Here is a 49,629-nt window from a genome sequence, read left to right as displayed (position 1 = left end):
GTAGTTGCTAAGCGCTCCGCTAGTTGTTGTTTCGCTTTCTCTAAATCGGCTTGTAAGGCTGCTTTTTTATCCGCATCGGTCACTTGGTTGATGAGGTTTTGTGCATGTGTAACGTCTTCTTGTGTGATACTAGATAGAATATTCCCTTTAGGGTCTTTGTTTTCAAACAAGTTGTTGATGGCTTCACGGGCTTTGTCTTGGGCTTCTTTCTCAGCTTGTGCTTGCGCTTCTTTCTCGGCTAATTGTGTTTTGACTTTCTCTAAATCGGCTTGTAGTGCTGCTTTTTTATCCGTATCAGTCACTTGGTTGATGAGGTTTTGCGCATTCGTGATGTCTTCTTGTGTGATGCCAGTTGTGATATTGCCGCTTGGGTCTTTATTTTCAAACAAGTTGTTGATGGCTTCACGGGCTTTATCCTGGGCTTCTTTTTCTGCTTGTGCTTGTGCTTCTTTGTCCGCTAATTGTGTTTTGACTTTCTCTAAATCCGTTTGTAGTGCTGCTTTTTTATCCGTATCAGTCACTTGGTTGATGAGGTTTTGCGCATTCGTGATGTCTTCTTGCGTTAGTCTAGCTGTGATGTTGCCATTTGGATCTTTGTTTTCAAACAAGTTGTTGACTGCTTCACGGGCTTTATCTTGGGCTTCTTTCTCTGCTTGTGCTTGCGCTTCTTTGTCCGCTAATTGTGTTTTTGCTTTCTCTAAATCCGCTTGTAGTGCTGCTTTTTTATCCGCATCGGTCACTTGGTTGATGAGGTTTTGCGCATTCGTGATGTCTTCTTGCGTTAGTCCAACTGTGATGTTGCCATTTGGATCTTTGTTTTCAAACAAGTTGTTGACTGCTTCACGGGCTTTATCTTGCGCTTCTTTTTCTGCTTGTGCTTGTGCTTCTTTGTCCGCTAATTGTGTTTTTGCTTTCTCTAAATCCGCTTGTAGTGCTGCTTTTTTATCCGCATCGGTCACTTGATTGATGAGGTTTTGCGCATTCGTGATGTCTGCTTGCGTGATGCCTGTTGTGATAGTGCCATTTGGCTCTTTGTTTTCAAACAAGTTGTTGACGGCTTCACGGGCTTTATCTTGCGCTTCTTTTTCTGCCTGTGCCTTCGCGACTTTATCTGCTAGTTGTGCTTTGGCTTTGTCTAAATCGGCTTGTAGCTCTGCCTTTTTCGTTACATCTACTACTTGATCCACTAGATTTTGGGCATTCGCAATGCTGTCTTCTGTCACAGTCGCTGTAATATTGCCTTGTGGGTTTTTGTTTTCAAATAAATTATTGACAGCTTCACGCGCTTCATTTTGTACTGCGACATTATCTAACAGCAATTGTTTTGCAGACTTATCTGCCTGAATATTAGAATACGTAGTCGTATTCAAACCAGAACTTGACGGGGAATATGATAGGAATTTGACCTGTGACTGTGTCGTTGTTGCCGTAAATGTGACCGTACGTGTACCTGTTTTCGCTATATTACTGGCGCTTACCCCTAACGATTTACTATTCGTTGCATCAACTACAGAGATATACGCGCTATACGTCGCTTCGTAATCAACAGAAATGGTGTATTCCTTCCCTATCTCTGTATCAATAATAGCTGAAGGTCCCCAATGACCCGCATTAGATGCGCTGTGTACGCGAGCAGTTGTAAAACTTTGTCCGTCATTAAAAGATATCCAATCATTGGTTCTAGACGTCCCACTGTACCAATAGTATCTATTCGTGCTCTCTACATAAGAAGTGCTAGTGAGCCCATAAGGTAAGTTTTTAAAACGATCTGATGTCAATTGTATCAACTTGTTGGTGGTAGAAACATTATTTTGTTGTTCTGATGCTGCTGCTGGTGTTGCCAAGACATTAAATGGTGTGACCACACTTGTTCCGATAATTGATGTTAAAGCAACCACACTCATTAATTTTTTCATTTTCATTTTTCATTCCTTCTTTCTTTTATTATTTGTTGGCTTACGTTTAGTTTAGCAGGCTTTTGTGCTGTATCTGCGTATTTATAACAAATTCATTTTTCTTGTCAATTCATTAGAGAAAAACTAGACACACAGGTAAAGACTTCATATATATAGATAACCACTCCTCTTCGTTTTCTAGGTGCATCCTTGTTACAAGACTAATCTTATCAGGATTTAGTACGCCTGTTTTCCACATTTCCAGAGCTTGCTTCGCCCAATTGTTACTATTTATTGAACATCCAATTTTGCTTGTAATTTATAGGTATTGAAATAAATAGTCCGTTTCATCGAATAGATAATATCTTCTGCTTGCAGTTTTTGGAGGATGTTCGTGACCGTGTTGGGGTTAAGGTTGGTGTATTGCGCGAGCATGCCTTTACTGATTTGGGTGGGGAAACAGATGGTATCCGGGTCATCTTGCATCGATTGCCCAAATTTTTCTCCGAGTTTCCAAATAGCGCGACTGATGCGTTCTTCGGAGGGAAGTCGTAATAATGCTTCTTTTTCCATCATCCGTGCGACTTGGTTTTGCATGTGCACGTAATGGTAGAAGTAGCCCTCTTGCGTGTTAATGACGTTATCAATGATGTCTTCTTTCGCGTATTTCACCACGGTTAGTTCGTTCGAAATGACCTGGTAAGCGTATTCGGAACGGCTGCCTAACAAGAGGTGACTCAGTCCAATGACATCTTGATGTGCATAAAAATCAATGACGTTTTCGGTATTTTTCGTGGCAACTAAGTGACCAGATGCAATGAAAAAGATGTCGTCTACCTCATCGTCCTCTTCGATCAGTATGTCGCCTTTTCGGTACTTTTTTCGCGTGCCTTCGAGTGGAAAAATCGTATCCTTTTGTAAAAATGTTTGGAATTTTTCTTCGCTAAACTGTTTTTCGATATGGCGTTGGTCGTATAAAAGGGTCATCATCTCTACCTTCTGTCTCATGTTGTTTTGCCTCCTTCAAATTAGTTTGTGTGGTGTTCTCCTTTGCCTACTTACACTTTACCAGCTGACGATTGAATAAACGGATTTTTCTAAAAAAATGCAACTTTTTTTCATTTCCTTTGATAAAATCTTGCTGTTTCGATCAGAACAACACGAAACCGAGTAGCCATGTCTTCTTGTGGATCATGTATTGTTTTCATAATATATCCGCCAATTTTGACTTCAATTTGGATATATCTACATGTAGCGATTTTTGATTGGTTGTTAGTACTTTTTCTTGGTATAGATTTTGGAAAGCAACAGTAACCGTATTGGGATTTAGATTTGTATATCTCGCAAGCATGCCTTTGTTGATTGGCTTTGGGAACACAGTGATATCTGATTGTGGTATTGATTCTCCATATCTTTCGGACAGCCTAAATAGAGCTAAACTGACTCTATCCTCAGAAGGTAATCGCAATAACTCTTCTCGCCTCACCATCTGTGTCACGCGATCTTGCATATACACGTAATGATACAGATATCCTTCTTGCGTATTTAGTAGTTTCTCGATAATGTCTACTTTTTTGTATTTAATTACCTTGACCTTATCTGAAACGGCTTCAAAGGAACACGAAGATGGCTTCTCAAGCATGAGGTTTTCCAAGCCAATAATATCCTGACTTCCGTAGAAATAGGTAATTCTCGCTTGTCCTTCGCACGCTATAATATATCCTGACACAATGAAAAAAATCTCTTCTACGACTTCAGATTCCTTCATAATTTGTTCGTATTTTTCGTACTGTTTTATAGTCCCTTTAATTGGATAAACGTTATCCTCCCTTAAACTCTGTAGAAATCTTTCTTTGCTAAATTCCTTTTCGACAACACTCGAATTATATAAAAAATTCATTCCTACTGCTCGTTGATTCATCATTTTGTCTCTCTTTCTTTTGATTATAGTCTCTTTTAATAACTATAGTATCGATACTATCATGGATATATTAGTTCTATTTTCTAGATTAATGGATTTTTCCATACTAGAATGTAGCAAAGTTTTGAACTCCTAATTTTTCTATATATGTTAAGTATTTTATTATTTGCACTTTTTTTGTGATTATCTTATCATAAAAGTAAGAGATGGAGGTGTTTCAGGATGAAAAATATTATTACCGCATCTGGTTATCGGAAATTAAAATGGCTCAATATATTATTTTTTGCAGAAAAACCGTTGAGCAAAAAAGAATTAACAGTGGCTGTGGAGTGCTCATTGAATACATTAAACGCTGATATAAAGCTATTCAATTCTACCTGTCCAGTTGAATTGGCTCACATTTATGAGGAAGATAGGCGTCTATTTTTAACCGCCGCCCCCGATATTAATTTTGATTTTTTGCAAGCTTATATGATTACTAATAGTGATTTATTCGTACTCTCCGTGTCCATCTTCAATGACGATAAATTGACAATACCTGAATGGGCAGAAAAAAACTTTATTAGTCCTGCTTCATTTTATTTGAAGTTAAAAGAGATTGATACATTCTTAGCTCGGAGCAGACTTATATTAAATAATAAACCGCTGCAAATTGAAGGAAACGAGATTAATGTTCGGTTTTATTTTTCCCACCTATTTATTAAAAGCCACCCCTATTCCGGTTGGATTAGTGACGAAATTAGCTTTGAACAGATTAATCGATTTATTCAAAAATTTGAAGCTAAAATGGGGGTATATTTCTCTCTCAGTTCACGAATGGAGTATGCGATTGCAATCTGTGTTTGTTTAACTCGAATAAAACAAGGTTATTTAGCTGATTTAACCCCCGAAGAACAACGCACGATTGATGATATTTATATGTACTATGACTCTAAAACACTCGATTTCAGTGATTTAGATCAATTTTTGGGTGAACCTGTAAGCTTGATGGAACGCTATATTATTTTGAATATTAGTTTCTTGTGTTCCTTCACAGACATTAGCCTGGAACGAATAAAATTTCGAATTGACTATCATAAAAAATTCCGAAATCAACGCTTCATTTTAGCAGAGGATATTGTAACTTTACTGGATGGTAGGTTAAAAGAAACGGATACAATCAAACTAGCTATTTTAGATTATTTAACCCGCTTTACATTTGTGAAAAAGACAAACCTTATTTTAGATGTCGATCATTTTTCTAAAAAGTTTATTCCAGATATTATTACGATAGAGGCCATTCTAGAGAAACTTCAAAAATACGAACGCCATCCAGACTATACTTTTATTCGTGATAATAAGAAAGTTATTTCAGCACATTTGCATGATTTATTCAATGTTAGTTTAATGAATGAACTTTTTACACAACGCCTGCATGTGAAGGTTATTTCAAAAAGTGGTTTTTTGTGGGAAGAATATTTGAAGGGGCAGATTCGTCAGCATTACTCTGAAGAATATCTTATTTTTTGTGAAGAACTTGACCCTAAAGAGCATGCACCGCAATATGACTTGATTATTAGCGATGCACCCGTTGAATTATCTTCCCAAACAAAGGTCTTAGTCTGGCATGTACCGCCAACTAAGCGAGACTTTAATCAATTAGAACAAATCATCGGAGCCAGAAATGTATAGAAAATAAGCACGCGAGGAAATCAATATCGATTTTCTCGACGTGCCTATTTTTATTGAAAAATCAAAGCTGCTTTTTTTAGCAAGTTATCAGTACTATCCGTAATACCCTTGTATACTTCCTGATTTATCCTACTATATAATGCAACATTTGATTTATCGGGTTCAAATGTATTTCCTGTACGTATCATTTTTTTAGCTGCGGTTTCATAATCTGGATAAATATCCAAGGCAACGGCGACGCAAATTGCGGCACCTAAACTAGCCGAACCATTGACTTCATTTCGCGTTGTTGGAATGCCAAATACATCCGCAAAAATCTGCATTAGTAGCGCACTATTGGAGCCACCTCCTGATATAATAAGGTTTTCAAGCGTTATGCCAAGCTCTGTGCACATTTCGTCCACACGGTTTTTCATAGTCATTGCGATAGCTTCTAAAATGGAGCGGTAAATATGTGCACGCGTATGCCTGGCGTCAAAGCCAATCATCATGCCTTTTCGGTAAGGGGCCTCGGCAGGTGCTAGCCAATCAAGAACGGTCATCAAGCCCTCCGAACCAGCCGGAATATGCTGTGCCTCTCGATTCAAAAATTCTTCGACCGAATGCCCATCTTGATGCGCTTTTAGCATAATATCGTCGCCCAAAAGTTCCTTAAACCAGCTCACCGTCCACATCCCGCGTCGTATCCCATTACTTTCATAAAGATACTGCCGCGGTGTCGATGCAAAATTCGTCCAAAAAGCCGTCGTGCCCTTCGGATTATCATGTCCCGGAATCATCGCCGCGATATACGTCCCAAGCGAAATCAGCGCCGTATTCTCCGCTAAAAGTCCCGCTCCAAGTGCCTCCACCGCCTTATCATTCGCCGTTGCGACTACCGGAATACCCTCAGGAATACCAAGTTTAGCCGCAACATCTCCCGTCACCGCTCCTAAAATATCACCCGGCATCTTTAACTCAAATAGCATCTCGCGCGGAATCCCCAACTGCTCAATTACAGCATCGTCCTCACTCCAAGCCCACGTATCCGTATCAATCGGCCACTGCCCTTGATAATTCGCCGCCGTATCCACGAACTCCCCCGTCAAACGCTGCGTCATGTACCCCGAAGTCGTCGTCACATACGCCACATCCTCATTCTCATGCACATAAGGCTTCGAAACCCGCGCATCCATCCAACTCATCACCGGCGACGCCAAACTCCCATCCCGCTTCAACAACGCCCGGCAAAACCGAATAGTGCACAATCCCAGCCCGATAATATCCGCTTTATTTCCCGGGAAATAATCCATCGCAGCTCGGCTCGCCACAACAAGCGAATCCCATAAATCATCGTCCGGATGCTCCACCACACCGTTCTCCGCCAAGTGCATCGGCTGCAACTCACATTTCCCTTCCGAAACAATCGTGCCCTCTAAATCAAAAATAACAACCTTCGAGCTCTGCGAACCCCCATCAATCCCGATAATATATTTCTTCGTCATAAGTATCCAAACCTTCTTTTCCGTCAAATTTACCTTAGCGTACCAAATACCCACCATCCACAACCAGCAGATGTCCATTCACATAATCCGAAGCACGACTCGCAAGGAACACTGTTGTCCCCATCAAATCCTGCGTCTCGCCCCAACGGTTCGCCGGAATATGATCCAACACCCGCTGATTCGTTTCCGGATTGCTGCGCGTTGCCGTCGTAATTTCCGTCGCGTAATACCCTGGCGCAATCCCGTTCACCTGAATATTATACTGCGCCAACTCATCACAATACGCCTTCGTCAAGCCTGCAATCCCGTGTTTTGTCGCCGCATACGCCGGAGACCACTGCCCACCAAGAAACGAAAACAGCGAACAAATGTTAATAATTTTCCCGCTCCGTTGCGGAATCATTCGTTTTGAAGCCTCATAACTAAGCTCAAACGCCGCCGTCAAATTCAGCTGAATCATCGGGTCCCACTGCTCCCGACCAAAATCCTGAACCTCCGCAAGCTTACAAATCCCAGCCGAGTTCACTAAAATATCCACAGAACCAAGCTCCGCCACACATTCATCTATAATCCGCTTCGGCACGCCCTCCTTCGTAATATCCGCCTGCATAAACACCATTTTCCCGCCAGCCTCCGTAATCATGCGCTCCGTCGTCCCGTCATCCGCCACAATACTCGGAATAAATAAATTAGCACCCGCCTTCGCAAGCGCCAACGCAAAAGCCTGTCCAAGCCCTGAATTCCCACCAGTCACAATCGCATTTTTACCTTTTAACGAAAAGAAATCCATTTCAAAATCTTGTATATTCATCTTATTTTCCTCCCTCAAAGTGTCTCTAATGAAGCCATTATAGCTTGTTTTTTCTGTTTAATATCGCGCATTAATAACGTACAAAAAAGCAGTGCCATTCCCGTCGCCACAAGCCCGAGAATCCACATATTCCGATACGCCTGCGTCGCCACAAGCGTGTCCTGCCAATGCCCAATCAGCGGATAAATAAACACATCCGGCAAGAATCCAATCAACGACGCCACACCAATCGTTGTTCCCATCGTCGAACTCGGCGTCCCAGCCTCCCCAATCGTTGCAAAATACATGCCCCGCGACACATAATTGAAGAAAGCCAGCAGCAACACCAGTCCAATCATCACAAAAATAATACTCGCACTAGCCGGAATCACGATAATACAAATCAGCCCAATAAACGTCACGATACTACCAATAAAAATAATCTTCGTCGGCGATTTCAACCGCGTTTTAGCCGAAACTAGCGCACCCACAGGACCTGCGATTGTCCGGAAAACCTGATTCCGAATCATCCCAATAAACGTTGCCATCACAACCGGCATCGCAAAAATATCAATCAAATAACTCGTCGTATAACTCAGCACCGCAAAAATCGTATACACACCCATGATAATCAGGCTACAATACCACGTCGTCCGTTTTTTCAAGACAACCAGTATATCCTTCGCCGCTAACTTTTCCGATTTCGGTAATGCCGCACGCGCCGCTTTTGACTCCTCAGGCACCACAAACCAGCACAGAATCCCGAACACAATATAGAAAATCCCGTATGTCACCATCACCGCTTTCAAACTATTCGGGTTCGATTCAGCGCCAAACAATTGGAACATCCACAACGTCAAAAACGCCGTCACAAGCGCACCAAATCCGCGCATCCCTTCCGCAAAACCGAGCAAACTTCCCTGCTCCTCCGCCGTTCCCAAAATCGCAACCGCCTTCACCGTCGCCGACCACATAAACAAAACCGTCGTAATCGCCAGCAACACTTGAATCACGAGCAGCATCCAATACGGCGGATAAAGCGCCATCAAAAACGCCAAGCCCCCCGTGATCACCATTGAAAACGTAATCAATTTCTTATGCGAAAACTTATCCGCAACAACTCCACTCGGCGCATACAACACCATCGCCGCCGTCCCATAAACACTCATAATAAACCCGACTTGCGTAGCACTAAGCCCCATCAGTGACTCCATCGGAACCTGATAGTTATACTTCAAATACGGCAGCTCAAAACTCATGCCACCCGTCATGCCAATAATGGCGATAATAAACCAACGACTATATTTTGCCTTCTTCATAGTTTGCCCCCTCAAAAGCTAGAAACCGCTTACATTATTTGGTTAAAACGTTCTTTTTTATTCTGCGCTTTTTAAAAATCAAATATTATCCCACACATCTGGACTCGTTGACGAAATCGCCACAGCACCAGCTTGCAGCGCCATCAACACATCCTCCTTATCACAAACCAACCCACTCGCAATCACCGGCTGACTAATCGTATCCTGCACCCAACCGAGCACTTTTGGCATACATCCCGGCAAAATCTCCACACAATCCGTTTTTGACGCCGCCACCTGTTTCGGCAAGTTATGATACGACATCGAATCGATCAAGAAAAACCGATGAATCGTGTAAAAACCTTTCATTTTCGCCGCACGCACAATCGCTGGTTTGGAACTAATAATTCCGTCCGCCTCCGTATTTTTACGCATAAACTCGACAACAATTTCGCGATTCGACGTACCTTCCACCAAATCAATATCCACAAAAGCAACTTTACCAGCCGCCTTGACCTGTGCTACAATTTGACCGATATTACAAATATTCCCGTACAAAATAAATACAAGATGACAGTTTGACTGCACCACTTTTTCAAGTCCTGTTTCATCTTTAATCGCCGCAATAATCGGGTTATCTGCTAGCAAATCCAACATATTCTCTCTCATTTTAAAATCCCCCATCTTCAATAGTGTATTAGGCCTAATAAAGACCCAATACACTATCTTACACTGCTTTAATCTAAGAACTCAAGCGGGATTATATTTCCTGCATTCATCACATTATTCGGATCAAACGCTTGCTTCAACGTTTTCAGAATGTAGAATGATGAACCGTACTCATCTTTAATCCACGGAGCACGCGCCTTGCCGACACCATGATGATGCACCATTGTCCCGCCATGTTTCAGCGACTCCTCCACGATAATTTTGTTAATCGGGTTGTGGTATTTATGAATTTCCTCCGTAGGCTCACAGTTCAAATCATAGTAATACACAAAATAAAGATTCGTCCCGTTCATATAACTATGCGAAGAATGGCCGCCAACCCACGTCACATCAGGAACTTCCGCCTTCACACGCGCACAAGCCGACTCATAAATCGCGTTAATTTGACCCCAATTCGCAGCGATTTCCGTCGTGAATCCCATATTTTTCGTAGCAACAATCTCCTCGCGCTCCTCCGCCACTTGCTCGGGGAACCAATTCAAATTATCAAACCAATCCGAGATAAACTGGCTCTCCACCTGTTCACATTGCCCGTATTTCGCAACGATTTCCTCAATTCCAGCACCCGTTGCCGCCGTGATTCCCGCAGGCCCTTCCGCCATGAAAATCAACACACATTTATCCTTCTGAAAATGCGAGAAATGCCCCGCCGCGTCCGCCACATCGTACAACCTCGCAATCGAAGGCTTGTAACCCGCGACCATCACCTCACGCAAAATCTCAAATCCGACTTCCATATCATCCAACGTATAGCCATAAAAACGATGATTCTCCGGCTGATATTTAAAAATTTTCACGGTGACTTCCGTAATATAACAAAGCGCGCCTTCGTTCCCAACGACAACATGGCGAATATCAGGCCCCGCCGCACGTCTCGGCACATTTTTAATCCGCGTCACTTCCCCGTTCGGGAAAACCGCCTCCAAACCGACAATCATGTCCTCAATCCCACCATACAGCGTCGAGAACTGGCCCGTACTACGCGTCGCAACGAGTCCACCCATCTGCGCCAGCGGTTTTGATTGCGGCGAATGCCCCGTCGTCAACCCCTTCGCACGCAGCTGATTCTCAATATCCTCCAGCACCACACCAGCTTGGCACGTCACTTGCATATTATATTCATCAATTTCCACTACTTTATCAAGCCCCGAACCATCCAACACAATATGATTCGGCTTCACAGATTCGAGCATACTCTCAAGCGCCGAATTCCCAGTCCGCGGAATACAATTAACTCCATTCGCATTACAAAACTGCAACACATTCACGATATCATCCGTATTGCGCGCCTTCACAATCGCAGCCGGAATCGGTTGCGTAAAAATCCCCGAAATATCCTCATACTTCCGATAACGGTCAATACTCGCATGCTGCAACGCCTCTTCCTCCGTCACCAAATTCTCCGCCCCAACTAATTTCGCCATTGCTTTCCTAACTTCCTCACGTGATAAAACCATGCTTAAACTACCCCTTCCAATTCGCAATTTCACTAATAATGGTAAAATTTTCTGTATTTAGAGCACAAAAAAAGCGCACTCCTACAAATTAGGAGTCGCTTATCTCAATTCTCTAGCAACTAACTACAGTATATAGAACGCTTACATGGAAGTCAAGGAAGAAAAGCGGAAAAAGCCCGTTTAGCCTCGACAGAAATTGTTAGGGGGCGCAGATAAATCCCTCTTTTGGATTTTTCGGAGGCACCGAAATTTCCGAGAGGCTGGCTTTTGAAGCTAGATCTGAAAGCGATGATACGTAAAAAATCGGAGCGTTCCCGCGTACATGATTGCCCTACTTTGAACTACTACAAAACTAATATTAGTCTCTACCTCGCTCAGCTCCGAAAAAAACTGGAGCGGCCGCAGTAAAAAGCCTCTCTTGCTTTTTATGGAGGGCGTGAAGTTTTCGAGGCACTATTCTAAAGGAAGGCAGTCTCATTACATTCCACTGCATATTGAGGTTCTAAAAAAGCACACGACGCTTTCCAAGAACCACAACAAAGCTAGATATGAAGGCTATGATACCAAAAAAAATCGGCGCGTTCCCGCGTGCGTGATTGCCACATTATGAACTCCTCTTTTTTTTCACTCTTCTCCTAGCATATAATAACCATCCAGCGTTAAAAAATAACACCCCATAAAATCCCGATTTTACAAAATCACCATTTACTACATATTCTATCAAAATACCTATCACACTACCCACAACTGCTGCTATCAAGACACCCAAATAAGGATGCTCCTCATCAAAATCATTCAACTTCTTAAACAATGCCCTCATCGCTCCAACTTCCTCGCTGGCACCCCAACATACGTCATCCCGGCTTCCGTATCACCAACAACCACTGCGCCCGCTCCAATCACAGAATATGCGCCTAAATCCACCCCTGGATTCACAACCGCCGAAGCCCCAACATGAACACCCGTCCCAATTTTGACGCCTCCTGTTACCGTAGCCCTTGGTGAAACGTGCGCTGCCTCGGAAATAATCACGTCATGCTCCACAATCGCGCCTGTATTAATAATCGTATGTGCGCCAATAACGCTATCTGGCTGGACCACCGCTAACGGCATAATAACAGTGCCCGGTTCAATCGTCGCCGCCTTCGAAATAATCGCCGTCGGATGTATAATCGTTGCATACCGCACATCACCCAATTTAGCCGCAACTCCCGCACGCGCCTTATTATCACCAATAGCGATGAACCACAATGTCGTATCCTTTTTGTACTGCTCAAAATCGTCAAACGGAGCTCGAAATTGCGCCCCATTTTTTTCGTAACTCGTATATTTGTTGTCTAAAATTCCGATAATCGTGTCGACACCTTGCTGCTCCAAGCATTCCCGAACAACTTTGCTATGACCGCCATCTCCAACTATGATTACATCTGCCATCTCGTTTCTCCTTTAGCTCATACATTTTTATTCAGTATACCACGAGAATCCACTTTTGGAGAACCGCAAAAAACTACCGACCTACAACTTCAAAACGTTGCAGATCGATAGCTTTTTTTAATTTCGTATCATATAATCGAATGCGCCAAGTGCTGCGGTAGCGCCTGAACCCATTGAAATGATAATTTGTTTATAGGCACTGTCCGTGCAATCCCCAGCCGCGAATATGCCGGGAACGCTTGTCTCGCCGTGTTTATTCGTGATAATCTCGCCCATTTTATTGCGCTCGATATCGTCTCCCAGCCATTCCGTGTTCGGAGCTAGACCAATCAGGATGAAGATGCCTTCTACATCAACGTGAACTTCTTCGCCCGTTTCGCGGTTCACATACGTAACGCCGTTCACTTTGTCCTGCCCTGTAATTTCTTTCGTCTGTACATTTTTCAAAACAGTGACATTCTGTAAGGAATAAAGACGCTTCTGCAAAACATCATCGGCTTTTAGTTCCGGCATAAATTCAAGCACAGTCACATGTTTCACCGTACCAGCGAGGTCAATCGCCGCCTCAATACCAGAGTTTCCACCGCCAACGACAGCGACATTCTTCCCTTCAAAAAGCGGACCGTCACAGTGTGGACAATAGGCAACACCTTTATTTTTGAACTCCTGTTCACCAGGAACGCCGATATTACGCCATCTTGCACCCGTCGAGATAATCGCCGTTTTAGTCGTTAAAACAGCGCCATTTTCGAGTGTGACTTCCACGTTTTCGTTCTTCGTGATGCTTTTAGCGCGCACTTGTTTCATCACATCCACGCCGTATTCGTTCACGTGTTCTTCAATCTGCGCAATCAGTTTTGGACCTTCTGTATATTTCGTTCCAATCACATTCTCGATGCTTAGCGTTTCTAGTACCTGACCGCCAAACGTATCTGCTACAATTCCAGTGCGAATCCCTTTGCGCGCGGCATAAATCGCAGCACTAGCACCTGCTGGACCGCCACCGATTACGAGGACATCGAACGGATCTTTCGCTTCAAATTCGGAGGCATCTGCTTCACCAACGATTTTGATGATGATTTGCTCGATCGTCATGCGGCCACTTCCAAATAAAACGCCATTTTCAAAAATTGTCGGTACAGCCATGATGTTTTTCGCTTCCACTTCGTCTTTAAACATGCCGCCTTCGATCATCGTGTGCGAGATATTAGGATTCAGCACGCTCATGATATTAAGCGCCTGCACGATGTCTGGGCAGTTGTGACACGTCAAACTTACGTAAGACTCAAAATGATGCGGTTTGTTGATTCTTTTGATTTGGGCAGCGAGATTTTCACTGATTTTCGGCGGACGACCACTGACTTGTAGCAACGCCAAAATTAGTGAAGTGAATTCGTGACCTAACGGAATCCCCGCAAAAGCAATGCCGAAGTCTTCGTTTTCACGTTCGACGCTGAAGCTCGGTGTTCTGGATAGTGAACCATGTTCTAAGCGGATTTTTGGAGACATGTCCGCAATTTCCGTGACGAATTCCAGTAGTTTTTGCGAGTTTTCATCTGTTGCGACGCTTACTTTTAGAACAATGTTTTGTTCTAGTAAATCCAGATAGCCCGCTAGTTGCGCTTTAATTTCTTGATCTAATGCCATTTTTAGATTTTACCTACTAAGTCTAGGCTTGGTTTCAGCGTATCCGCGCCTTCTTTCCATTTTGCGGGACAAACTTCGCCTGGATTGTTTCGTACGTATTGTGCAGCACGGATTTTATCCACTAAAGTGCTGGCGTCGCGACCAATACCGTCTGCGTTAATTTCGATTGTTTGAACAACACCATCTGGATCGATGATAAATGTTCCACGATTCGCCAAACCTTCTTCTTCATCTAGCACGTCAAAAATACGTGAGATTTTATGTGTCGGGTCGCCAATCATGATATATTCGATTTTACCAATTGCGTCTGAAGAATCATGCCATGCTTTATGCGTGAAGTGTGTGTCTGTTGAAACGGAGTAAACTTCTACACCCAGCTCTTGCAACGTTTTATATTGATCTTGCAAATCTTCTAGTTCAGTTGGGCAAACAAAGGTGAAATCGGCCGGGTAAAAGCAGACCACGCCCCATTTTCCTTTGAAACTTTCCGATGAAACATCTATAAATTCACCTTGATGGAAGGCTTTAGCAGCAAATTCTTCTATTTCTTTACCTATTAATGACATTGTATTTCCTCCTTTAAATTTCCTATTATGTGAAACTACACACTTAAAATTATCACCTTGTTTCGTTAGAATGTCAATGGTTAATTATAATGTTTATTGTTTTGAAGTCAATGTAATTTTGACTTGACTTATTCCCAAAGCTGTAAATCATTCTATAGCAACGGATTTAATTATTGATAGCGGATTCTTTTTTTACATGGATTTTATTTTTATCAATTAAAATAGCATTTTCTCAATTATGTATCCTTAAACAGGAAAAAAATGCGTATCAAGAATCTAACATCAGATTTTCGATACGCATTTTCATTTTTTTATTATTGTGGTGTGTCAGAAAGTGTCCAAGTTAGTGTTGTTGCATAATCTGAATCGGCATATTTCGCTGATTTACCTGGTACTGTTAGTGTCACGGCGTCTGCTGCGGCTGTGTTATCTGCTCCGAATTTATCCACCCATTGACCCATACCTTGATTGGCTGTTGCGTTCATAACCATGGACGCTGTACCGTTTGGATTTAATTTGATCGATTGATTCACGGTTGGAGCGGTTACGCCTGTTCCCGTTTTCGTTACGGCAGTACCTTTTGTAATGGCGATTTCTGCACCTTCTAGATTACGGGCAGAACCGTCTTTTAATTGGCCATTTTGCGCGACTGTCAAATTCCAACCTGCGTTGTTACCACGGTTATCCGCTACTTGCACGTTATTTGGTACGTCAACGTATTCGCCGCCAACTTTGACTTTATCTAATTTTGCGTTGTATGTTTTCGTTTCACCAGAAATTTCTTGTGTACCGAAGTCGAATTCAGAGACGTAACCGATGCTTAACGGTCCGCCAGTTCCTGGTGTTACTTCCGCATCTGGATCAAGCGGTTGGTCAGGATCGATTGGGTTTACTGGAGGGATAATCGTATCTTCCGCTTGTTTTGTGAATTTTACTTTGCTATCTGTTGTTAATGAGCCAACTTCTGCTGCTGATGCTTGTGTACCCATACCGATTGTTGCTGCTACTGCTGAAATTGTTACTAAACCGATTACCGCGAATTTTTTGATTGTCATGTGAAAGTTCTCCTTCGAAGTGCCAGGATTTGATGAAGCTATCCCGAGATCACTTGGTCTTGCATCTGATGCTTATCCTACAATGTTAAGAAATATCCTGAGATTTTCCTCGCCATCACATCCTTTAAGGTTATTTTCAAAACTCATGGCGTATCGTTCAGTGTCCATGTAATGCTTGTTTGATATTCTGCGTCTGCTTTCACGCCTGTTGGGTTTATTTTCATACGAAAACCTTGATCTTTTGTGGATTCGATAGTTTTAATAGATGCTTCATTCGATTGACCTTCGTAAAATGCAAAAGCTTGATTGTCTAAAATTTGAGTTTCGGTGCTTCCCTTTGTATAAGTTAAAGCGTTATGAAGTTGTTTTGCGTCTGGGTCAGAGTTGTCTTTGAAGGGACCATTAACGGTCGCTGTGATAGACCAGTTGCTACCATTGTTGCGGGTATCTTTGACTTGGATGTTCCAGTTTGGATTCGTGCGATCTATCGTAACTTCGTCGCCTATCATCTCTGTTGACTCAAAATTGAGTGGGTCTGGCGTGGCGTTGAAGGCGAATGTGACATCATCTGTTACGGTTACTGCAATGTCAGTTGTTAGATTTCCTAGGGACATAGCCACCGTATAATTTTCTGTTGTGCTCGCCTTTGTCGGGAGGTTCGCAATGTCTGTACTTGAAAGCGCCACTTGATCGCTAACTTCTTTTGTGGCTTCAATATCCCATCCTTGAACGTTCGATCGTTCGCGAATCAATGTTTCTTTTTCGGTTGCTGTTTTACCTGTTAGTTCACTTTGCTTGATCACAACCGGTTCAGCGCGGAGACCATATTGATCATTTGATACAGTAGTCTCGTCGCCAACAAAATATGTTGCATCTTTGTATGCTACGTTTCCTGCACTATCTGTTAGAGCAATTTGACAAGTTCTTGCACCTAACTCAGTCGTTGTCGGCTCTGTCACATAGCTAATGTTGATTTTGTTTGATGTGTAGTCGTCTGCGTCATCATGAATATTCGTTAGAAAAGTTTCAGGTGCTGGAATAGCCGCATTTTTTGTTATTTTCTGAGTAACTGTATCTGCTGTTGGAGGCGTTGTATCTGCGTTGATTGTCACAGAACTAGTAACTGTACTACTAATATATTGGCCGGAATCTAATTGTTCGCGAACTTCGACTTGTACTTGGCTTGTGCCGACCTTCTTTAAGTCTGGTGCTTGGATAAACGTATCGGAGACGGTGAAAGTACCGCTTGCTGGAAGTGTGACGCAATCTTTTGGTGTAACTTTTGCGCCGAGTTCTGCTGTTACTGTTTTTGCTGTTGCTGATGATTTCATGACTTCTTTGTAGCCGGTTGGGGTGATTTCGAAATAGTGGGTTCCTGTTGACAAGGATTGAGCACCATCGAGTGAGGTTGCAGTAGTACTTGGTAACGATGTAGGAGTATTTCCAGTAAGCGTGTAGACAGAAATAATATCTCCGTACGCAACATTAACAGGTGTATTGAAAGACTGACAAAACTCATTGCTTGTGTCATCCCCCCTTGCACTTTTACTAAAATAAGGTGTGCCAACTTTATGATCAGTGGTTATCGATTGCACACTGCTCGTATAAATTATTCTCGCGGCACCTGTGATTGGGTAAACACCTTTACCACTAGTGACACCCGCTGTATTCGTTATATAAGGAGTTGCACCATGATGAAGGGTTAATGCTGAAAGTCCTTCATTAGCATATCCTGACCTCGTAAAGATTGTATCTCCAAATTGAATAGTTGTTGGAACATCAATAGTCTGCATTGCTTGCGAACTAAGATCCGTCACTTTCACCGTGGTTGAATATACACCGACTAGATTTGTCGCTGGCTTCGTGACGTACTCTATCTTCATGTTGACGCCATTATTGGCAACATTGCTTACAAAAGTTTTTGGGTCAACCTTGGTTAAATCTGTACCTAAAACAAAGGTTTGTGGATTGGCAATGGCAAGTGGTGCGTCGGCTTTGAGTTTGCCTTTTAGTTTTGGTGTTTCCGATTTACTGCCTGTGGCCGATTGCTGTACTTCTTCTGTTTTTGTTTCTTCTGTCTTATCTATTATTGGGGAGGTCTCTATGTTGTCGCTGCCTTGCACTTCCTCCACTTGGTTAGATTCTGTTGTCTCTGCTTTTGTTAATCCTGAAAAACTGGCCATGGGTATCGTTGCAATAAGCATAAACGTTAAAATTTTCTTTTTCATAGTCTCCACCTTCTTTGTTTTAAAAGTTCGTTTTGCTGTTGTCCTCCTGTTGGAATAAACCTAGTATATACCCATTTGCGAAATGTTGTTTTCGGTGGTTTATTGTTGTGGGAGAGCGATTTTTGGGGTTTTATTCTTCTGAGAGAATGATTTTTCTTATGGAAGGTTGTGTTTGAGCTTGTTTGTGTATATTTTGTTACATTCAGAGGTGGCCTAGTATTGTTTCAAATAGGATCCTAGCGCTATTTTTTCTTTATGATTGTTGTTCTAGAGAAATATTAAGTTCGTTCAAAACGCAAAAAAACTTACTTAGATTCATTGACTCGAATCTAAGTAAGATGGGAATTTGATCTTATTTATCGAACTGGATTTTTAATTTTCCTCGTGTTTTGATGTGAAGTATTGTACTTCCTAACTTTTTCGTTATTGTGTAGTTTCTTGATTCTCGTATGTGCTGCGTTGTTTGGATGCAGATTGTCGCTTCTGGTTGTAGTACGCGCAGCCTGATTTCTTGTTCATTATAAGACATGACTTCTGCTGTGCTATATTCGATAAACGTTGGGCCTAGTTGCATTTGAAGTGGCAAAATGAGGCCTGACTTGGCGCCGAGTGTGATTGGATTACCGCCAAAAAGTGGGGCATCTTGTTCTGTGAGGCGGAACTGTTTTTCCATGCCATCTAGGTTGAGCAGGTGCACGAAGCGTTCGTTTTGCGCGTTTTTTGTCGTTGTTGTGACGATGCCGTGATGGGGGTAATCGTGTGCCAGCATGGGCGGTGCGCCAAGCCTCGTGAATGCTGTCTGGATGAAGTCGATGTCGCCGCGATAGGCGGTTGTGATGGCGATCGCGTGACCTTTGCCCACCTTGGTTTCGATGCCACAGATGCCGTCACCTTGTTTTTCTTTTAGGATCGCGGTACCTTTTTCTAGGCTGAAAAGTTGGGCGTGATGGGTGCGGATTTCTGGTTTTTCTCTGCACCAATTTTCGCCGGTGATGGAGAGGCTGTAGCCGTGATCGTTCTTGGTTTCTTGGTAGGTTGCGCCGAGTGCTTCGGTTAGAATTTTACACGGGGCGCCTTCCATGTCGTAGAGCGGGAGTTCGCCGTAGATGAAGAGGGCGCCGCCGGTTTCGAGGTAGGTGACGAGCCGTTCTTGGATGTCGCGGGCGAGATAGCGGGCGCATGGTAGGGCGATGACTGGGTGCTGCTGCGCGTCGAATTCGCGGTTCTGGATGTCGATGGAGCCGAATCGGTAGCTGTTTAGGAGCAGTGACTTGGCGACGATATCCCAACTTCCTGAGGCACGGTTAGCTTCGATGTTCTGCTTGATCGCTTGGGCCGCAGTGCTTGACGGGTAGCTGTATTCGGTCATGTAGTAATCGGGAATAAACGCGAAATGGAGCGCGTCGTGTTCTTCATCCATTGCTGCGAGCTTGTCGCCGAGCGCGATGATGGTCTGGATTGATTCGGCCATGCGCGGATAGGTGTAATTGAGCTCGCCTTCTGGGCTGATTGGGGCCGCGAAGCCGTGACGTTCACCGGTGATGGCAATGCGATTGTTGCCGTCTGGACGGTTTTCCGCCATTTCGTAGTTGTAGCCGCCAGCCATGAGATAGTAGTTGATGAGTCGATTGCCTTGCGCGACGCAGAGCCGTGCCTTTAGATCAGCCGCCGAAACGTCATAACGACCACCGAGATTATCGCCAAAATTCCCATCGCCACAGTTGAATTCGACGGAAGTTATTGGTTGTCCATCGCGATTCGTCGCCGTCATGAACGCGTTAATAAGATGGAGATCGTGAAAATTTTCCATCGTAAAATCGCCGAAATAAATGTCCGAGCCTGGCAGGTAACCCGCTTCGTGTGTGTAGCTCTCATAGAGTTGGCTAATCCCAATCGGAAAAGTATAGCCGCGTCCGCCGCCGGTTCCGTGAATGTTGACGACGAACGGGATTCCCGTCACGCCAAAGTTTTCCGCGTAGTTTCGTAGTGTTTCGACGTAGCGGCGGAACCTGTCTCGCATGTAGTATCCCAAATCCTGATGCAATTTTGCGGAGTAGTCCTCTTTTGGAGACCGAATCAGGGCTGGATTTTTAGCAATATCCGCCGTCTCGAACGGATAACCATGCTCTGTTTTGCCATCCAACCAGCTCGCGAAGTCCGCCAACACGTTGTCCGTCAAATCCGGCGTATTGGAAACCCAGGACAGCATCCCGATTTCATTATCCAACTGTAGAGCCATCACATTCCCTCCATTAGGATATGTACGCGGCGCAATGACCGCCAGCGCCTCACGATACCAGTTTTCAGCAGCCGAAAGAAAGCGCGGCGCCAAATAATCCAGCGTCGGCGTCGTCGGCTCAGCCCCATCCCAACCAACCGGAATCGCCTCAGGAATCTCGTCATACACCCAATACGGAATCCCCTCGTTCTTCATCTCCGCCATAATAAACGGACCCGGTCGCGCGAAAAAGTACAACGCATGACTCGCGCATAAATCGATGAAAGCGCCCAAATCAAGTTCCGCACGCGTCGCCCCCGTCAAATCCACCTGACCTCGCACTGGCTCATGGCAAATCCACGGAATGTAAGACGCCACCGCGTTGCATCCCGCCTCCTTCAATTTCACAATCCGATCCTCCCAGTCCTCACGCGCTAGGCGAAAATAATGAATCTCGCCACACATCACGAGCACCGCCTTACCGTCAATCCGAATCTGCCGTTCCACTAACTCAATCATGCGTTCACCCTTTCCCAACCAAGCATCTCCGCCGCCTTTTTCACATAATGATTCCGTCCATAAAGCTCCCAAATCAGTCCCGTTTGGTAATTTTCAATCATGAGTAGCGTCACGCCCTTATCAATCCCAATCACACGATCCGCAAACCAAGCCGTCTCGCCCTCCAAATTGTAAGCGTCACGCATCCCGTATCTGCCCCAAAGCTCTGGCATCTTTTCATACAAATACACCATCATATCCAGCGACTCTTTCGGCGTAAACGCGATCGAACCAGCAGCCGCAGCAGGCGCAATCGTCCCATCGTTGCCCTCCGGAATAATCCCTTCTTTATAAGGCGGCGTCCCGTAAGCAATATAACCATTCGGCCCCTGGCACGCCGTCACACCCCACGAATTCGCATGATATCCCACACGCCCATCCGGATTATCAATCGCATACTGCCGCTGCGCAAGCGTCGCCGCCACCGAGTTCGCAAACCAATCCACACCATCCGCATCCCGCACATCCCGAAAATCAAACCACGCATGCGAAAATTGGTGCGTAAAAAGCGGCCCGCCCGGCGAATTATAAAACGTATAGTCCCCATAAGTCACCAAACTCCGCTCAAAACCGTCATAAATCCGCGCCGGAACACCATGCGTCGGCGAAGCCACACCCAGAATATACTGCATCATCTGTTCCGCATACATATCCCAAGCCCCGAAGCCGCCCGTTTCCGGGTTATACCCCATAAAATACTGATTTTGTGCCTCATTATAGTATTTTGTCCAATCCACACGCTTATAAATCTTCTCAAAAAGCGCCTCAATTTCCCCACCAAAATACTCCGCCACAGTGAGCGCCCCATTCAAGAACAACGACGTATCAATGATTGACGCACAATCATACGACGCCTCATATTTTTTCGCCGTATTCATATCGAGAAAATGATAGAAAAAGCCCTCCGTTTCCTCCGCATGGTTCCAAAAAGTCTTCATCGTCCCCAAAACCCGCTTTTTGCCCTCCTCAAACGTAATCCATTCCCGCTCAATACCAATCACAATCGCACTCAGCCCAAAACCGACCGAAGCAATACTCGCAAAATCCCTCGTGTCCGCCGCCGTATTATCACGAATCAAGCCAAAACCTGGGCTAGTCGGATCCGTATTCGCCTCATTCCAAAAGAAGTCAAAACACCCTTTTGCTTCTATATTTAAGATATCTTCTCGATTCACGTCATTTTCCTCCCTTATTCTCCAGTTATACCTGATTTATCGATACTTTGCACAAACCATTTTTGCGCGATGAAATAAATAATGAGCAGCGGGATAATCGTCAACAACGTCGCCGCCAGTTCGATGCCTTCATTTATGCTTGAAAGCGCCGCCCCGCCTTGTCCAGCCGGGAACATATTGTTATACGCCGCCACAAATTTTTGCAGTTGCAGTGGTAATGTTGTCAGCGAATCGCCGAAATAAATCGATGCCAAATACGTCTCGTTCCAGTACCACACAACCGAAAACAGGAACGTGATGATGAACGCCGAGGTCGCCATCGACAGCCCGATACGGTAGAAAATCTTGAATTCGTTCGCACCATCCAGCCGCGCCGCCTCCACCAATGACTTCGGAATCGCCCGAAACGTCTGGTAGAAAATCAAAATAAAGATCGCACTATTGAGCCCCTGCCCCAGAATCGCCGGCAATGCGTATGATGAAATACTGCCCAACATCCCGAATTCATTAAATAAGATATAACGCGGAATCACCGTCACTTGCGGCGGAATCACGAATGTCGCGAGCACAAGCACCAACAACACACTCTTCCCCCGAAAATTGTATAGCGCGAAGCCATAACCCACAACCGCCGCCACAAACATTTGCAAAACCGATGGCAAAATCGCCACAATCAGCGTCTGCCCAAACGTTTTCATATAATCCAAAACCTCATACGCCCGCTCAAAATTCCCGACGTACCACTTCGACGGAATCCAACTTACCGACGCATTCAGCAAATCATCCAAATCCTTAAAACTATACGAAACCATGTATAATATCGGGTATAAAAATACAAATCCGATCCCAATCAACAAACTATAAATCACGACTTTCATCAAGAAACCGTCCATCCCGTTCATTCCTAGCAGAAATCGCTTCGTCTTAATCCAGCGTGACTCTCTCTTTTTTAATACCTTCTCCATGCCTTGCACCTCCGCTATTTCTTCCGGTTAAAGAACATAACGACCGCCGCCATTATGAGCAAAATCAGGGATATAATCACAAAATAAATCCACGATAACGCCGATGAATAGCCAAAACCGCTCTGTAATTTGAACATGTTTACTTTAATATGATCGATGACCGGATTCAGCGTCGACACCGAATACATCACCGTCGTGTATATGATATTCACAAAAATCATCGGGTAAAGCGACGGCAATGTAATCTTCCAGAAAATCTCCCACGTCGAGGCCCCATCTATCTTTGCAGCCTCGTACGCCTGCGGATCCATCTTCTGTAGCGCCGCAATGAAAATCAAAATCTGCACACCCGAAAACCACAACAACACGACCGTATTATCCAAAATATACATCAATGTCTGCGCCAAAAAGAAATCACTATTCTCCGCCGCCATCTGGTAAATAAACGATTCCTGCACGCCCGGAATCGACGTAACCCCTTGTCCCATCAGCTTTTGCAACACAGGTCCACTCGCAATAATGACCGGCAAAAAGAAAATCGTTCGGAAAAAACCGCGGAATTTAATATCCTGATTCAGCAAAATCGCAATAATCAGCGCTAAAATCACGATTAACGGTACCGCAATAAATATTTCCTTCGTAAAACGCCATATCTTGTTCAAAAAATCAATATCTCCCGTGAAAGCCTGCTGGAAGTTCTGAAATTTCACAAATACCGTCTGAATCCCCTTCGTCGTGATCGTAACCTTAAAAAAGCTCAAATAAATCGAATAAATGATTGGAAACGCCGTAAAAACAAGGAATCCCACAATCCACGGCAAAATAAACAAATAACCAACGCTATCCTTACTCCGTCCCTTCAAAAATGCCAACACGTCAGTTATCTCCTTTCAAAACCGCAAAATCCTTCGCAGCAACCGTCTTATTTCCAAAAACATAATCCGCCTTCGTATAATTCACAACAACCCGCGTCCCGTTCGAATACGTTACACACACAATGTCTGGCGTCACAATATCCCGCCGCTCGATCGTCGCACCATTCGTCGCTTCCGCCACACCAGCAATCGCCTCATACTTCGCCTTAATCTCCGGTTTCCAGTTACTAAACTGCGACGTATACACATCCTTCGATGGCGTCTTCGCAAGCGCATACGAATCCTCACTCGTCAGATAAAACGACGGAAACGCTCCAAAATCCACTAACTGCAACAAATCCTCCGTCTGACTCGCCGAAAAATTCGAATACGGCGCATAAAAATCCATATACCCCTTCAAAACAATCGCCAAAAATGGCACCGCGTCCGACTCATAAATATATTCAGACGTCCCCATCGGCATATCCAAATACGCCGTCGCATGTTTCCACGCATAGTCATTCGGCTGATACAAAGCCGTTTTCGCCTTCGCATTTTTGTGTAATTCCGCTAGCACAGCCTGCATTTTCGCCATGCTTTCCGACCGCGAAAAACTATGTCCACTATTATGCGTCGAATAAAGCATACTCGCCGAATTCGCCACCGCCAAATGTGTCATACTATTTCCCACATAATCCTCCGCGTCCACCTTCGCAAGCTCCAAAGCACCATCCGGAAGCAGCGAATAAACCACATTACCATCCACATCCCGCTCGATCGTCTTCGTATTAATCTGCTTCGCAAACGCACTAGCATCAACGCCTTTCGCCTCCTCATACGCCGTCGTATAATCCGTCTGGAAATAGAGTGGCACATTCCGCTCATCAAGCGCCTTCATCACGTCCGCCAACTCCGCATCACTGCCCAGCTTCTTCTCAAACGGAAACTTATTCGGCCACGACGCACTTAAACCGCCATGATTCCAGCCCTGATACACGACCAGCAAATCATCCACGCCCTCATTACCAAGCGCCGTCACGTGCCGCGTCAAATCCGCAACCGGCGTCATCACCACAACCGAATCCCGAAACAATCCCGGCTTCGTCTCCCCGCCAAGGAATTCCAGTCGCATTACCGGACCCGACTCGTGCGCCCGCACCAACACCTTCTGCTCCGCCAAATACGCCCGATAACTTTTTGCCATCCCGACATAATCCGCGTCCACGCCATCCAAGAACCGATACGTCAAGCCAATATCAAAGCGATTCCGCGCATCCTGATACAGCTCAATCGCCTTGCCACCCGTTTTGCTCGTCGGTTGCTTATACACAGAACGATATGTAAATCCAGCAGTGATCCAGTTGAAATCCGTCGATAACCCCGCTTTATAAGCCGTAATTTCGCCATATTCCGCACCCTTTTCAACGACCGCCAACATCCCATTTTGCCCAACCCCGTGCACCATGCCAAACACCGGCACACTCGCAACGTAGCCCGCATTCGTATCCGGCGCAACCGTTACCGGCGTCACGCCAACATCCGTGCCATAAATCGCCGCACTATAAGGCGCATCCATTTTGACCCCCGTGTCCTCATAGCGAATCAAGCCGCCCGAGCCATCCGGAATGAACATGTACCCCGAAACCTCCGCGTCCTTCGTAGCCCCTAAAAACGGATACACATTCACCGCCAAAATTTGCACCTTGCCAGGCTCGACAATTTTGCCATCAGGAATCGCGACATGCACACCGTCCTCAGCCAGCGTCACCTTCAAGTTCATCTTAATCCGCGACCGAAACGTAATCGTCGCCTCAAAACCATCCGTCACATCACGCAACATCACCCGCGCCCCGTTCGCCGTCAAGCTCTCCCGCTTCTTCTTGCCCTGCGCGTTCAAATAATCCATCGTAATCGCCGAATCCACAAAATCCTTCCACGACTGATTCAAGCGATACTGCGACATCCCATCAAGCGTCGAGCTCCACACATAACCACTCGCCCGGTTTCGCACCTTGATCGCAAGCGAATCCGGATGCACATACAACGCCAAATTCGCATTCTCTGCCACCTTATCAAAACCATCAAGCGCTGCATTTTTATTCACGACAGGCTTACTAATGACCTCCTTTTGCATCACAGAACCGCTTGTCTGCTCCACTTTTGCGACAGTCGGCGTCACCTTTTCCTCGTCTTGCGCAAACGCCTTAACTACTGGTATCGCTAGGATAAGAACAGCACAAATCATCAGTATTTTCTTAAACACGCGCTAGCACCTCCTGCAATATCGAATAGACAAACTCATACAACTGATTGAATAAAAGAAACAGAATATAACCGACCGCGACCGTAATCAAACTCGCAAAAACCGTCAGCAAAATATTCTTCGCCGTCTCCCAAAACGTAAAATTATGAATCTCCCGCACCATAATCACGAGATAAATCGCCGACCACCAAATCGCAATACCGAGCGAAAACTCATAAATAAATCCCTCATTAATCGTCAACACATTCGAAACGAGAATAATCGGCACAATCAGCACAATAAACGGCGCCAATGCATAAACCGTCGCAATATACACATTCCGAAAACTACCTTCCCCCTCATTAATCGTACTAATCAAGTAATTCATGACCACAAACAGCGCCAGAACCCCAATCAACACAACCACCAACAAGAAAATCGACACCCGTTCCACCAACGCCGAATTAAAAATAAACCCAACCTGATATTGGAACAAAATAAACTCGACAATCAGCACACCGTACCAAATCGAAGCCGAAGCCACCGACGCCCGTCCCATCCGCTTAATCTCATAAAACGTATCAATCGGATGTCGGAAAACCTTGAATAATAATCCAAGTTCCCGTATTAATTTCACCTGCGACCACTTACCTAAATACGCCAATGGTTTCGCAAAAATCCCTTTTTTCCGGTGCCAGCGTCGCAAAACAAAAAACGCCAACAGCCCAATCAAAAACGCGAACAACCAGCCCGCCAAAGTTCGCTCCAACCATTGCTGCCGCAGCTCCCAGAAAGAGTCCGAATAACCCGACTTATTTTTAGCCATCAAAAAGGCCTGTTTCGCGTCCGCATATTGTTCCTGCTTATAATGCGCCTCGCCCATCGCCACACGCGCCAACACAAACGAAGAATTCAGCTTCAAAACTTCCCGCCAATAATTCTCACTCTCCACGTAGCGACCATCCTCGAACAGCATCAAGCCTTGGTGCACCTCATTCGCAAACGCCGTCGTCTGCAATTTATGCACCACCTGCGCCTCCGAATCCGTCACATAAAGCGTCCCGTCCGCATCCACAGCAAGCGCCGTCGGGTCCTTATAAATCCCCAAACGCTGCGCATTCGACTCCTTGCTCCCGAACGCAAACAACAAATTTCCCGAACTATCATATTCCAAAACCCGCCCGCTAGCCGTCAACACATAGAAATTATTTTGCATCCCAGAAACGATATCAATCGCGCCCTCCGGCTGAAACATCGCCTCCGCCGCCAACATATTTTGCCCCGCGATATTCAATTTCTTAATCGCGCCAGCCTGTTCCGTCGCCGTCACCGTGTACACAATCCCATTCCCATCAATATCAATATTCGTCGAAGCCGCCGGAACATTCATCAACGTCTTCGCCTTTTGCGCGTCTGACATCACCGCATCCTTAAACTTCTGGAAAAAAGTCGTCTCCGCCATGTTCGCGCCATAATACCCGAGAAAATCGCCATCCTTATTCAGCTGAATCACGCCGTTCGACGCACCCTCGCCAATAATGTACAAATTCCCCCGCACATCCACCGACAATTTCACCGGCTTAAACGGCTCACGCTTCCCAAAAAACGGCTCCACAGGCCTGCCATATTCCCGGATCAACGCACCATCCTCCGAAAATCGGAAAACTTTCTCCTTCACGCTATCCGCCACATACAAATCACCATTCGCATCCCGCGCAATGCCCGTCGGTTTTCCAAGCACCTGCTCCCCGAAAGAACGCGACACATTCCCGTCCAAATCCGTCACAAGCACACGTTTCACGTCCGAATCCACCAAATAAAGCCGATCCCCGTCAATCAAAATATCCTCTAACTTGCCAATTTTCGCATTCGTTATCACGTCAAACGCCTCATACGCCGTCTGAATCTCAATCAAATCACCATCCACCGACGACGTATACGTTTTGTAAGCCGTCTCCCCGTGAACCGCACGCGCAGGCCAAAGAACGAGACTCACAAACAGCAATAATATGGCGTATTTCAAGTAGTTCCCCATTGATTTCCTCGCTCTCTGCCGCTATTTAATACCCGAATGAGCCATCGTATCCATCACTTGTTTTTGCATAAAGATAAAGATGATCAAGTTCGGAATAAACATCAACAACGTCGCCGCAGCCGTAATCCCTTGTCCCGCCACCGTATTCCCTTGCGTCGATGTCAACGTACTCATATAAAAGGCAAAAGTCTTCAAGTTTTCATTATTAATATATAAATCCGAGGCCTCCACATTATTCCAAGCCGCCTGAAAAGCTAAAATCGAAACCGTCGCGATCGCCGGCTTAATCATCGGCAAAATAACCTTCCAATACACCTGAAAATCATTCGCCCCGTCCATTTTCGCCGCCTCAATCAGCTCATCCGGAATCTGATCCACAAACTGCTTCACCAAAAACAGCCCGACCGGGAGCGCCAACATCGGCAAGATATGCACCCAAAAACTATCAATCAATCCCAATTTTTCAATCACAATATACTTCGGAATCGCGACCGCAATCGACACAAACATCAACGCCAACGTATTCATCTCAAAAAGCACTTTTTTCGCCCGAAACTGCTTTTTCGACAACACATAACCCGCCATCGTGCTCACCACAATCGTCAGCCCCATCACCGATAAACTCACGACAATACTATTAAACAAATACCGCGCCATCGGAGTTGCCCCCAAATTCGCACTATTAAACAAATCCGTAAAATTTTGCATCGTTGGTTTCTGTACGAAAAAGCGCGGCGGATAAGCAAACAACTCATCCAGTGGCTTAAACGCATGATTAAAAATATAAATCAGCGGCAAACCCATAATAATCGCAATCGGAATGAGCAGCGCATAAAACTTCAACTGACTCTTATGAAACTTTTTCGGATTGATCTGCGTCCCTTGAAAAGAAGCCATTCATCATTCCCCCTCTTTAACTTTTTTCACCAAATAACTTCATTGCCACGCGCGAAAACAAGTACACAATCACGAGCAATAACACCGAAATCGCCGCCGCGTAACCCATTTCATACCGAATAAAACCATAATCATCAATATGATTCACCATCAACTGCCCCGCATATTGTGGCGTCGGATTCGTCCCAGAAAGCGCCACACCAATGGCCCCCGCCTGAAACGTCCCCACAACTGCCATCACCGCGCCAAACAACATCTGCGGCTTCATTGACGGAATCGTAATATAAATAATCTCCTGAAAACGGTTCTTAATTCCATCAATATACGCCGCCTCATACACCTCCGGATTGATGTTCAAAATCCCCGACAACATCGCCAAGAACCCCACACCCATACTACTCCAGAGCGAAACCACAATCATAATATTCATCAAATAATCCGGCGACTGCAAAAACTGAATCGGTTCCACAATCAGATTCAACCGCAACAAAATACTGTTGATATACCCCGACGCATTCCCACTAAAAATAATCGCCCATAAAACCGTCATCGCTACACCCGCAGTCATCGAAGGCGTATACATAATCAGCGCCAAAAACGTCCGCGGCTTGTGCGGAATCTGCGCCAATAACCATGCCGTCAAAAATGACAACAAATACCCGCCAGGACCCACAATCAGCGAAAATTTCAACGTATTCGGCAACACATACTGCATAAAAACAGCATCCTGCGTCAACAAACTCACATAATTTTTCAGCCCAATAAACGTCGGAAACTCAATCGAATTAAAATACGTAAACGAAAGCAGAATCGCGACCAAAACCGGCACCACAATAAACGTAAAGAACATGATAAAGTAAGGTGACAAGAACGCAACCGTACCAAACATCCCAATCCAATATCCACTATTTTTTCTCATCTGTTTTCATCCAATCTTCCACCGTCTCCATTTGTGGAACAATATAAGGTTTTACCACTTTTCCATCCTTCATATAACCAAACTCTTCCATTTTTCGCCTGATTTCCCGGTCTACAATAATGCTACTCGAATCCACCGCAGCCCGAATATTCGCACCGTAAAACACCGTATCCGTCCACACATTACTAATCTCCCGCTCCAACATGTACGATCCCGGCGTTTTCGGAACCTCCTTCAAATACTTCCACTGCTCCAAAATAACCTCCTTATGCTTCTCGGGCCAAGGCAATTCCTTAAACGCCTCCAAATTTGCCGTATTCCACATATATTCCGGACCATAAATCGTCTGCAAATTCGTCGCAAAATCGCTCTGCGTCTTCGTTGACATCCACCACTTCAACAATTCCCACGACTCATCCTGCTTCTTACTCTTATCAAAAATCATCGCCGACTGCCCCGAACCAGTAGCCCATCGCGACACCGATCCATCTTGCTGCGGAACACCCGGATGCACCGCAATATCCCACGAATTCGCAATCTCAGGCGCCGCCGACATCAATTTCACATACGTCTCAAAATTCGAAATCCCGACCGGCAGCGTCCCATAACGGAACGAATGATAAAAGTTTGGCACCTGCAGCGGCACACTATAAAGCGAATACAAATCCGTCATAAACTTAAGCCCCGCAACCGATTCCTCCGAGTCAATCGCTGCACTCATCCCATCCTTCGCATACAAATCCCCACCAAACTGATAAATAAACGGTGCGGTAAACATGAACGGTTTCGAGCCCGCCGAGCCCGACAACGGCACAAAATAACTCAACCCATTTCGCTGCAACTCCGGCAAAATCCCCGTCACATCATTCCACGTATCCGGCACAGGAATTTTCAACTTATTCAAAATATCCTTCCGATAAAACTGCACATAAAAATCCTGCGTCTCCGGCAAAGCATACACCTTGTTATCCACCATCATCGGCATAAACGCGCCCGGCGAAAAATTCCGAATCACCTCTTTAAAATCCGTAAACTGCGTCAAATCCGTTGCCGCACCACGAATCGCGAGCTCGTAAGGCGTTCCAACACTAACCCCAAGCGCCACGTCCGGCTGCTGATTCCCCGAATTCGCCAAAATCAGTTTTTGCTCGTTTGGCATCACCGAAAACTTGACTTTCTTTCCAGTCTTTTTCGTAAATGTGCTATCCGCCATATTTTGCATCAATTCAACATACTGCTGCGAGCGCGACACCCAAACCTCAATCGTGTCCGCATCCACATCCGTCGTACTATATGTATCCTGTGTAAAGGACGCAAAGAACTCCTTCGACTTACTGCCAAATTTCTTCAAAAAGCTAGCCCTCGCATTCGGCAAATCCGCCTTCCCATCATGCACATAAAACCGATCCATCAACAGCGGCTGCTTTTCAAGTGTAGATTGTAAATCCCCTAAAGCCTGCGTCACCGAACTCGACCCTTCCGACAACTCACTTAACCGCGTCGGAATTTTATCAGGTTCCGCCTTCAATTTTTTCAATTTATCCATGATCAGCGCCAAAGACACGCCCTCCGTCGAACGCTTCGCCGATTCACCGTACACCTCAGCAAGCGCCTTCTGATCCGCCTTAAGCGTCGCGATCCACCCGTCAAACTGCTTCGTCACATTCGGCAAATACTCCTCCAATTTCCAATCACGCGCAGCATCCGGCTGATTCCCCGTCAACTTCTTCACCGACAATCCCAAATCACCGACCTCAAGCATCATCGCCTTCAAATCCAAAATAATCGGCGCAACAGGCGATGCATCCGCAACCAACGTCAAATCATGTTTCCCCGCTTCCAAATAAACCTCAAACGGCTTCCCGTCCTTGCCACTAAGCGTCTGATTCTCCCATTTCGCCACCGGATCAAACCGATAATGCGCCAACTCCGCGAACGGCACCGCACCATCCACTTTCACCGTCCGAAACACCGGCGAATTCGGTTTATCCTCCTGCAAAACCTTGAAGCTCAGCTGATACCTCCCACTCTCCGGCACCTTCACAGAATATGTCACGCTCTGCCCACTCGACTGCCACGAATCCCCGCCCAGCGTATTCAGCAATAACCGTTTCGTATCATAAGGCTCCACACTAATATCCTTTTTCGCAACCGGTCGCGTATACGAATTATTCTTCGTTTTTGGCTTCTCCGCCTCATACGTCAACAACTCCCGCGGCGACTCCGCATCCTTGTGCTGCTCCCGATAATCCGCATAATCCGGCGTCTGAATCGGCGACTCCACCCGAACATTCCCGAGCAACATCGCACCCGCCGTATTCGTAAGCGTCAACTCATTCCGACCCTTCTTCAAAAAATACCGCAACGGCTCCCCTTCCAAATAATTCGGGTCCTCCGCCATTCCCGTCTGCCATTTCGCCACAGCCACCTGCTCCGGAATCAGCTCATTTCCATACTTATTCGTCTCAAATTTTGCCGTCTTATTCTTCCAAATCGTCGGCGCAATAATCCGACGGCTCTCATAAAATGGGAACTTCCCAGCAACCGCAATCGAAAGTTCCGGATTTATCAACCCATCATTCAGCTTATAATAATCAAAACCAATCGTATAAAGCCCGTCCTCCGGCACCGTCACATCAATCGTCACACTATCTCCACCAGCAAGCGTCGCCACTTCCCGCTCCGCGTAACCATGCGTATCCCCCGTCAACGTTGCCTTCTCAAAAGAACTCGGCATCATCTCATTCGTATAAAGCTCGGCGTCCTTCACGCTTTTCTTCCACGACGCCAGAACCTGCCCGTAAGCAGGCTCCATAATCGCGTTTTCAGATGATGAATCATTCGTGGCAGCAACAGACAATACACTCGGCGTTGGGACAATAGAGGCAATCATCATGACCACCATTAAACTCTTCATAAGTCTCGCTTTCAACATCATCTATCCTCTCTGTCTCCCGTTATTTGCTATTATTCATCGCGGCCGCCGCTTCGTCATACGATTTCTGCGCTAGCTCCTGCAACTGTTTCGCGTAATCCTGGTAATTAATCGTGCCCTTTGCCGCCTCATTAATCGCGTACCAAATATTCGCATTCTCCTCATCACCAATCTTCAGACCAGTCGGAGCCTCAAAACGCGCTTGAATATAGCCCGGCACGACCTTCGTCGGATCAAACATCGCGTTCGCCAAGTTCTCATTCGCCGTTTGCACACCAGGAACCGTCACCAATTCCCAATACTTATCCGTCACTTCTTTATCATCCGTGATCGGCAGTGAGCTCAACTCCAAACCATTCTTCTCAGAAATCGCCATTCGTTCCATAAAACCTTTTTTCCCATAAGACATGTATTTCGCGAATTCATACGCCTCTTTCGCGTGCTTCGTGCTCTTCGAAATGCCCAAATAATCATTCACAATCGCATTACGACCACCCGGCAAACCGATAAACTCAAAATTGAAATCTGCATTCTTTTGCAAATCAGCATTCATATACGTCCCGTTATAATAAAACGCAATTTGTCCCGCCTTAAACGCAGCACCAGAGTCATCCGCGCTCATTTTTTCCTTTTGCTCCGCCGTCAAATCATTGTACGAATAACCATTCGTCGTCAAATCCTTCACCGCGTTCATGCCAGCAACCATTTCTTTACCGTCCAGCGCAAATTTGCCATCCGTGAAAGTGAACCAGCCCATGTCCTTATTGACCGCACCAGGATACCAGTCAATCATTGCCTGTGCCGAGTCCGTGCCGACAATATTCTTATCCAGATTCGTCGCCGCCTTCACATTTTTCACAAAGTCCGCAATGCTAATTCCCTGCTCCGGAACATCCAGATTCAGCTCATCCAAAATATCCTTATTCACGTAATAACCAAGAATATGTTTCGCAAAAGGCATCGCAACAACCGCATCATTCACCTTCGTCGTGCTCTTAATCTCATCTGAAATCGACGCAAAATCCTTATCATCCGCCGTCATTTTCGTCAAATCAAGCAACCAATCGTTTTTATAGCTATTCGGAATATCATTAATCATAAACACATCCGGCAATTCCCCCGCGCTAGCCGCCGTCGTGAGCGAACCTTGATAATCATCCCCCGTAATGCTCTTATCAATCACGATTTTTACATCTTTATGCGCCTTGTTGTATGCATCAATCATCCGACGCTCAATATTCTTATCACTTTCCGTCCCCAAATTCCAGTTCGCATACTTCAGCTCGATTTTCTCCGTATCCGCATCTGCCGCATCATCCTTCGCACCGCCGCAACCCGTCAGCAAAACACCAAGTCCAACCGTTGCCATTGCAGTAACCGTCCACTTCATCCACTTTTTCATCATCTAAGCTCTCCTTTTTATAGAAACGTTTTTATTTTTTGTTAAAAATTAAACATAAATCGAAATAACATTATCATCCGCACGAAGCATCACCTCTAGATCACACTTCGAAATCCGCATCCCTCCTTCACGGTAACGATTATGCGACCGCACGCTCGGCACTTCTTTCCCATTAACCAACACATAACGGCGCGCGTTATCCGCCAAATGATAGCAGAATTTCACCGGTTTCCCAGCAAAACTAAAGCTAAATTCCAGCCCATCCAGATTATCCATTAACACCGGATCGAGCAGTAAATCCTCACCAACCACGCGGACACCAAGCACATTCGCAATCAGCTGATTCAAATAAATCCCCGGACCACTCGAATAAATCCGCCAGCCACCTTTTACCGTTACATCGCCCGTTTTCAGCTTATCAAACTGTTCCTGCGCCTCATATCGCGTCTTGAATTTGCCATCCGAACTACTGAAATACGCATTGCTCTGGCGACGCGCCGCATTTGGCACCACATCCTTCAAATTAATCGGATTAATCACGTCCAGCGCATGCCAAGCCTCCTCTTTCTTCCCGAGTTTCGCCATCGCCTCCGTGAACCGAATATGCGCATGAACATACTGCAAACCAACCTCACGCCCAAAATTCGCCGCCTGTTCCGCACGCTTAAAGTTCGTACTCACGCCGCCTTGATACGTCGCAGGTCGATTCATCAATCGCACCCCGTCCGGACATTGCAACTCCCGCTTAATCAACTGGAAATGCGCCTCCGCCTGATCCGGCGTCAACAATTCCCCAATCATACTCCGCGTCATCGGCAACAAGCGATACTGAATCCCCGTTTTCCGATCCGTCGGGTGAATCATCAACTCCACATGCTCCGGATTTTCCATATACACAAACCCTGGAATAATATCCGTAGACAAAATGTACTTATTAAAATCCGCCTCAATCCCCGTCACAAGCGCATCCAGCTCACTAGCCTTCTCCGGGTCAACCGTTTCGATAGCCTTCGAAAACTGCTTCATCGCTTGGTACGTCAGCGCCACCGTCCAGCTACTCGCCATATTACTTTTCAGCTGCGCATCATGCGGTTGCAACGTATCATCCCAGTCCCCATCGCCATAACACGACAAATGCGTCTCAAACAAGAAATGATCCGTAATGTAGCCAATTTCCTTTTTCAAATGCTGGTAAATCGTCTCCGAATAATCCGTATACGTGAAATTCGCGCGACTCATATAAGGCACTTCCACATCCAAAATCGAATAATCCTTCGTCGCCAGCAAATAATCACTCACAGCCTTCAGCGGCCACACAATCACATCCCCGTGACTTTCCGCAGCTTGAATATTCGCGTAGCCATCAAACATAAACCACTGCGGCCAATTACCATCATCATCAAACTGATGCGAAAACACCCGCGTCAAAATTTGCTTCACAATATCGTAGCGCTGCATCGCCATAAAATACTCCATCGGGCCTTGGCAAACATCTCGCGTTCCCCAAGCCGCGCCACCATACTGCTCCAAGCCATGCGGCACCAAATAATGCACAAACATGTTATGCGTATACCACCAAGTCAGCGCGTTCACTTTCCTGAGCTCGGACGTCTGCAACCCGTTCTGCGAGAGCTCAAACCCATGCATCACTTCCGCAAAATGCGCCCGATACTTCTCACGCTCCACGTCCAATTCCTGCACCCGATTCACAAACTCCGAACCATCCAAATTCCCCTGAATCCGAATTTGGAACTCCTTCGTCGCATCCAAGTCAAGCACAACAAGCGACCCAGCACCACTCGGCACATTCGTCACAAGCCGCGTCGCATCCGTCACTCGCATCTCCGCACCCGTCACCTGCATAAAGTACGTCAAATCCGGATACACATTCGCCGGAACCGCCGCCGCGTCCACCGTAAATCGCAACAAATTTCCGTCCAGATCTGCACTAAATGACGCCTTATACTCATTTTCATTCACAATGACCTGATTTGTAACCAAATACGCATACTCCGCGCCACTCGCCGAACACACCCGAAGCGTCATATCCGCCCCATCCACCGTCGTAAACAGCGTCACAACAAACGTCTCGGCCGGCGTTTTATACACCCATTTTGCCGAATTAAAGCCCATCTCAAACAGCGAAGGCATCCCCAAAAGCTGGTATGTATCCGCAACCTTCACGTAAATCCGTTGCCCCGACGTTTTCAGCACATTTAAAAAGTTTCGCACATTCGTCAACATTTTATTCATCGATGTATTCCCAATCACGACCTGCGCATTGAAAACCCCGTACATGTAAGCCGTCGTCGTCAGCACCGGCACGTCCACCGTCAACTGATTCCCGCTAAACAAAATATGTCCATGCGAGCGCTCCAAATCCAAATCCTTGGCCCGCAAAACCACGTGCTCATGCGTCCCCGTAAAGAATGACAACAACCGATCCCCGTCCCATTCCTCCTGAAACCGCTCCGGATAATCCGCGTCAAGCTCCGCCACCGTCACATCAAGCGTTTGCAATACCACCCCAATATCCTCACGTTTCGCAACCTTGTCCACCGTCCTAAAAGCATCCTCAACAACGAGCGCATCCCAAGCCGCACGCACCTCATCCAGGTACTCAAGCTCATGAACCGCCTCCGCATGACTCTCCTTGAACAGCGCATAAAACACCACCTGCGCCTTCTCACCCGCCGTCAACGTCACCCGCTCCGCCTGAAGCGCCGTATAAGCAAACTCATACTGATAAATCTCGTTCGCCAACCCGTCCTGCGTCAACACCTCCGGCACATCCGTCGCCTTATAACTAAGTCCAAAAAACTGCGTCCCGTCCGTCGCAAAACCAACATTCCGCGTCAGCGACCCCTGCTGCAAATACGGAAACACACCCGCACCCTGCTCCTGATTTTGCCGCGAACAAACAACGTACCCCGTCGCGTCCGCCTCAAAAACCCGGTGATCCACATACTGCGCCACATAAGCCTCATTCGCCTGAAGCGCCCCCATGTTCGCGAGCCCCAAATCCTGCCCGTACATCACGTCCACCGTCTCACCATTTCCAGAAAGTCTCACATCCCAGAACCAGCAATCCGCATCCGTCAGCGCGAAAACAACCTCATACGAGACTCCTTCAAAACACCCCGTCCACTTCACCTGCTTCTCACCAACCGCGAACACACTGCCAGATTTCACACCAAGCAACGGCGCCGCAACAATCGACCCATCGCCCTTAAAAATACGTAAATACAAATTGTTCAGCGCACCATCCACTTCATTCGACAACACCTGATTCACCATCACCGCGCCAAAATCCGCCGCAAACATGTCCCCACTTTTCAAAAAAGAAACACGCGCCCTTTCAGATTTCACTACAAATTTCGAATCTTCCAATTCCTTCAATACCATCATCGTTACAGTTCCCTCGACTTCCCAAGTTTATATACAGAATCGTTTCACCAAACACGCCTAAAGATAGCGTTTTCATTAAATGAAAAATAATTAGCCGTCTTGTCGACAACTATACTAAAACGCCTAATAGAGACCTAAAACCAGCATTTGCTCGCACAAATAATATAACTCAACGCTTCACTCCTTTTCTCCAAATTATGAAACATTTTATCGAAACGTTTCTCTAACTATTTTTATTATAAGCGTTACCCTAATATTTTACAAGCCTTATTTTCAGATAAATTTATTTTCCATACATCCTTGCCTTTATCCATCCTATAAACTACTATAAGAAGCAACGAAACACGTCCTATTCAAAAGAGGAGTCGTATAAATGGAAACGAATTGGAAGCAACAAATCACGAACCTAGCAAAAACAGCTGATCATCGTACATTAGCTACTTGGGCCGCCAACTGCGCCGAGCATGTCCTGCCATATTTCGAGGACCGACATCCAAATGAGAAGCGTCCACGACTTGCGATAGAAGCTAGTCGCGCTTGGATTCGCGGCGAAATAACGGTTGGTCACGCGCGCGACGCCGCATTTGCAGCCCATGCCGCAGCCCGTGACGTCATAGCTGATAGAATTTCCTGCCACATCGCCCGAGCCACAGGTCATGCAGCTGCTACCGCCCACGTCCCGACACATGCCATCCACGCTGCCAATTACGCCGCAAAAGCAATCCCGACAGAACCATTTTGGCAATACGAAGAACTGAAACGTCTCCTCGCAGATTAATTATGCAACCTGCCCAACAAATTTTTTCATTCTTTGTGCAACCTGACATATCTCCATAAAGCGTTTTCATATATAATGAACTCAAAGCTAAAACAATTTGATGGGGGAGTAAATAAACATGGCACAACTATCACTCGAGCACATTTATAAAATATATGATAACAAAGTAACAGCGGTTGAGGATTTCAACTTGGAGATCGCGGACAAAGAATTCATCGTCTTCGTTGGACCATCTGGTTGCGGTAAATCGACGACACTTCGCATGATCGCAGGTTTGGAAGAAATCTCGAAAGGCGAACTAAGCATTGATGGCAAAGTGATGAACAATGTCGCGCCGAAAGACCGCGATATCGCGATGGTTTTCCAAAACTACGCACTATATCCACATATGACTGTATACGATAACATGGCATTCGGTCTAAAACTCCGCAAAATGCCAAAAGACGAAATCAAGAAACGCGTAGAGCACGCTGCCAATATCTTAGGCTTAACTGAGTACTTAAAACGTAAACCAAGCGCACTATCTGGTGGACAACGCCAACGTGTAGCTTTGGGCCGTGCTATCGTTCGTGACGCAAAAGTCTTCCTAATGGATGAGCCGTTGTCGAATCTCGATGCGAAACTACGTGTACAAATGCGTGCCGAAATCACGAAACTGCATTTACAATTAAACACAACGATGATTTACGTAACCCATGACCAAACCGAAGCGATGACAATGGCGACGCGTATCGTTATTATGAAAGACGGCGTTATCCAACAAGTCGGTTCACCAAAAGAAGTATACGATCACCCAGTAAACATGTTCGTTGCCGGTTTCATCGGAAGCCCAGCGATGAACTTCTTTAAAGGTAAACTAAGCGGTACACAATTTGTCGGTGATGATTTCACGATTGAAGTCCCTGAAGGTAAATTGAAAGTATTGCAAGATAAAGGATATGAAGGCAAGCCTGTCGTATTCGGTATTCGTCCGGAAGATATTCATGATGAGCCACTTGTAATCGAAGCTAGCCCAGGCTCAACTTTTGACGCAGAAATTATCGTTGCCGAGTTGACTGGTGCCGAATTTATGCTTCATTCTAAAGTTGGAACACACGAATTTGTGGCGCGCGTTGATTCACGCTCAAACCACGAACCGTTTGAGAAAATCAAATACGCGTTTGAAATGTCTAAATCGCATTTCTTCGATGTAGATAATGAACTTTCGATTGTGGAAGATGGTCGTGACTGAGCTTACATGAGAAAAAGGAGTAAGAAATCTGAAATGTGATTTCTTACTCCTTTTTGTTGATTTGATAGATACCTTTAGTTAGATACGTTAACTTTTTGTGATGCTACTTGTATTCCGTTTGCATCGAAGCCTGTAACAACTACATTTTGGCTTGCAGAAGTTACGTAACCTGCTGCGTAAAGAGAATAGTTTGAACCAGTTGGTCTTACTTGATTTCTCGCAACACCGTCAACATAAAGTTTCACAACGGCGATATTGCCTGTAAATGTTCCGTTAATTAGCTCGTCTGTACTAATTTTGAAGTTGCTTGCTGTAATGGAACCTGTGTCTTGCGTAATATTGACTTTTGTTTCTTTGATGACTTGTCCACTTTTATTTAGCGCTTTTACTACGACATTATCTGATGTACTCTTGATAAAATCATAAGCGTAAATGCGATATGTCCCTTGCGCACCACCATTATTAGCAGCGGTTGTCATACGATCTGAGCCATTAACGAATAACTTGATCTTATCGACATCTGTTGAATGTGTACCAGTTACATATTGACTATTTGGTGCGATTTTGTAGTTGTTTGCTGTTAGGTATGTTTCTACATCTTGCCCTTTTTTGACATTAACTGGAGTTTCTTTTATTACATTGCCACTAGCATCAAGACCCTTGACTACCACATTATCAGATACATTTTTGATATAATCGTACGCATATATTTTATATTGACCTTTTCCGTTATTGTTCCCCGCGGTGGTCATACGGTCTACTCCATTAACAAATACTTTGATTTTAGCTATATCTTCAGAATGACTACCTGTAATATACTGTTCTCCAATTGTATAGTCATTAGCCGTCAATTTAGTCTCGATATTTGGCTGAGATTTATTTGTTACATTAAGCGTTCCTGGCAACAATTCTCTTGTTTCACCATTACTATAGCTTACTTTCCCAGTATATTTTACTGGTGTTTCTACATTATCTGGGACTCTTGTAGGTAAGCTACTTACTTCAACTCTATCAATATTCCCAATAGATCCATTCGTTACATCTGTCTTGTCAAGATAATTAATAACACGCACAAATCTATTTTTTTCAAAAGTATTGAAATCTTCTTCTTTATTTACTACAATATCTCTTTCAAAAATGGATGCTCCAGGAAGCGTTGAGTTTATTCCAGGGATTTCTGGTTCATTATTGGATGCAATATTATATTTCTCATTTCGGTCCCATAAAGAGATATAACTATCCCAACTTTCAATAGCCTTGCTGTCGTAAGGGTTGATATACTCCATACCTGGCTTAATAATTGCTTGGCTAAGATTTTTCTTACCTTCTGCGCCAGCTATAAGGGCTGAACGATCAATGAAATGCGCCTTAATTTTAAATGTGCCATCTTTTGCTGGAGCAAGTTTACCGGAAGTAATCTCCTTGTTTGTTGATAAATCATCTGTATTCCCTTCATATTTAGAAAAATCCAGATGTAGTTTCCCCCACATTTCACCCTCACCAGTCCCAGAATGAAGCAAACCCGCAGCTGTTAGAGCAAAATACGTAGAACCGGGATCATACTTTTCCCACTCTTGAGTACTAACTTCGGATTTTCTAATAGATCTTAATGCCATAGAAAATTCATTTGCTTTTTTACCGTACTGTATCGTCTTCCTGTCCCATACAGTACCAACTTTACATTTTATAGGCAAAGGAATTCCCAACCACTTAATATTGTAGTAACCCTCTGTATCCGCATTTGATTTTTCCCAGTCAATAGTTCTGACAATCGACTTTGCATCAGTTCCTTCTGGTAGGGTGAAATTCACTCGAAGCCCGATATTTCCGTTTTCATAGTCTTCTATAAACTCTGGCCCATTTGGAATAAGCCAATTACTGCCGTTTAGTCTACCGCTAATTGGGATATTTATTTTTCCTGACGCTTCACCTTCATAGGCATTTTTTGCATTAGGTTTCTTATCAAAGCGTAACGTAAATTCTGTTTTTTTATTTTCAGGTTTTGCAATAGTAGAGATACTAGTAATAGATTTGTCATAGCCTTTTGCGTATGCTTGTTTCGTATTTTGTTCTAGTTTCTTCTCCGATATTTTCTTAATTGATTCTAATATTTGTTTTTCTTGCGATGTTTTCGCCATTCCCTCTAGCTTTTCCAATTCTTTCTCATAATTGGGCTGAATAGTTGGTGACTCGGTTGTTGCAGCTAAAACATTAAGTGAGCTTAGAGAACTAGATAGCACCACACTTAATCCTGCTAATATTTTCACTGTCTTGTTTACTTTTAAATTCATGACTCGCTCCTTTAATTCTATTTTTTATACTACCTCAGTTTTAATTTCTCCATCACCCCCTAAAAAGATTTCATTGATTGACTGATTAAATATCTACAAAATCGCTTTTATTTGGTTAGCCCCTCTAACTTCCAAATTAGTTTATGCTGTTTTACGTTCTTTTCATTCGTTACCGCACTTGGATTGTAGATTAGTTCATAGCTTGTTGCTGCTTTATCCGCGATATAATAGATTTCGCCTTTGACTGACTTTCCTGGTGCGATTATAGTGCCAAATTCGTTTAGTTCTCCATAAAACTGAAGCTCTTTCCCGCCTTTATTTTTCAGAAAAAATGGAGCAGAACTGATTCCCGTCTCTTGTTTGCTGTTGTTTTTCACGTTCACCGTTACTTTGACGAGTTGGTCTGTATTTGTGTTGATGCTATCGTCTTGTATTGCTCGGAAAGATTGGGGAGTAATCGCGATACCTCCCATGATTTTTTCTTTGTTGAGTTCTGATTTTGAGGTTTGTTTATTGTTTTCGTCTACTTTTTGGACTTGTTTACTTGTATCATTGCTGGAACTTGTTGTTTCGGCTTCTTCCCCTGTGCTGCAACCTGCTAAGCTTAGTGTTGTTGCTAATATCGATAGGGTTACGATTATTTTTTTCATTGTTATACTCCTCTCCAGAAACCGCCCACCTAAAACATGACTTGGCGGACGGCTTTATCTATTTTATTGAACTTCTACTGTGGTACGTTTTAGTTCAAAACCGGCTTTTGAGTAGCCAACTAATTCAACTTTTTTGCTATTTGCATTTACAAAACCTAAAGCATACATTGAAAATTCGCCATTGGTTGTATAAACATTATTTAGTGTCTCGCCGTCAACGATTAGCTTGATTTTATCAATGTCCTCAGAAACATTTCCTGTTAGTAAATCATCGCCTAATTTATATGGATTATGCGTTAATGCTGAGTTTTTTGAAGCATCGTCTAGCGTGATTGTGGCCTCTTTCAGAAGTACATCTTCGTCATTGTAGGCAATTACTTTTACTTTATCGGTCATTGCTTTCACGTAACCGTTCGTATAAATCTCAAATTGGCCGTCTTTTGGTGTTACTTGGTTGACGATTTTACCGTTGACTTCGAGTTTTAATTTCTTGACGTCATCACTTGCTGTTCCGGAAATTAACTCATCTTGTTTGACTACGAATGGGTTTGCTTCTAGAGTTGTTGGCGTTTTTACAATGTTTACAGGTGTTTCTTTGATTACTTGCCCATCTGCATTCAAGCCTTTAATGACAATTTTATCAGTGATTTTTGTGATGTATTGGCGGGCATAGATTTTATAGCTCCCTTCACCGTCATTGTTTGTTGCAGCTGTTTGGTAATCGTGACCGTTGACAAAAATTTTGACTTTCTTGATGTCGCGAGAATGCGCACCAGTGATATATTCATCGTGCGCGTCAAAATTGTAGTCATTGCCGGTTAGTGCTGTAACAATGGCTTCTACGTTTGCTGTGATGGGCTCGCTCATTTTGTTGTCGTAATTTTTTTGGTGGCCTGTGATTTCAACAGATACTTTGTCGGTTTTTTCAAGTGGTGTTGTTAGTGTGAATTCAAAATCGCTTTTTGATTTGGCTTCTTTTGTAGCAGTTTTTTCGTCATTGATATACAGGTCTATCGTGTAGGTACGTCCAAACTCTTCATCTTGTGCTGGAACTTGGCCTGTTACTTTTTTATCACCTTCAGTCAATTTGGAAATGGTTGGATTTTCGACTTTCCAATCTTCCCATCCTGTTTTATCGGCTACGATTTTTGTTGTTTCTTCGCTGGATTTGTCTTCTTCATTTGCTTCGTGGCCAATGACGATGGCTTTTACTTCGTCTTTGTAATCTAAGTCTTTATTCAACGCAATATTGTATTCTCCGCCGTCAAATGAGAATGCTTTTGTTCCAACTTGTTCGCCGTTGACTGTTACTTTGACTTCGTAGTTTCTGCCGTTGAATTTGTTTTGAGCTGGTACAAGACCGGAAATAATACGAGCGCCGGATGTTACATCATTTAGAATCGCCGATTTCACTTCCCATTTATCCCAATCTGCTTGTTCGTCTTTATTGTCTTTGACGATAGTTGAGGCAATTTGGCTGGTTTTGTCTTCTTTGTTTGCTTCATGACCGATGATGCAGGCTTCGACTTTATCGTTTTTTACTAGATTTGCACCGAAAATTGGGGCATTGTATACTCCTTTTTCGATGTCATCTTGCGTGTAAACTTCTTTATCATTTACTTTCACGACCAAGCTGTACGTTCGACCATTTTGATAGTTTTGCTCCGGGATGATGCCTGTAATCATTGTTTCTCCATCGTAAGCATCGGAAATTGTTGGTTCTACTATGTTCCAATCTTCCCATGATGTGCTATCTTCACCGACCGTATATTTGGTCTCTTTGGATTTGTTAATATCTATAATCGCGTTTTCATGAGCTTCTTTTTCATTCGCGATTACAGTAGCACCAACAACATCGCCATCTTTTAAATAGCTTCCAAAATCGTATTCCCATGTTCCATCTCCATTGATCTGTACATCATTTTTGTAATCCATACCATTTACTGTAAGCGAAATAGAGAAGTACGCGTCATGACGGTTAGCCATTTTTTGTGTTGCGCTGCCTTTGAATTTATGATTATCTGATGTTTCTAGTGTCGTTGGATCAACATGATTTTCTACCCAGCTGTTTTCAGGTATGCCGAACAAAATCGAATTTGCATCGCCCCACGACCAATTTGCTGCTAAATCATTTGGTTTACTAACCATATTAAATTTATAATTGGCTCTATTTTCTACAATACGGCCTGTATCCTTACTCCACTTTCCAAGGTCGATATACATGTTTACATTTTGGTATTGGGTTGCGGCTGCCACATATTTTGGTGTTAAAATAACTAATTCTTGCTTTTTCTCATCGTAGAACGCTTCGTCATAGCCTGAGATCAGACCAGTTTTCTTCTCAAATAGCTTTTTCATAGTAATCTGGCTATTTCCGATGCTGGCTATACTCAAACGGTCTACTGTTCCTGAAATATAATCTTTCCAGTTAGGTGTTGAAAAGAATGGCAGTGCAATTTCTGGATCGATTTTAATCGTTGTCTTTGTTTGAACGCCAATACCGAAAGCAATTAGCGCGTTTGATGCTGTTCTAACATTCACAACTCCGTTATCATTCTGTAAAGCCTCAAATTTATTAGAAAATCCTGTCCCACCACTGATGTATGGTGTCACAGCCTGTTTTTCGTTCACTTGCTCATTGCTGTCTTGCTTTTTACTTGGTTCAATAACTTGTGCTTGTTTACTCTGTATTTTCACCTCAGGAGCTGTTACTACCTCTTCTGCGTTTGCAATCGTTGGCAAAGTCATCATTGCTACTGCACTCATGGCAACAGCTTTTTTCAAAATTACGTTTTTCGATTGATTCATCTTTATCTCCTTTGAATTATAATTTATATTTTAATCAAATCTCCCCATGTGAGGTAATCGATATAAAATTCTTAAACGTTTTTCAGACCCAAATAGAAGTCTATACTATCCCTGATTTATAATCCCGCCAATTTATGCATGTAAATACGCATTAATTGGTCGTGAAATAATGCACGTATCACACTAGTGGTGCCAGACTTTTCTTCGCTAATTGCGATAAAACACAGTGAAAATATTTCGGATTGGCGTACATGTGATCTAAGTAGTAGTCTCGTTTTGCAGTAAATGTTGTGACATCCGTTAACGCGATAACCTCATAAGCCCCACCACTTATTTCTGTCACTTCTTCTGTTAAATTCTCGACGCCTAATAAATCATATTGCTCTAAAAAAGTCACCGTCTGCTCCCCGCCTTCATAGCACAAACGCATAACAGCCTGTCCTTGCGTGATGCAACCAACGCAGTCTTTATCCCAGCCGTTGCAATAAACGACATCGCCTTGTTTCCACTCCATCACCTTTGTATAAGCGCTTTTCAAATAATGATCTTCTGTCAAAAATCGGATTAATTCTTCCAACTTTTACACCTCATTTCTAGCAATTTTCCCAATAAACTTTTAGTCCTCTGTAAATGCTGTATTTCGGCTCAAATCCTAAGCGTTTTAATTTTTCAATGCCGGCTAGTGAAACTCGAATGTCCCCGCGTCGTGATTGTAAATGTGAGACTTCCATCGCTTTTCCCGTTACCACTTGATATTGACCAATTAAATCATTGAGTGAAGTCGGCTGACCCGTTCCAATGTTATATACCTCGCCGTTAGATTCCTCACGATTTGCAATTAATACCAACGCATCTACTACATCATTTACGAAAATAAAATCACGCGTTTGATTGCCATCTCCATAAATCTGAAAGGTGCTTTCTTTTATGAATGCCTTTGTTAAAAGTGAGATCACGCCGGAGTAAGGCGATTCTGGATTTTGCCGCATCCCATATACGTTGAAAAACCGAGCTGCACTTGTGTTTAATCCATATAACGTCTTGTATGCCAACACATACTGCTCTGACGCCAATTTGTCAATCGCATAAGGAGTTAGCGGCTTCACCGGCGATATTTCTGTTTTAGGCATCGTTTCTTCATCTCCAAAAACCGCAGCCGATGAGGCGAATACGAAACGCTTCACTTCTTGCGCTTGATTTTTAGCATGTTCCAACAACAAAACCGTCGCCATAAAATTTGTTTCAAACGTTTCATGGGGCCTTTCCACAGATTCAGCGACACTAGCAACCGCAGCCAAATGATAAATATAATCAAATTGATGTGTCTCAAAAATACGCGCGACTATTTTTTTATCTGTAATATCTCCTTCATAAATCGTAATATTCTCATATGGCGTTACGTTCTCCCTTCTCCCCGTAGATAAATTATCGATAATCACGACTTTATTTTCAGCAGCCAGTCGATTAGCTAAATGTGAGCCTATAAAGCCCAATCCTCCCGTTATTAAAACCGTTGTCATAGTTAAACCTCTTTCATTATTTTCTGTAATCAAAAGGACGATACTTGTACCGCAAGTCCTCCTGAGAATTCAATCGTTCCTTAATTTCATCTTTAAAATAAAGCACTACTCCAGACTTGTTCACCCGCTCAATTTTATTACGATTGACAAGCGAGTAAAAATTTTGTTTGGATATTTGTAACATGTCTACCGCTTCTTTCGTTGATACAAAATAATCATCAAGAAATTGTAGTTTTGCTTCCTTCGATATATTAGCCTTCATATCTCTTCCATCCTTTTATCTTTTGACAATTGTTTTTTTTCGAAAATTCGCAATGATATAGTATAAAATTTCGTCACGTCGAATGAACAATATCGCTACATAACTCCCAAGCCCAACAGCACATTGAATCACTAGTGTGTAAAATGATGATCCAGAATAAACGTGTGGAACCGCTAGAATACATGCCATCATCGCTAAACTATACAGTAAGTACGGCAACATCATTTTGATAATCTGCTTCAAACCTAACAAATCTCTAATAAAATACAGTTGAATCGACACAATAACTAAATTTCCGGCAAGAAAAGCTAGCGCCGTTCCTTCACTTGCCAACACTGTCACGATAAATAAGTTGAAGCCAAAACTCGCGACGGAACCAATAATTCCCGAATAAGCATACGCCCGGTTCTGACCGCGAATCACCATAATTTGCATCCCGAACAAATCACTCATCGCCGCTAAAAACAACGACAAAATGAGAATAACGATCACCGGTACCACGGGCATAAAAGCAGCGCCGAGAAAAACGTGGATAAGAGCAGTGGAAACAGCAGCCACACCTAGACAAACCGGCAGTATAGAGGCACAAATGTAGCGAAAGAAAAAGGCTATCATCTCCTTAAATCGCTCCATCTCACCCGTCTCATAAAAGTGAACGAGTCGCGGCATTAGCACAGCCGCCAGCGCTTGAACGAATAACAATCCAATCGTATACAGCTTATACGCCTGATTGTAATATCCAACCTCCACCTCACCTTGCACAGCACCAAGGACGACTCGATTCACGGATATATACACCATCGCCGAAACAGGTATAACTGCCAAAACGAGAATAGATTTGACATGTTTTTTCAAGTTTTCCCTGCGAATAGACAAGCCACCTAACTCACGAATCAAGAAAAACCAAATGTATACTTGCCCGAGTAGTAGTAAAAAACAGTTAGCAAACACATAAATCCAAAGGTCTTCTTCCGTTTTTACTAGTAAAAAAATACTTGTAATCGTGACTATCCGTATCAACACCGTTCGCGTCATGATTTTCTTGAGTTGCCCACGTGCGATGAAGTACCACGAAATATCAAATCCATACGCGATAATCATAAATCCATATAGATAAAAAACGACACTGCCTTTAAAAAACAACGTAACGAGCAATAAATACAAAATAAGCATGCCCCACATCGCCACAAACTGAATACCAAAAATACTGCCAAACTCTTCTTTCAGAGCTTTTTTATGTTCATTCTGGCTATCTGGTTTCGCACCAAATTCACTATCTACCATTGCAATAATTTTTTTACCATAGCTCGCAATTCCTAGCATGACAAACACTAAAAACATCTGTACAAAGGAATTGGCGTACGCGTCTTCCCCAATTTTTTCTGGCCCTAAAACTCGTACCACATACGGTGTTGTCATTAATGGCGTGATTACCATAAAAAATTGATATAGCATCATTAAGATATAGTTTACTTTCTGCTTACTCATCCTAACTTCCGCACCAATGACTCATTATAAAGCGCGATGATGCGTTTCGTTAGCTGCTCCCAATTTAGCTCAGCCTGTATCACATTCTTCCCATTTTCACCGTACAAAACGGCTTTTTCAGTGTCAGAAATCAGTTTTTCTAAACCTTGAGCCACCGCATCACTCGATTTTGGCGCAATCATCACGCCTGTAACCCTATGCCGCACAATATCAGGATTCCCACCAACCATTGTTGCCACAACCGGTTTCGCACAAGCCATTGCCTCCAAAACAGAGATGCTGCAACCTTCCTCTAAAGACGTTTGCAAGAAAATATCACCAGCATTTACAATCGGTAAAATATCGCTGTTCCTAATTCGGCCAAGAAAGTGAACTCTCGGACTTTTCCGTGTACTTTCACTGATTTTTTTCTCAAAATAGTTCAGCTCAGGACCGTCGCCTGCCAAGACAAAGCTTAGTTTTTCGTATTTTCGAAGTAGGTCTGGAATCGCGTCAATCAAATAGCCCATCCCTTTCTCCTCAGACATCCGATTGGTCGTCACAACCACTGTATGATCGTCCGGAACGCCAAGCTCTAGCCTCATTTTCGCGCCAAGCTGCCGATCTGGGTAAAAACTCGCCGGATCAACACCGTTCGGAATTCGCGTCACGCCATCATCCGGAAAAACAGCACGACTCATCTCCTCAATCTCATAACTTGGCGCAATAATATGATCAGTAAATGGAATCATCCGTTGTAACTTCGCAAACTGACCAGCTCGATACATCTCCCGAAACCAAACGAAATGATTCGTATGCACAATCACACCTTGCGGAAA

36 protein-coding genes (1 of these 36 only partly in view) are annotated in these 49,629 nt (G+C 44.2%); 3 read left to right on the top strand and 33 right to left on the bottom strand.

Annotated features, from left to right (window positions below; all coding sequences use genetic code 11):
* The 3 genes from EP58_RS10515 to EP58_RS10505 all read right to left on the bottom strand — a co-directional run.
* Positions 1 to 1,922: toxin Cry1Ac domain D-VI-related protein (locus tag EP58_RS10515; RefSeq protein ID WP_036093176.1), on the bottom strand; the 1,922-nt coding region annotated here is incomplete at its 3' end.
* A 264-nt stretch (positions 1,923 to 2,186) separates the two neighbouring features.
* Positions 2,187 to 2,903, bottom strand: a complete 717-nt coding sequence (locus EP58_RS10510) for a Crp/Fnr family transcriptional regulator (RefSeq protein ID WP_036093174.1) — start codon at positions 2,901 to 2,903, stop codon at positions 2,187 to 2,189.
* A gap of 196 nt (positions 2,904 to 3,099) precedes the next feature.
* Positions 3,100 to 3,819 carry a Crp/Fnr family transcriptional regulator gene (locus EP58_RS10505; RefSeq protein ID WP_036093173.1) on the bottom strand — a complete coding sequence of 240 codons (720 nt, stop codon included), beginning with the start codon at positions 3,817 to 3,819 and terminating at the stop codon, positions 3,100 to 3,102.
* Positions 3,820 to 4,038: 219 nt separating this feature from the next.
* Between EP58_RS10505 and EP58_RS10500 the strand changes: the two genes are divergently transcribed.
* Positions 4,039 to 5,487 (top strand): AcpB/EbpR/MafR family transcriptional regulator, encoded by a 1,449-nt coding sequence (locus tag EP58_RS10500; RefSeq protein WP_036093172.1) that lies wholly within the window; start codon positions 4,039 to 4,041, stop codon positions 5,485 to 5,487.
* Between the two features lie 50 nt (positions 5,488 to 5,537).
* On the opposite strand, the gene EP58_RS10495 is transcribed toward EP58_RS10500, so the two are convergent.
* The 22 genes from EP58_RS10495 to EP58_RS10390 form a co-directional block, all read right to left on the bottom strand.
* Entirely contained in the window at positions 5,538 to 6,971 is a 1,434-nt protein-coding gene (locus tag EP58_RS10495) for an FGGY-family carbohydrate kinase (protein WP_036093170.1), read from the bottom strand.
* A gap of 34 nt (positions 6,972 to 7,005) precedes the next feature.
* Positions 7,006 to 7,782: an SDR family oxidoreductase gene (locus tag EP58_RS10490; protein ID WP_036093169.1), complete on the bottom strand. Its 777-nt coding sequence runs from the start codon at positions 7,780 to 7,782 to the stop codon at positions 7,006 to 7,008.
* Positions 7,783 to 7,796: 14 nt separating this feature from the next.
* Positions 7,797 to 9,080: an MFS transporter gene (locus EP58_RS10485; protein WP_036093167.1), complete on the bottom strand. Its 1,284-nt coding sequence runs from the start codon at positions 9,078 to 9,080 to the stop codon at positions 7,797 to 7,799.
* A gap of 78 nt (positions 9,081 to 9,158) precedes the next feature.
* Positions 9,159 to 9,728 carry a glycerol-3-phosphate responsive antiterminator gene (locus EP58_RS10480; RefSeq protein ID WP_036093166.1) on the bottom strand — a complete coding sequence of 190 codons (570 nt, stop codon included), beginning with the start codon at positions 9,726 to 9,728 and terminating at the stop codon, positions 9,159 to 9,161.
* A gap of 68 nt (positions 9,729 to 9,796) precedes the next feature.
* Positions 9,797 to 11,245 (bottom strand): FAD-binding oxidoreductase, encoded by a 1,449-nt coding sequence (locus EP58_RS10475; protein WP_036093165.1) that lies wholly within the window; start codon positions 11,243 to 11,245, stop codon positions 9,797 to 9,799.
* 604 nt (positions 11,246 to 11,849) lie between these two features.
* The gene (locus EP58_RS10470; RefSeq protein WP_036093164.1) at positions 11,850 to 12,065 is read right to left on the bottom strand and encodes a hypothetical protein; all 216 of its coding nucleotides are present in this window, start codon (positions 12,063 to 12,065) and stop codon (positions 11,850 to 11,852) included.
* Complete coding sequence (locus EP58_RS10465) at positions 12,062 to 12,679, bottom strand: acetyltransferase (protein ID WP_036093163.1); 618 nt, start codon at positions 12,677 to 12,679, stop codon at positions 12,062 to 12,064. Before EP58_RS10465 ends, EP58_RS10470 begins: the two co-directional genes overlap by 4 nt.
* Before the next feature lie 117 nt (positions 12,680 to 12,796).
* Positions 12,797 to 14,326 (bottom strand): alkyl hydroperoxide reductase subunit F, encoded by a 1,530-nt coding sequence (gene ahpF / locus EP58_RS10460; protein ID WP_036093162.1) that lies wholly within the window; start codon positions 14,324 to 14,326, stop codon positions 12,797 to 12,799.
* Between the two features lie 2 nt (positions 14,327 to 14,328).
* Complete coding sequence (gene ahpC, locus EP58_RS10455) at positions 14,329 to 14,892, bottom strand: alkyl hydroperoxide reductase subunit C (protein ID WP_036093161.1); 564 nt, start codon at positions 14,890 to 14,892, stop codon at positions 14,329 to 14,331.
* Positions 14,893 to 15,206: 314 nt separating this feature from the next.
* Entirely contained in the window at positions 15,207 to 15,947 is a 741-nt protein-coding gene (locus tag EP58_RS10450) for a WxL domain-containing protein (RefSeq protein WP_036093159.1), read from the bottom strand.
* Positions 15,948 to 16,090: 143 nt separating this feature from the next.
* Entirely contained in the window at positions 16,091 to 18,175 is a 2,085-nt protein-coding gene (locus EP58_RS10445; RefSeq protein WP_036093157.1) for a hypothetical protein, read from the bottom strand.
* Between the two features lie 352 nt (positions 18,176 to 18,527).
* Positions 18,528 to 20,930 (bottom strand): beta-galactosidase, encoded by a 2,403-nt coding sequence (locus EP58_RS10440; protein WP_137657473.1) that lies wholly within the window; start codon positions 20,928 to 20,930, stop codon positions 18,528 to 18,530.
* Positions 20,909 to 22,126: a glucoamylase family protein gene (locus EP58_RS10435; RefSeq protein WP_036093156.1), complete on the bottom strand. Its 1,218-nt coding sequence runs from the start codon at positions 22,124 to 22,126 to the stop codon at positions 20,909 to 20,911. Before EP58_RS10435 ends, EP58_RS10440 begins: the two co-directional genes overlap by 22 nt.
* A 14-nt stretch (positions 22,127 to 22,140) precedes the next feature.
* On the bottom strand, positions 22,141 to 23,091 hold the full coding sequence (locus EP58_RS10430) for a carbohydrate ABC transporter permease (protein ID WP_036093155.1): 951 nt from the start codon (positions 23,089 to 23,091) through the stop codon (positions 22,141 to 22,143).
* Between the two features lie 14 nt (positions 23,092 to 23,105).
* Complete coding sequence (locus EP58_RS10425; RefSeq protein ID WP_052171441.1) at positions 23,106 to 23,963, bottom strand: carbohydrate ABC transporter permease; 858 nt, start codon at positions 23,961 to 23,963, stop codon at positions 23,106 to 23,108.
* Between the two features lie 4 nt (positions 23,964 to 23,967).
* A complete protein-coding gene (locus EP58_RS10420) occupies positions 23,968 to 26,208 on the bottom strand; it encodes a DUF5696 domain-containing protein (RefSeq protein ID WP_036093153.1) in 2,241 nt (746 codons plus the stop codon).
* On the bottom strand, positions 26,201 to 28,210 hold the full coding sequence (locus EP58_RS10415; protein ID WP_159106223.1) for a YIP1 family protein: 2,010 nt from the start codon (positions 28,208 to 28,210) through the stop codon (positions 26,201 to 26,203). The genes EP58_RS10420 and EP58_RS10415 overlap by 8 nt, the downstream gene beginning before the upstream one ends.
* 33 nt (positions 28,211 to 28,243) lie before the next feature.
* Positions 28,244 to 29,119, bottom strand: a complete 876-nt coding sequence (locus EP58_RS10410) for a carbohydrate ABC transporter permease (RefSeq protein WP_036093150.1) — start codon at positions 29,117 to 29,119, stop codon at positions 28,244 to 28,246.
* A gap of 16 nt (positions 29,120 to 29,135) precedes the next feature.
* The gene (locus EP58_RS10405; protein WP_036093149.1) at positions 29,136 to 30,038 is read right to left on the bottom strand and encodes a carbohydrate ABC transporter permease; all 903 of its coding nucleotides are present in this window, start codon (positions 30,036 to 30,038) and stop codon (positions 29,136 to 29,138) included.
* Positions 30,025 to 32,955 carry an extracellular solute-binding protein gene (locus tag EP58_RS10400; RefSeq protein ID WP_159106222.1) on the bottom strand — a complete coding sequence of 977 codons (2,931 nt, stop codon included), beginning with the start codon at positions 32,953 to 32,955 and terminating at the stop codon, positions 30,025 to 30,027. Before EP58_RS10400 ends, EP58_RS10405 begins: the two co-directional genes overlap by 14 nt.
* Before the next feature lie 40 nt (positions 32,956 to 32,995).
* The gene (locus EP58_RS10395) at positions 32,996 to 34,378 is read right to left on the bottom strand and encodes an ABC transporter substrate-binding protein (protein WP_036093147.1); all 1,383 of its coding nucleotides are present in this window, start codon (positions 34,376 to 34,378) and stop codon (positions 32,996 to 32,998) included.
* Between the two features lie 45 nt (positions 34,379 to 34,423).
* Complete coding sequence (locus EP58_RS10390) at positions 34,424 to 37,783, bottom strand: GH36-type glycosyl hydrolase domain-containing protein (protein WP_036093145.1); 3,360 nt, start codon at positions 37,781 to 37,783, stop codon at positions 34,424 to 34,426.
* Positions 37,784 to 38,156: 373 nt separating this feature from the next.
* On the opposite strand from EP58_RS10390, the gene EP58_RS10385 reads away from it, so the two are divergent.
* Together EP58_RS10385 and EP58_RS10380 are read left to right on the top strand one after the other, a co-directional pair.
* Entirely contained in the window at positions 38,157 to 38,561 is a 405-nt protein-coding gene (locus tag EP58_RS10385) for a putative immunity protein (RefSeq protein WP_036093143.1), read from the top strand.
* 118 nt (positions 38,562 to 38,679) lie between these two features.
* Positions 38,680 to 39,792, top strand: a complete 1,113-nt coding sequence (locus tag EP58_RS10380; RefSeq protein ID WP_036093141.1) for an ABC transporter ATP-binding protein — start codon at positions 38,680 to 38,682, stop codon at positions 39,790 to 39,792.
* Positions 39,793 to 39,866: 74 nt separating this feature from the next.
* On the opposite strand, the gene EP58_RS10375 is transcribed toward EP58_RS10380, so the two are convergent.
* The 8 genes from EP58_RS10375 to EP58_RS10340 all read right to left on the bottom strand — a co-directional run.
* Complete coding sequence (locus EP58_RS10375; protein WP_036093140.1) at positions 39,867 to 42,083, bottom strand: immunoglobulin-like domain-containing protein; 2,217 nt, start codon at positions 42,081 to 42,083, stop codon at positions 39,867 to 39,869.
* Between the two features lie 107 nt (positions 42,084 to 42,190).
* The gene (locus EP58_RS10370; RefSeq protein ID WP_036093138.1) at positions 42,191 to 42,733 is read right to left on the bottom strand and encodes a DUF4352 domain-containing protein; all 543 of its coding nucleotides are present in this window, start codon (positions 42,731 to 42,733) and stop codon (positions 42,191 to 42,193) included.
* A 63-nt stretch (positions 42,734 to 42,796) separates the two neighbouring features.
* The gene (locus EP58_RS10365) at positions 42,797 to 45,541 is read right to left on the bottom strand and encodes an immunoglobulin-like domain-containing protein (protein ID WP_036093136.1); all 2,745 of its coding nucleotides are present in this window, start codon (positions 45,539 to 45,541) and stop codon (positions 42,797 to 42,799) included.
* A 178-nt stretch (positions 45,542 to 45,719) separates the two neighbouring features.
* Positions 45,720 to 46,118 (bottom strand): cyclic nucleotide-binding domain-containing protein, encoded by a 399-nt coding sequence (locus tag EP58_RS10360; protein WP_036093134.1) that lies wholly within the window; start codon positions 46,116 to 46,118, stop codon positions 45,720 to 45,722.
* A gap of 16 nt (positions 46,119 to 46,134) precedes the next feature.
* Positions 46,135 to 47,061: an NAD-dependent epimerase/dehydratase family protein gene (locus EP58_RS10355; RefSeq protein ID WP_036093133.1), complete on the bottom strand. Its 927-nt coding sequence runs from the start codon at positions 47,059 to 47,061 to the stop codon at positions 46,135 to 46,137.
* Between the two features lie 16 nt (positions 47,062 to 47,077).
* On the bottom strand, positions 47,078 to 47,323 hold the full coding sequence (locus tag EP58_RS10350) for a helix-turn-helix domain-containing protein (RefSeq protein ID WP_036093132.1): 246 nt from the start codon (positions 47,321 to 47,323) through the stop codon (positions 47,078 to 47,080).
* A gap of 15 nt (positions 47,324 to 47,338) precedes the next feature.
* Positions 47,339 to 48,811: an oligosaccharide flippase family protein gene (locus tag EP58_RS10345; protein ID WP_036093131.1), complete on the bottom strand. Its 1,473-nt coding sequence runs from the start codon at positions 48,809 to 48,811 to the stop codon at positions 47,339 to 47,341.
* Positions 48,808 to 49,629, bottom strand: partial view of a glycosyltransferase family 4 protein gene (locus EP58_RS10340; protein WP_036093130.1) — the 3' portion only. Its footprint extends 339 nt past the window's final position; only the last 822 of its 1,161 coding nucleotides appear in the window; its start codon lies beyond the right edge, outside the window; its stop codon occupies positions 48,808 to 48,810. The genes EP58_RS10345 and EP58_RS10340 overlap by 4 nt, the downstream gene beginning before the upstream one ends.

This window comes from Paenilisteria newyorkensis, from assembly GCF_000766145.1.
In the GTDB taxonomy this organism is placed as follows: Bacteria; Bacillota; Bacilli; order Lactobacillales; family Listeriaceae; genus Listeria_A; species Listeria_A newyorkensis.
This window is presented reverse-complemented; position numbering and strand designations above follow the sequence as displayed.

Bases quoted from the DNA above. Each gene is read 5' to 3' on its own strand.
- EP58_RS10510 (WP_036093174.1), bottom strand. From the start codon at position 2,903: ATGAGACAGAAGGTAGAGATGATGACCCTTTTATACGACCAACGCCAT.
- EP58_RS10505 (WP_036093173.1), bottom strand. From the start codon at position 3,819: ATGATGAATCAACGAGCAGTAGGAATGAATTTTTTATATAATTCGAGT.
- EP58_RS10500 (WP_036093172.1), top strand. From the start codon at position 4,039: ATGAAAAATATTATTACCGCATCTGGTTATCGGAAATTAAAATGGCTC.
- EP58_RS10495 (WP_036093170.1), bottom strand. From the start codon at position 6,971: ATGACGAAGAAATATATTATCGGGATTGATGGGGGTTCGCAGAGCTCG.
- EP58_RS10490 (WP_036093169.1), bottom strand. From the start codon at position 7,782: ATGAATATACAAGATTTTGAAATGGATTTCTTTTCGTTAAAAGGTAAA.
- EP58_RS10485 (WP_036093167.1), bottom strand. From the start codon at position 9,080: ATGAAGAAGGCAAAATATAGTCGTTGGTTTATTATCGCCATTATTGGC.
- EP58_RS10480 (WP_036093166.1), bottom strand. From the start codon at position 9,728: ATGAGAGAGAATATGTTGGATTTGCTAGCAGATAACCCGATTATTGCG.
- EP58_RS10475 (WP_036093165.1), bottom strand. From the start codon at position 11,245: ATGGTTTTATCACGTGAGGAAGTTAGGAAAGCAATGGCGAAATTAGTT.
- EP58_RS10470 (WP_036093164.1), bottom strand. From the start codon at position 12,065: ATGAGGGCATTGTTTAAGAAGTTGAATGATTTTGATGAGGAGCATCCT.
- EP58_RS10465 (WP_036093163.1), bottom strand. From the start codon at position 12,679: ATGGCAGATGTAATCATAGTTGGAGATGGCGGTCATAGCAAAGTTGTT.
- ahpF (WP_036093162.1), bottom strand. From the start codon at position 14,326: ATGGCATTAGATCAAGAAATTAAAGCGCAACTAGCGGGCTATCTGGAT.
- ahpC (WP_036093161.1), bottom strand. From the start codon at position 14,892: ATGTCATTAATAGGTAAAGAAATAGAAGAATTTGCTGCTAAAGCCTTC.
- EP58_RS10450 (WP_036093159.1), bottom strand. From the start codon at position 15,947: ATGACAATCAAAAAATTCGCGGTAATCGGTTTAGTAACAATTTCAGCA.
- EP58_RS10445 (WP_036093157.1), bottom strand. From the start codon at position 18,175: ATGAAAAAGAAAATTTTAACGTTTATGCTTATTGCAACGATACCCATG.
- EP58_RS10430 (WP_036093155.1), bottom strand. From the start codon at position 23,091: ATGGAGAAGGTATTAAAAAAGAGAGAGTCACGCTGGATTAAGACGAAG.
- EP58_RS10410 (WP_036093150.1), bottom strand. From the start codon at position 29,119: ATGGCTTCTTTTCAAGGGACGCAGATCAATCCGAAAAAGTTTCATAAG.
- EP58_RS10405 (WP_036093149.1), bottom strand. From the start codon at position 30,038: ATGAGAAAAAATAGTGGATATTGGATTGGGATGTTTGGTACGGTTGCG.
- EP58_RS10400 (WP_159106222.1), bottom strand. From the start codon at position 32,955: ATGAAGAGTTTAATGGTGGTCATGATGATTGCCTCTATTGTCCCAACG.
- EP58_RS10395 (WP_036093147.1), bottom strand. From the start codon at position 34,378: ATGATGAAAAAGTGGATGAAGTGGACGGTTACTGCAATGGCAACGGTT.
- EP58_RS10390 (WP_036093145.1), bottom strand. From the start codon at position 37,783: ATGATGGTATTGAAGGAATTGGAAGATTCGAAATTTGTAGTGAAATCT.
- EP58_RS10385 (WP_036093143.1), top strand. From the start codon at position 38,157: ATGGAAACGAATTGGAAGCAACAAATCACGAACCTAGCAAAAACAGCT.
- EP58_RS10380 (WP_036093141.1), top strand. From the start codon at position 38,680: ATGGCACAACTATCACTCGAGCACATTTATAAAATATATGATAACAAA.
- EP58_RS10375 (WP_036093140.1), bottom strand. From the start codon at position 42,083: ATGAATTTAAAAGTAAACAAGACAGTGAAAATATTAGCAGGATTAAGT.
- EP58_RS10370 (WP_036093138.1), bottom strand. From the start codon at position 42,733: ATGAAAAAAATAATCGTAACCCTATCGATATTAGCAACAACACTAAGC.
- EP58_RS10365 (WP_036093136.1), bottom strand. From the start codon at position 45,541: ATGAATCAATCGAAAAACGTAATTTTGAAAAAAGCTGTTGCCATGAGT.
- EP58_RS10355 (WP_036093133.1), bottom strand. From the start codon at position 47,061: ATGACAACGGTTTTAATAACGGGAGGATTGGGCTTTATAGGCTCACAT.
- EP58_RS10350 (WP_036093132.1), bottom strand. From the start codon at position 47,323: ATGAAGGCTAATATATCGAAGGAAGCAAAACTACAATTTCTTGATGAT.
- EP58_RS10345 (WP_036093131.1), bottom strand. From the start codon at position 48,811: ATGAGTAAGCAGAAAGTAAACTATATCTTAATGATGCTATATCAATTT.